The sequence below is a fragment of the Pseudomonas sp. NPDC096925 genome (assembly GCF_044762545.1).
Lineage (GTDB): Bacteria > Pseudomonadota > Gammaproteobacteria > Pseudomonadales > Pseudomonadaceae > Aquipseudomonas.
On record NZ_JBIWEM010000010.1, the window covers coordinates 113482 to 168843 of the forward strand.

Here is a 55362-nt window from a genome sequence, read left to right on the forward strand (position 1 = left end):
ACCTGATGCTCGACGGTGGCGTGTACCTGGCACCGAGTGCGTTCGAGGCGGGCTTCACCTCCATCGCCCATGGCGACAAGGAGCTGCAGATCACCCTGGATGCGGCTGAAAAGGCTTTTGCAGCCCTGAAGTAATGCTGTGTCTGTACCGGCCCTTTCGCGGGTAAACCCGCTCCCACAGGGACTGCGCAACCCTTGAAAGCGGCGCGGTCCCTGTGGGAGCGGGTTCACCCGCGAAGAGGCCGGCACAGGCAATAAATACCCATGCACAATCAGCTGACTTCCCCAACCAAGCAGAAAATCGAGTAAAACTTTGTAAGGTTGGCGCCGCTTATCCCATAATGTGCCACCAGAGACATTGGCCGCAGCTTTGCAGAGGTAAGTCGATCCCCATGAACCGCACCGGCCGCGCCCTGACCCTGGGCTGCCTGTTGCTTCTTCAGCCCCTGCTGGCCCTGGCGGAGGGCGGTAACTCGTTGCTGATTCCGGCGACGGGCCGCTGCACCTTGAATGTCCAGCCTGAAGACCTGGCAAACGCCCTCAAGGCTTGCGAGCAGACGGCAACGACGGGGGATGCCCAGGCACAATTCGAACTGGGCGAGTACTACTACACGCAAACACCGAAAAACCTGAACAAAGCCCTGAACTGGTTCGAAAAGGCCTCGCTGCAAGGCCATGCCGAGGCGCAGTACCGCCTGGGCGCCATGTTCTTCCGTGGCGAAGGGGTCAAGGCCAACAACGTGCAGGCCTACATCCTGCTGAAGATGGCCGCGGTCAACGGCGCCGAAGATGCGCTGGACATGGCCGACGAAGTGACCGAGCAAATGCCCCGCGACGAGCTGGAGCATGCCACCCAGGTGCTCGGCCAGATCTTCCGCAAGTACCTGCTGGAGCTGCAGAACGCCGAAGGGCGCACGCCGTTCTCGCCACTCCCCTGAGGCTTACTTTTCCGGCATCGGCATGGGGAACGGCATCACGTTGCCGCCGCCCTTGGCTTCGCTGATCTTGGCCGTGCCCAGGCGCTCCACCTCGTCGATGCGTACGATCGAGTGCATCGGCACGAAACTGCGGATCACCCCCTCGAACTGGCTCTTGAGCTTCTCCTCGCTCGGGTCCACCAGCAACTGCGAGCGCTCGCCGAACACGAACTCCTCGATTTCCAGGAAACCCCACAGGTCGCTCTGGTAGATCTGCTTGGCATATATCTCGAAGACCTGCCCCTGGTTGAGGAAGATCACTTTATAGATGGCAGGTTCGCGTTTGCTCATGTTCGGCAGGATAAACACATGCGTAAGAAAAGGCGGGCATCATAGCAGTGCCGGCCCCTTCGCGGGTAAACCCGCTCCCACAGGTTCTGCGCAGCCCTCAGGAACAGTGCAATCCCTGTGGCAGCGGGTTTACCCGCGAAGAGGCCGAAACAGGCAGTACATACCGTTGAACGTTTCAGTGCTTTCGCCACTGCCATTCAAGGGTTATTCTTGAGTTCACATCCATTGCCGTCGAGCGGCTAAAAACGACCTTGAACGCACCCATAGAACCCCATCGTTTCATCCTCGAACCTTTCGAGGCCCACCGTTTCGCCAACTTGTGCGGCCAGTTCGACGAGCACCTGCGCCTGATCGAACAGCGCCTGGCCATCGAGATCCGCAACCGCGGCAATCAGTTCGAGCTGATCGGCGAACCCAAGACCACCTCCGCTGCCGAACAGCTGCTGCGCCGTCTCTACCGCGAGACCAAGGCCAGCGACCTGTCGCCGGAAACCGTGCACCTGTACCTGCAGGAATCGACCGTCGAGAACATCGACAACCCGGCCGTCAACGAGGTCAGCGTGTCGCTGCGCACGCGCAAGGGCAACATCCGCCCGCGCGGGGTCAACCAGCAACGCTACGTCAAGGAAATCCTGGCCAACGACATCAACTTCGGCATCGGCCCGGCCGGTACCGGCAAGACCTACCTGGCCGTGGCCTGCGCCGTGGACGCGCTGGAGCGCGAACAGGTGCGCCGTATCCTGCTGGTGCGCCCGGCGGTCGAGGCGGGCGAAAAGCTCGGCTTCCTGCCCGGCGACCTGGCCCAGAAGATCGACCCGTACCTGCGCCCGCTGTACGACGCCCTGTACGAAATGCTCGGCTTCGAACACGTGGCCAAGCTGATCGAGCGCCAGGTGATCGAGATCGCCCCGCTGGCCTACATGCGTGGCCGCACGCTGAACAACAGCTTCATCATCCTCGACGAAAGCCAGAACACCACGCTGGAACAGATGAAGATGTTCCTCACCCGCATCGGTTTCGGCTCCACCGCAGTCATCACCGGTGACATCACCCAGGTCGACCTGCCCCGTGGCACCAAGTCGGGCCTGGCGCACGTCATCGAGGTGCTGAAGGACGTTCCGGGGATCAGTTTCACCCATTTCCAACCCAAAGATGTGGTTCGTCACCCACTGGTGCAGCGCATTGTCGAGGCCTACGACCGCTTCGATGCTCGCCAGGCCAAGCCCGAGGCGCCCGGCAAAGATGCTTGAACTCGATATTCAACGGGCCACGGATGCTGCCGCCCCGGATGACACCGCCTTCCGCCGCTGGTGCGAACTGGCCCTGCGCCAGCGCAGCGCCGACTCGGAAATGACCATTCGCCTGGTCGACGAAGCCGAAGGCCGCGAGCTGAACCACACCTACCGGCACAAGGACTACGCGACCAATGTGCTGTCGTTCCCGGCCGACGTACCCGATGACCTGCTCGATATCCCGCTGCTGGGCGACCTGGTGATCTGCGTACCGGTGGTCGAGCGCGAAGCCGCCGAACAAGGCAAGTCGCTGGAAGCGCACTGGGCGCACCTGGTCATCCACGGCTGCCTGCACCTGCTCGGCTACGACCACATCGAGGATGAGGAAGCCGAGGAAATGGAAGGCCTGGAACGGGAATTGCTGGCAGAACTGGGTCACCCCGACCCGTACGCCGACGATGAAACCGACACCCTCACACACTGATACACGAAGGATCACGAGAACCGCCATGAGCGAAGATCGATCGAGCAACGGGCAGAAGTCCTGGCTGGGTAAACTGACCCAGGCTTTTGCCCATGAGCCGAAAAACCGCCAGCAACTCCTGGAGCTGCTGCGCGAAGCCCATCAGAACAAACTGCTGGACAGCGAAGCGCTGACCATCGTCGAAGGCGCCATCCAGGTGGCTGACCTGCAGGTTCGCGACATCATGGTGCCGCGTTCGCAGATGATCAGCATCAAGGCCAGCCAGTCGCCGCGCGAGTTCCTGCCGGCGGTGATCGACGCCGCGCACTCGCGCTACCCGGTGATCGGCGAAAGCCACGACGATGTGCTCGGGATCCTGCTCGCCAAAGACCTGCTGCCGCTGATCCTCAAGGAGAACGGCGACAGCTTCAACATCAAGGACCTGCTGCGCCCGGCCACGTTCGTGCCCGAGTCCAAGCGACTGAACGTGCTGCTGCGCGAGTTCCGCGCCAACCATAACCACATGGCCATCGTCATTGACGAGTACGGCGGCGTGGCCGGCCTGGTCACCATCGAAGACGTGCTGGAGCAGATCGTCGGTGACATCGAAGACGAGCACGACGTCGAGGAAGACAGCTACATCAAGCCGCTGCCCAGCGGTGACTTCCTGGTCAAGGCACTTACCCCGATCGAGAACTTCAACGAGTTCTTCGACAGCGAATTCTCCGATGACGAGTTCGATACGGTCGGCGGCCTGGTGATGAGCGCCTTCGGTCACCTGCCCAAGCGCAACGAAACCACCGAGATCGGCCCTTACAAGTTCCGTATTCTCAATGCCGACAGCCGGCGGATACACTTGCTGCGCCTGACACCGATCACCCGTTAAGGACAAACATGCGTTGGATCACCCGCCCCGGCTGGCCCGGTAACCTGCTGGCCCTGGCGGCCGGCGCCTCCACTCTGCTGGCCCTGGCGCCGTTCGACATCTGGCCATTGGCCGTGTTGTCCATCGCCCTGCTCTACCTTGGCCTGCGCGAGCTCAGCCCGCGCCAGGCCATGTGGCGTGGCTGGTGGTTCGGCTTCGGCCTGTACGGCGCCGGCACCTGGTGGATCTACGTCAGCATGAACACCTACGGCGGCGCCTCGCCGCTGCTGGCGATCCTGCTGCTGCTGGCGTTCTTCGCCGCCCTGGCCTGGTTCTTCGCCCTGCCCACCTGGCTGTGGGCCCGCTGGTTGCGGCGCAGCGAAGCACCGCTGGCCGACGCCCTGTGCTTCGCCGCCCTGTGGCTGCTGCAAGAGGCCTTCCGCGGCTGGTTCCTGACCGGTTTCCCCTGGCTCTACGCCGGCTACAGCCAGCTGGACGGCCCGCTGGCCGGCCTGGCGCCGCTGGGCGGCGTGTGGCTGATTTCCTTCGCCCTGGCCCTGACCGCCGCCCTGTTGTGCAACCTGCACCGCCTGCGCGCCCGCCCCTCGTTCCTGGCGGTGGGCTGCCTGCTGTTGCTGGCCCCATGGGTGCTGGGCCTGGTGCTCAAGGGCCATGCCTGGACCAAGCCGGCGGGCGACCCGCTGAAAGTGGCGGCCATCCAGGGCAACGTCGCCCAGGACCTGAAATGGGACCCGGCGCACATCGACGCACAACTGGCGCTGTACCGTGACCTGAGCTTCAGCTCCAGGCCGGTAGACCTGCTGGTGTGGCCGGAAACCGCGGTGCCGGTGCTCAAGGACCAGGCCCAGGGCTATATCGACGTGATGGGCCGGTTCGCCGCCGAACGGCATTCGGCGCTGATCACCGGCGTGCCGGTGCGTGAAGTGGTGCACCACCAGCGCCGCTACTACAACGGTATCACCGTTACCGGTGAAGGCGATGGCACCTACCTCAAGCAGAAGCTGGTGCCGTTTGGCGAGTATGTGCCGCTACAGGACATGCTGCGTGGCGCTATCGAGTTCTTCAACCTGCCCATGTCGGACTTCGCTCGCGGGCCGGAAGATCAGCCGCTGCTGCAGGCCAAGGGCTACCAGATTGCGCCGTACATCTGCTACGAAGTGGTCTACCCCGAGTTCGCCGCTGGCCTGGCGGCCCGCAGCGACCTGCTGCTGACCATCAGCAACGACACCTGGTTCGGCACATCGATCGGCCCGTTGCAGCACCTGCAGATGGCACAGATGCGCGCGCTGGAAGCCGGTCGCTGGATGATCCGCGCCACCAACAATGGCGTGACTGCGCTGATCGACCCGTTTGGCCGCATTACCACGCAGGTACCGCAGTTCCAGCAGGCGGTGCTGTATGGTGAGGTGGTGCCGATGCAGAACCTGACGCCTTACCTGCAATGGCGTTCGTGGCCGCTGGCGATTGTCTGTGCGCTGTTGCTGGGTTGGGCATTGCTGGCCGGACGCATTGCCAAGACCGTCTGATGATGCCGCCTGTACCGGCCTCTTCGCGGGTAAACCCGCTCCCACAGGTCCTCCACCATTCTCGACGCCTGCGGGAATCCTGTGGGAGCGGGTTTACCCGCGAAGAGGCCGGTACAGGCAACACAAGGCTCAATAAAGCAGCCGATACCCCACCAACCCCGCCACTTCATTGAGCAATTGCCCGCTCTGCCACATCGCCCGGCTCTCCGGCAGCAACCCGCCAAACGGCCGTGCATGATCGCGCCCGAGGAACCCGACCGGCGCCGGCACCACCTCGAACCCCGCCTGCTCGAAGCTCCAGCGTGAGCGCTGCATGTGCCAGGCCTGGGTCACCACGACCACCCGGCGAATCCCCAACGGCTGCAGCACCTTGGCCGTAAGCCGGGCATTCTCCCAGGTCGTGCGGCTGCCCTCTTCCTGCCACTTCACCTCGACGCCGAAATCTTCACGCAGGCGATCGGCCATCAACCGCGCCTCGCTCGGCGGCGTGCCATAGTGCAAGCCGCCGCTGGTCAGCACCGGCAAGCCGGAAGCCTTGGCCAGCCGCGCGGCAAAGCGCATGCGCTCCAGTGCCGTGGCAGTGGGCTGGTCACCGCCACCCCAGGCCGGGTCACCCCGCTCACGCCCGGCGCCCAGTACCACGATGGCATCCGCCCGGCTTGCCAGGCCGGCCCAATCGCTTACCGCCAGCGGCGCTTCCGTCTCCAGCACACGGGCGGTTTCCTGCACCACCAGCGGCAGGCTCATCAACCACAGGCCACCAAGGCCCACGGCAAAGCACAGCGCTGCCAGCCTGGGCCGGCGGCGGCGCAGCCACCACGCCACAAACAGCAGCAGGAACAGGACACCTGGCGGCATCAACCATTGTTTGACGAAGAATCGGATCGGCATTGGCCACACCTCCTTGGCAGGCGTGCAGCCTAGAAGGATCGACGCCGGTCAACAAGGGTGCGGCCGGCGCCGATCGTGAGCTGTGCAAATTTTGAAGAACCGGCGCGCGATAGCCTGCGCCTGGCGTCCTGAACGGCTAGCGGTGTGGCAGCGTCCTGGATCTCGCCGTGCTGGCGGGGCGTTTCTTGTCCTTAAGCCAGATGATCCTGGCCGATGTCGGCTCCGCTTGTGGGTAACTGCCGACACAGGCATGGTGGCGCTCCGGAAGGGAATCCAGGTAGGCCTTGATCAGTTCGAACTCTGCGTGGCTCAGGCCACGCAACTCCAGCTCGGCTGGCATTTCGTCGCGCAATCGCACCGAGGTCCTGGCCACTTCCAGCGCCAGGCCAAGCCGGTCGATCAGGCGTTCGTATAGCTCCGGTTTGATTACGGGTAGCTGCGTCTCTCCCATCCGTTCACCTCATTGAAGATAAGAACATCTCCCCCCACACCTGAGCTTAGCGTCGTTGCAAAAAGCAGCCGTGTGCCGCGACCAGCGGGCATTCGCAACGAAGGTTTCCCACGATGCGCAGCGCTGCTGTATGCTACGGCGTTCACTCTAAACGACACCGGAGTGCCGGTCGCAGCGAGGTTCCGCTGCCTGGAACAAGGTCTCTTCTCTCTCAGCAAAAAGTAGCCATGCACGAACAATACACGCCCCGTGATATCGAAGCCGCCGCCCAGAACTTCTGGGACGAGCAACAATCGTTCGCTGTTACCGAGCAGCCAGGCAAGGACACCTACTACTGCCTGTCGATGTTCCCGTACCCGAGCGGCAAGCTACACATGGGCCACGTGCGCAACTACACCATCGGTGACGTGATTGCCCGCTACCAGCGCATGCTGGGCAAGAACGTCCTGCAGCCGATGGGCTGGGACGCTTTCGGCATGCCCGCGGAAAACGCGGCGATGAAGAACAACGTCGCCCCGGCCAAGTGGACGTACGAAAACATCGACTACATGAAGACCCAGCTCAAGAGCCTGGGCCTGGCCATCGACTGGGCACGTGAAGTCACCACCTGCAAGCCCGACTACTACCGTTGGGAGCAGTGGCTGTTCACCCGCCTGTTCGAGAAAGGCATCATCTACCGCAAGAACGGTACCGTGAACTGGGACCCGGCGGACCAGACCGTACTGGCCAACGAGCAGGTCATCGACGGCCGTGGCTGGCGTTCGGGCGCGCTGATCGAGAAGCGCGAAATCCCGATGTACTACTTCCGCATTACCGACTACGCCGACGAGCTGCTGGAAAGCCTCGACGAGCTGCCGGGCTGGCCTGAGCAGGTCAAGACCATGCAGCGCAACTGGATCGGCAAGTCGCGCGGCATGGAAGTGCAGTTCCCGTACGACCTGGCCAGCATCGGCCACGAAGGCACCCTCAAGGTCTTCACCACCCGTCCCGACACGCTGATGGGCGCCACCTACGTCGCCGTCGCCGCCGAGCACCCGCTGGCCACTCAGGCCGCCCAGGGCAACCCGGCGCTGCAGGCGTTCATCGACGAGTGCAAGAGCGGCAGCGTTGCCGAAGCCGACATGGCCACCCAGGAGAAGAAGGGCATGGCCACTTCCCTGCTGGTCGAGCACCCGCTGACCGGCGAGAAGCTGCCGGTGTGGGTCGCCAACTACGTGCTGATGCACTACGGCGATGGCGCCGTAATGGCCGTGCCCGCCCACGACGAGCGCGACTTCGAGTTCGCCCACAAGTACAACCTGCCGGTCAAGGCCGTGGTGCGCACCAGCGCTGGCGATGAAGTCGGCAGCGAGTGGCTGGCCGCCTATGGCGAGCACGGCCAACTGATCAACTCCGGCGAGTTCGACGGCCTGGACTTCGCCGGTGCCTTCGACGCCATCGAAGCCGCCCTGATCCGCAAGGAGCTGGGCAAATCGCGTACCCAGTTCCGCCTGCGCGACTGGGGTATCAGCCGCCAGCGCTACTGGGGCTGCCCGATCCCGATCATCCACTGCCCGTCCTGCGGCGACGTACCGGTGCCGGAAGACCAGTTGCCGGTCACCCTGCCTGAGAACGTGGTGCCGGACGGTGCCGGTTCGCCGCTGGCGCGCATGCCTGAATTCTACGAGTGCAGCTGCCCGAAATGCGGCACCGCGGCCAAGCGCGAAACCGACACCATGGACACTTTCGTCGAGTCGTCCTGGTACTTCGCCCGCTACGCCTCGCCGAACTACGAAGGTGGCATGGTCGACCCGAAAGCGGCCAACCACTGGCTGCCGGTCGACCAGTACATCGGCGGTATCGAACACGCCATCCTGCACCTGTTGTACGCGCGCTTCTTCCACAAGCTGATGCGTGACGAAGGCCTGGTTACCTCGAACGAACCGTTCAAGAACCTGCTGACCCAGGGCATGGTGGTCGCCGAGACCTACTACCGTGTGGCCAGCAACGGCGGCAAGGACTGGTTCAACCCGGCCGATGTCGAGGTCGAGCGCGATGCCAAGGCCAAGATCATTGGCGCCCGCCTGAAGACCGACGGCCTGCCGGTGGAAATCGGTGGCACCGAAAAGATGTCGAAGTCGAAGAACAACGGCGTCGACCCGCAATCGATGATCGACCAGTACGGCGCCGACACCTGCCGCCTGTTCATGATGTTCGCCTCGCCGCCCGACATGAGCCTGGAATGGTCCGACTCCGGCGTCGAAGGTGCCAGCCGCTTCCTGCGCCGCGTCTGGCGCCTGGCCCAGGCCCATGTGGCCCAGGGCCTGCCGGGCAAGCTGGATGTCGCCGCCCTGGACGACGCGCAGAAGGTCATCCGCCGCGCCATCCACGCTGCCATCAAGCAGGCCAGCACCGACGTCGGCCAGTTCCACAAGTTCAACACCGCCATCGCCCAGGTGATGACCGTGATGAACGTGCTGGAAAAGGCCCCGCAGGCCACTGAACAGGACCGCGCCCTGCTGCAGGAAGGCCTCGAGGCCGTCACCCTGCTGCTGGCACCGATCACCCCGCACATCTCCCACGAGCTGTGGCAACAGCTGGGCCACCAGCAGGCCGTCATCGACGCCAGCTGGCCAGCCGTCGACGAGGCAGCCCTGGTACAGGACACCGTCACCCTGGTGGTGCAGGTCAACGGCAAGCTGCGTGGCCAGGTCGAGATGCCGGCCGCCGCCAGCCGCGAAGAAATCGAAGCCGCCGCGCGCAGCAACGAGAACGTCCTGCGCTTCATCGATGGCCTGACCATCCGCAAGGTCATCGTGGTACCGGGCAAGCTGGTCAACATCGTCGCCAACTGATGGCAACGCCCGCCCGCAGCCACTGCGGGCGGGCGGAACAGGCCCACAAGGGAGCAACAACATGATCAAACGCAATTTGCTGGTAATCGGCCTGGCGGTCATGCTCAGCGCCTGCGGTTTCCAGCTGCGCGGCACCGGTTCTACCGAGCTTAGCGTGAAGGAAATGGACGTCAGCGCCCGCAACGCCTACGGCCCGACCGTGCTTCAGCTGCGTGAAGTACTGCAGCGTAGCGGCGTCAACGTGCACGCTGGCGCACCGTACCGTCTGGTGCTGACCAACGAGCAGGAGCGCGAGCGCTCGGCGACCTACAACAGTGGCAACCGTACCGCCGAGTACGAGCTGACCACCGTGCTGAACTACAGCATCCAGGGCCTGAACAACCTGGAGCTGATGAGCGACAAGCTGGAAGTACGCAAGATCTACGTGCGTGACGGCTCGAACATCACCGGCTCCGAGCAGGAGGCCAACCGCGCCCGTGAAGAAATGCGTCGCGACCTGGTCAACGCCATGGTCGTTCGCCTGCAGATGCTGACCCCGTCCCAGCTGGACGAGCTGCAACGTCAAGCCGACGAGCGTGCCAAGGCCGAAGCCGCTGCGCTGGAGGCCGCACGCCGCCAGCAGGCCGAAACGCCTCAGCAGTCGCCATTGGAAGTACCGGGCAACTAAGCCCGAGCGGGGTACCTTCGGGTACCCCGCCTGTCCCCCATGAAGCTCGCCCCCGCCCAACTCAACAAGCACCTGCAAGGCGCCCTGGCACCAGTCTACGTGGTCAGCGGCGACGACCCGCTGCTGTGCCAGGAAGCCGCCGACGCCATCCGCAACGCCGCACGCCAGCAGGGCTTTGACGAACGCCAGGTATTCAGTGCCGACGCCAACTTCGACTGGGGCACCCTGCTCCAGGCCGGCGCCAGCCTGTCCCTGTTCGCCCAGCGCCGCCTGCTGGAATTGCGCCTGCCCTCGGGCAAGCCCGGTGACAAAGGCGCTGCGGCGCTGATGGAATACTGCGCCAACCCCGCCGAAGACACCCTGCTGCTGATCAGCCTGCCCAAGCTCGACGGCAGCGCGCAGAAGACCAAGTGGGGCAAGGCCCTGATCGAAGGTGCCCACTGCCAGTTCATCCAGATCTGGCCGGTGGATGTGCACCAGCTGCCGCAGTGGATCAATCAGCGCCTGCAGCAGGCCGGCCTGTCGGCACAGCGAGACGCCGTCGACCTGATCGCCGCCCGTGTGGAAGGCAACCTGCTGGCTGCCGCGCAGGAAATCGAAAAGCTCAAGCTGCTCGCCGAGGGCAACCAGATCACCGTGGAGACCGTGCAGGCCGCTGTCGCCGATAGCGCCCGCTTCGATGTCTTCGGCCTGGTAGATGCCATTCTCAATGGCGAGGCCGCGCATGCCCTGCGCATGCTCGATGGCTTGCGCGGTGAAGGCGTGGAGCCACCGGTGATCCTCTGGGCCCTGGCCCGTGAGTTGCGTCAGCTGGCCGGGCTGGCCCAGCAGTTCAGCCAGGGCGTACCGCTGGACAAGGCCTTCAGCCAGGCCCGCCCGCCGGTCTGGGACAAACGCAGGCCACTGGTCAGCAAGGCCCTGCAGCGCCTCTCGGCGCAGCGCTGGGCGCAGTTGCTGCAAGATGCCCAGCGTATCGATGCACAGATCAAGGGCCAGGCCGAGGGCTCGCCCTGGACTGGCCTGGCGCGCTTGTCGCTGCTGATGGCCGGCCAGCGCCTGGCGCTACCCCCCGAGTAATTGGGGCCGCTGTGGGAGCGGGCATGCCCGCGAGTCAGGCGACGCGGTGGATGGCACCGGCTTCGCCGGTGTTCGCGGGCACGCCCGCTCCCACAGGGCTGCAATGCCCCCAACATCTGGACCATAAACACAATCAATTGGCCCCACCCTGCCCCAAGCCCTACAGTGCGCCCGAACCCACCCAACCCGGGAACCCCGCCATGAGCAAGAAGCCGAAAAAGCACGGCCCCAACAAGGCCAAGTCGATCATCGCCCAACCGCTGTTCCGCTGCCGCCAGGAACGACCGAACAAGGGCAAAGGCAGCTACCGCCGCGAAGCCTTCCAATCGAGAGATTGGGAGGCTTCCTACTTTTTGGCAGCATGAAAGCATCGAAAGCGCAGGCATGGTATGGTCGTCACCTGACCTGCAATTCTGGATCTGTGCATGCTTCTCAGTCTTCTCCCCCGCTGGAAAACCCGTCAGCTGATCGCGGCCTCCAGTTTCATCCTGCTCGTGGCTTGCGCAGAAAAGCCCACCGCTGCCGATGCCCTGCCGCTGGCCCCCGCCCAGCCCGCCCCGGTGGTGACCCTGCCCGGCACGACGCCCGACAGCAGCACTGAAATCCAGCCTCTGCAAACCTTCGCGCAATGGCAGGCGGGCTTCCGCCAGCAAGCCCTGCAAGCCGGCATTTCGCAGGACACCTTCGACCGCGCCTTCCTCGGCATCACCCCTGACATGGACGTGATCAAGGCCGATCGCAGCCAGCCGGAGTTCACCCGCCCGGTATGGGAATACCTCGAAGGCGCCCTGTCGCCCCTGCGTGTACGCAACGGCAAGAAACTGCTGGAGCAGAACGCCGAACTGCTGACCCGCATCGAGCAACGCTATGGCGTCGATCGCCAGGTGCTGGTCGCGATATGGGGCATGGAAAGCAACTTCGGCCAGTTCCAGGGCAACAAGTCGGTGATCCGCTCGCTGGCTACCCTGGCCTACGAAGGCCGCCGCCCGCAGTTCGCCCAGGACCAGTTGATCGCCGCGCTGCAGATCATCCAGCATGGCGACATCCAGCCTGAAGCCATGCGCGGCTCGTGGGCCGGCGCCATGGGCCAGACCCAGTTCATCCCGACCACCTACAACACCCATGCCGTGGACTTCGACGGCGATGGCCGCCGCGACATCTGGAACAGCACGGCAGACGCCCTGGCCTCGACCGCGCACTACCTGCAGAGCTCGGGCTGGAAACGTGGTCAGCCGTGGGGCTTCGAGGTACAGGTGCCCCCTGGCTTCGATTACTGGCAGGCCGATGGTGCGCTGCGCAAGCCGGTGAGCGAGTGGCTGGCAATGGGCGTGAAACTGCCTGCCGGTACCCAGTTGCCCGTGGGTAGCAACCAGCTGTCTGCCGCCCTGCTGCTGCCAGCGGGCGCGCGTGGCCCGGCGTTCCTGGTGCTGGACAACTTCCGCGCCATCCTCAAGTACAACAACTCGTCGTCCTACGCGCTGGCGGTAAGCCTGCTGGGTGATCGCTTCACGGGCTGGGGCTTCATTGCCGGCAGCTGGCCGAAAGACGACCTGCCGCTCAGCCGCAGCGAGCGCATGGAGCTGCAGAACCTGCTGAACAGCAACGGGCACGAAGCCGGCAATGCCGATGGCATCATTGGTGCCAATACCCGCAAGGCGATCCGCAATGCCCAGCAGGGGCTGGGCTGGCCGGCGGATGGGTATCCGACCCACAAGCTGCTCGAGAGCCTGCGCAAATAGTGGGATTCTGGGGGCGCGTTGCGCCCCTTTCGCGACACAAGGCCGCTCCCACAAGCGATAACACTTCTCCTGTGGAAGCGGCCTCGTGTCGCGATGGGCTGCAAGGCAGCCCCGACAATCTCAAGCCTGGAAAAGATCCTGCTCCAGCATCAGTGTCTGCCGAACACTGTCCAGCCTGACCCGAGCCCCCAAGGGCAAGCACACATTCGGGTCACAATGCCCACTGCGCCACCCGGCCAGTACCGGCACACCCAGCGGCGCGAAGATATCCTCCAGCAAGGGCGTCAGCGCCGCAGTGGTAATACCGGCAAAGTCCCCCACCAGCACACCCTTCACCCCCTCCAGCTTGCCCGCCAGGCGCAACTGGGTGAGCAAGCGGTCCACCCGGTACAGCGGCTCGTTGACGTCCTCGATGAACAGGATGCAGCCCTGCGTATCCAGCTCGGCAATCGTCCCCAGGGTCGCCCCCAGCATCGACAGGTTGCCGCCCAGCAGCGGCCCGCTGGCAGCCCCATGCAGCAGGCTGCTCAAGGCGAAGTCAGCAGGGTGCACGATCTGCTCACCTGCCCGCACATGCCCACCCAGTTGCGCCAGCAACGAAGTTTCGGTCGGCGGCAACTTGGCCCCCAGCAGGTCGGCATTGAGCATCCCTCCATGGAAGGTGACCAGCCCGGTATGCCGGTAGATCGCCGTGTGCAGCGCGGTGACGTCGCTGTAACCGATCAGCGGCTTGGGGTTGCGCCGGATCAGCTCGAAATCGAGCTGGTCGAGCAGGCGCATGCTGCCGTACCCCCCACGCATGCACAAAATGGCGTCGATGGCCGGGTCGGCAAAGGCATCATGCAGGTCCTGCAAACGCTGCTGGTCCGGCCCCGCCAGGTAGCCCTGGGCCTGAAGGGCACCCGGGTAGATGCGGCAACTGTAACCTCGATCAACGAACCACTGGTTGACCTTGTGCGTATCCAGCCGCGCCGCGCCCGCCGGGGCGACAATGGCAAAACAGGCATTACGCGGCAGCGCGGCTGGCAGGCTGGGTTTGAAGGTTTCGGCGCAATTCATCGCGGCTCCTTGCAGCGCGTGTGGCACAAACAAAAATGCCGATGCCGCCCTTCGGCGCGCATCGGCATGCATGGCTCCAGTCTTGGCTCAGAGCTTGATCTTGGCTTCGTGAGCCTGCTGGTCAGCGTGGTACGAGGAACGCACCAGCGGACCGGAAGCGACGTTCTTGAAGCCCATCTTGTAACCTTCCTCGGCGAACCAGGCGAAGGTGTCCGGGTGGACGAAACGCTGCACCGGCAGGTGGCTGCGCGACGGCTGCAGGTACTGGCCGAGGGTGAGCATGTCGATATCATGCTCGCGCATGCGGTGCATCACCTCGATCACTTCCTCGTCGGTCTCGCCCAGGCCCAGCATCAGGCCCGATTTGGTCGGTACGTGCGGCACCAGCTGCTTGAACTTCTGCAGCAGGTCCAGCGACCAGTCGTAATCCGAACCCGGGCGCGCGGCCTTGTACAGGCGCGGTACGGTCTCGAGGTTGTGGTTGAACACATCCGGCGGCTCTTGCGCGGTGATCTCCAGGGCAATATCCATGCGCCCACGGTAGTCCGGCACCAGGGTTTCCAGCTGCACGCCCGGCGACAGCGCGCGAATTTCGCGGATGCAATCGGCGAAGTGCTGGGCACCACCGTCACGCAGGTCGTCGCGGTCCACCGAGGTGATTACCACGTACTTCAGGCGCAGGTCGGCGATGGCGATGGCCAGGTTCTTCGGCTCGTCCAGGTCCAGCGGTTTCGGCCGGCCATGACCAACGTCGCAGAACGGGCAACGACGGGTGCAGATGTCACCCATGATCATGAAGGTGGCTGTGCCGCCGGAGAAGCACTCGCCCAGGTTCGGGCAGGAAGCCTCTTCGCACACACTGTGCAGCTTGTGCTTGCGCAGCAGCTGCTTGATGCGGTCTACCTCGGGCGACACCGGGATACGCACGCGAATCCAGTCGGGCTTTTTCGGCAGCTCGTCGGTAGGGATGATTTTCACCGGGATGCGCGCCACCTTTTCGGCACCACGCAACTTGACCCCGGTTTCCACCTTCTTCGGCGCTGGGCGCGAGGTGGCTTCCTGGGTAGGTATCAGGTTCGGCACGGCTTCTTGCACAGTTGTCATATTCAGTCGATTCCGCCCGTGAGGGTCGTCTGCTCAGCGTAGTCGAGGTGCTTGACCAGCTGTCCGCGCAGCCTTGTCCTGACCTCGTCGAGTTCGATCGGACCTGCCAGGTCGCGCAGCTGGGTCATCGCCAGCCCCGCATAGCCGCAGGGGTTGATTCGGCGGAATGGCGCAAGGTCCATGTCCACGTTCAGGGCAAGGCCGTGGAACGAACGGCCGTTGCGGATTCGCAGGCCGAGGGAAGCGATTTTCGCTCCATCGACATAGACGCCCGGGGCATCGGGCTTGGCCGCTGCCTGGACATCGTAGCTGGCGAGCAGGTCGATGAGGGTCTGCTCGATACGGCTGACCAGCTCACGCACACCAAAGCCCAGCCGGCGCACATCCAGCAGCAGGTAGGCCACCAGCTGCCCGGGGCCATGGTAGGTTACCTGGCCACCGCGGTCGGTCTGCACCACCGGGATATCACCCGGCACCAGCAGGTGCTCGGCCTTGCCGGCCTGGCCCTGGGTGAAGACCGCGGGGTGCTCGACCAGCCAGACTTCATCCTGGCTGTCCGGGCTGCGCTGCTCGGTGAAGCGACGCATGGCCTCCAGCACCGGTTCGTAGGGCTGCAGGCCAAGCTCGCGAAAACCGAGGCAGGCGGACATCAGAGCACCATTTTCACGATGCCGGTAGCGCGCAGGGCGCTGTTGATATCGTGCAACTGGTTCTCGCTTTCGGCAACGATGTGCAATTGCACGGTGGTGTACTTGCCTTCCTTGCTCTGGCGCTCGGCCAGCGTGGAAAGGTCGACCTTGGCGTGCTTGCTGAGGATCTCGATCACCGTGTCCTTGAAGCCGACAACGGTGTCACCGATGACCTTGATCGGGTAATCGTCGCAGGGGAATTCGATCTTGTGCGACTTGACGTCTGGTTCGCTCATGGCGGAAACGGCCTCGTAAGCCGTGGCAACAACAACGCCCCCGCGGCATACGCGGGGGCATGCAGGTCACGTATCAGTTGAACAACCCGTAGAAGAATAGGCGGATGCTATCCCACATACGGCGGAAGAAACCACCTTCCTCGACGCCATCGAGGGCGATCAGGTCGGCGCTGTGAACCACTTTCTCGTCCAGTTTGACTTCCACTTTGCCGATCACGTCACCTTTGGCGATTGGCGCGGTGAGCTGCGGGTTCATGGTCATCGAAGCTTGCAGGCGCTTCAATTGGCCTTTAGGCATAGTCAGGGTCAGGTCGTTGGCCAGGCCCGCCTTCACTTCGCCGGTGACGCCCTTCCAGACCGGCGACTTGGTCAGCTCGGTGCCCTTCTGGTAGAAGGTCTGGGTTTCGAAGAAGCGGAAGCCATAGGTCAGCAGCTTCTGGGTCTCGGCAGCACGCGACTGCTCGCTGTTGGTGCCGAACACCACGGCGATCAGGCGCTGGCCATCGCGAACGGCCGAAGCCACCATGCAGTAGCCGGCTTCGTCGGTGTGGCCGGTCTTCAGGCCGTCGACGGTCTTGTCACGCCACAGCAGCAGGTTGCGGTTTGGCTGCTTGATGTTGTTCCAGAAGAACTCTTTCTGCGAGTAGATGGCGTAGTGGGCCGGGTCGACGTTGATGATCGCACGGGCCAGGGTAGCCATGTCGTGGGCCGACGAGTAATGATCCGGGTGCGGCAGGCCGGTCGGGTTCATGAAGTGGCTGTTGGCCATGCCCAGGTCGGCAGCGGTCTTGTTCATCATGTCGGCGAAGGCGTCTTCGCTGCCGGCGATGTGCTCGGCCAGGGCGACCGAGGCGTCGTTGCCGGACTGGATGATGATGCCGTGCAGCAGGTCGCTGACGGTCACCTGGCTGCCCACCTTGATGAACATCCGCGAACCGCCGGTACGCCAGGCGTTTTCGCTGACGGTAACCGGGTCGTTTTCACCGATCTGGCCGCGGCGGATGTCCAGGGTGGCGATATAGGCGGTCATCAGCTTGGTCAGGCTGGCCGGCGGCAGGCGCTCGTCACCGTTGTTCTCGACCAGCACGTTGCCGCTGGACGCGTCCATGAGTACGTAGGACTTGGCTGCCAGTTGCGGTGGTGCCGGCGTCATCTGCTCAGCCGCGAAGGCGGCAGGCGTGATCATCAGCAGTACGGGCAGGCAAAGTCGTTTGGCAAGGTTGGTGATGTTCATCCGTCTCTCGAAAATCGCTAATGGTCTGATGTTCCCTGGGCAAGATCATGTGCCCAGCGCCAGTCAGTCTAGTTTTTGTGGCCGTAGGCCAGGCTCGCAACGTGCGGCTTTATGTCGCTGCGGGCAAAAGCCGATATTGTACATGGCCGCGCCCGGCAATTCATGACAAAACCGACAGTTTGGCGTTGCCTTCTTCGCGGGTACGCCCGCTGCCACAGGGTTTCGCATACCCCTATGGCAGCGGGCGCGCCCGCGAAGAAGGCAACACGGTCAGTCAGCTGTGACCAGCTTGGCCTGCCCCAGGTTCGCCAGGCGAATGCTGTCCTGCGCCTGCTGGATCTCGCCCTGGCTGCTGATCGGCCCCAGGCGCACGCGGTGCAGGGTCTGCTGGTTACGCACGATCGAGCTGATGAACACCGGCGCGCTGACCATGCTGCTGAGCTTGGACCGCAGCAGTTCGGCGGCGTCCGGGTTGGCAAAGGCGCCCACCTGCAGGAAGCTGCCGCCACTGCCGGCCGGCACGTTGTTGCCAGCCACCTGTACCGGCACCACTGGCGCCGCATGCTGCTGGGGCGGCGGGGTCCATTGCTCGACGCGCCCGGTACTGGCCGGGATCACCTGGGTCTGGGCCACCTGCGGCTCTTTCAGCACCATTGGTGGTGTCTGGCCGCGCTGGGCCCACCACTGCTGCGGGTCGATACCCTCGACGCGAACGTGCGCGGTGCCGATCTCGGCATAACCGAGTTTTTTCGCCGCGGCATAGGACAGGTCGATGATACGGTCGGAATAGAACGGCCCACGGTCGTTCACCCGCAGGATCACGCTGCGGCCATTGGCCAGGTTGGTCACCCGCACGTAGGCCGGCAGCGGCAGAGTCTTGTGCGCCGCGCTCATGCCGTAGAGGTCGTACAGCTCGCCATTGGCGGTGTTCTGGCCGTGGAACTTGGTGCCATACCACGACGCGGTGCCCTCGGCGCGGTAGTTGCGCGAGTCCTGCATCGGGTAGTAGGTCTTGCCCAGCACCGTGTACGGGTTGGCCTTGTAGTTGCCGGTGTGCACGGTTGGCGTGGCGTCAGGGATCTTGTTCACATCCACGTCCCACCACGGCGCGCCGTCCTTGTGCGCCCGGTTGATGTCCAGGCCCGGCTGGGCGCGCACCACATTGCCACCGCTTTGCTGGGGCGGGCGGCTGGACGAACAGCTGGCCAGCACCACGCCGACAGCGAGACAGGTGAGCAGCTTGAAAGTGTTGCCAGAGATGATTGCGCGCATTACTTGACGCCCCGTGCTTGAACCAGCTGTTCCGAAAGCTGATGCACCGCCATGGCATACATCACGCTGCGGTTGTAGCGAGTGATCGCGTAGAAGTTCTTCAGCCCCATCCAGTACTCGGGGCCATTGTCGCCCTCGAGACGGAAGGCGGTAACCGGCAGATCATCGCGCAGCGAATCATGGACCGACCAGCCGAGCGCACGCAACTCCCCTACCGTTTTTACCGGCTCGATGCCGGTAGTCAGGCCTTCGTCAACGCGCCCACCGTCCACCCAGGCGCGGCTGACCACGCCTTCGCCGGCCACCCAGCCGTGGCGCTTGAAGTAGCTGGCCACGCTGCCGATGGCATCGTCCGGGTTGTTCCAGATATTGATGTGGCCGTCGCCGTCGAAGTCCACCGCAAAGTTGCGGAAGCTGCTAGGCATGAACTGCGGCAGGCCCATGGCACCGGCGTAGGAGCCTTTGAGCGTCAACGGGTCGAGCTGCTCCTCGCGGGCCAGCAGCAGGAACTCGCGCAGCTCCTTGCGGAAAAATTCGGCCCGGGGCGGGTAGTCGAAGCCCAGAGTCGACAACGCATCGATTACCCGGTAGTTGCCGGTGTTGCGGCCAAAGAAGGTTTCCACGCCGATGATCGCAACGATGTATTGCGCCGGCACGCCATATTCCTGCTCGGCACGGGCCAGCACCGCCTCGTGCTGGCGCCAGAAGTCCACACCGCGGGCGATGCGCGCGTCGGTAATGAACATCGGCCGGTAGTCCTTCCACGGTTTCACCCGTTCGGCCGGGCGCGATATGGCGTCGAGGATCGACTGCTTGCGCTGCACCTCACCGAACACACCCATCAGTTGCTCAGGGGCAAAGCCATAGTCGCGGCTCATTTCGCCAACGAACTGGGCCACCTGTGGCGAACCCTGGTAATCGCCGGCATGGGCCAGCTGTACAGCGCCGAACAGGCCCACCGCGCCGATCCACGGCGCACAACGGGCAGCCCAGTTACGCACTGCTTGCATGAAATTCTTCACCTTATTCAAACCTGCGCGATCCATTTGCGGTGCGTATGGATCGACATCAGAACGCCAAACGCTGACAGCAGCGTCACCAACGAAGTTCCGCCATAGCTGATGAAGGGCAGCGGCACGCCCACCACGGGCAGAAGGCCACTGACCATACCGATATTGACGAACACGTATACAAAGAATGTCATGGTCAGGCTGCCCGCCAGCAGCTTGCCGAACAGGGTCTGCGCCTGGGCGGTGATCATCAGGCCACGGCCGATCAGCAGCAGGTAGACGATCAGCAGCAGGCAGATGCCGACCAGGCCGAATTCCTCGCCGAGCACGGCGATGATGAAGTCGGTGTGGCTTTCCGGCAGGAAGTCCAGGTGCGACTGGGTGCCGAGCAGCCAGCCCTTGCCGAACACGCCGCCCGAGCCGATCGCCGCCTTCGACTGGATGATGTTCCAGCCAGTGCCCAACGGGTCGCTTTCCGGGTCGAGGAAGGTCAGTACCCGCTGCTTCTGGTAGTCGTGCATGACAAAGAACCACATCGCCACCGCCACGGGCACCGCAGCCGCCAGCACGCTGAGGATCCAGCGCCAGCGCAGGCCGCCCATGAACAGCACGAAGGCCCCGGAGGCCAGGATCAGCAGCGCCGTGCCCAGGTCGGGCTGGCGCACGATCAGGATGAACGGCACGCCGATCAGCACCAGGCTGATCGCCACGTGCTTCAGATGCGGCGGCAAGGTGCGCTTGGACAGGTACCAGGCGATGGTCGCCGGCATGATGATCTTCATGAATTCCGAGGGCTGGAAGCGGATCACCCCGGGGATGTTGATCCATCGTGTGGCGCCCATGGCGTTGTGGCCCATCACGTCCACCACCACCAGCAACAGCACACCGGCCAGGTAGGCCAGCGGCACCCAGCGGGCCATGAAACGTGGCTCCAGCTGGGCGATGATGAACATCGACACCAGGCCGATGCCGAACGAGGTGGCCTGCTTGAGCAGCAGGTCCCAGTTCTTGCCACTGGCCGAATAAAGAACGAACAGGCTGCCGGCCGCGAGGGTCAGCAGAATGATCAGCAAAGGGCCGTCGACATGGATGCGCTGCAGAAAGCTGGCGCGCCGACGCATCACATCCTCGCTGGAGAGCATGCGATCGAAATTGTTCATCACAGGGCTGATTCCTGGGTAACGGTGGCAGGCGCGAACTCGGGCTTGAGCCGGCCGTTTTCGTCGAGCAGCCAGGCGTCCATCACCTGACGCACCACCGGGGCGGCGACGCCCGAGCCGGACTCGCCGTTCTCGACCATCACCGAAACCACGATCCTCGGGGCTTCGGCCGGGGCGAAGGCGACGAACAGGGCGTGGTCGCGATGACGCTCCTGGAGCTTGTTGCGGTCGTACTTCTCGCCCTGCTTGATCGCCACCACCTGGGCGGTACCGCTCTTGCCGGCAATGCGGTACTGCGAGCCAATGGCCGCCTTGCGTGCGGTACCGCGGGCGTTGTGCATCACCTGCTCCATGCCATGAGTGACCTTGGCCCAGTCGGACTTGTCACGCAGCACGATGTTTTCCATGGGGTTGTCGTCCACCGGCGGCTGGCCTTCGATGGTCTTGGCCAGGTGCGGGCGGTTCCACACGCCCTTGTTGGCGATCAAGGCAGTGGCCTGGGCCAGTTGCAGCGGCGTGGCCTGCATGTAGCCCTGGCCGATACCGAGGATCAGGGTTTCGCCGGGGAACCAGGCCTGGCGGCGGGTGGCACGCTTCCATTCGCGCGACGGCATCAGCCCGGCGGACTCCTCGAACATGTCGAGGGCAACCCGCTGGCCGATACCGAACTTGTTCATGTAGCTGGACAGCCGATCGATGCCCATCTTGTGCGCAAGGTCGTAGAAGTAGGTGTCGTTGGAGCGCATGATCGCGGTGTCCAGGTCGACCCAGCCATCGCCCGAGCGGTTCCAGTTACGGTATTTGTGGTCGTAGTTGGGCAACTGATAGTAGCCCGGGTCGAACACCCGGCTGCCAGCATTTACCACGCCGCTGTCCAGGCCGGCGATGGCCACCGCCGGCTTGATGGTCGAGCCTGGCGGGTACAGGCCACGCAACACGCGGTTGAACAGCGGCCGGTCGATCGAATCGCGCAGTTCGGCATAGGCCTTGAAGCCAATGCCGGTGACGAACAGGTTGGGGTCGAAGCTGGGCTGGCTGACCATCGCCAGCACCTCGCCGGTACGCGGGTCGAGCGCCACCACCGCACCACGCCGGCCACCCAGGGCGGCCTCGGCGGCCTCCTGCAGCTTGATGTCCAGGCTCAGTACGATGTCCTTGCCCGGTTTCGGGTCGGTGCGCTTGAGCACCCGCAGCACACGGCCGCGGGCATTGGTCTCGACTTCCTCGTAACCCACCTGGCCATGCAGGTCGGCTTCGTAGAAGCGTTCGATGCCGGTCTTGCCGATGTGGTGGGTGCCGCTGTAGTTCACCGGGTCGAGGGTTTTCAGCTCTTTCTCGTTGATCCGCCCTACATACCCCACCGAATGGGCGAAGTGCGCGCCCTGCGGGTAATGGCGCACCAGCTGGGCCACCACTTCCACGCCCGGCAGGCGGAACTGGTTCACCGCCACGCGGGCGATCTGCTCTTCGTTGAGTTCGAACAGGATCGGCACCGGCTCGAACGGCCGGCGGCCCTGGCGCATGCGCTTCTCGAACAGGGCGCGGTCGTCGGGTGTCAGCTCCAGCACTTCGACGATGGTATCCAGCACTTCCTGCCAGTTACCCGCACGTTCGCGGGTCATCGACAGGCTGAAGCTGGGCCGGTTGTCGGCAACGATCACCCCGTTGCGGTCGAAGATCAGCCCGCGGGTCGGCGGGATCGGCTGCACATGCACCCGGTTGTTCTCCGACAGCGTGGAGTGATATTCGTGCTGGATGACCTGCAGGTAGTACAGCCGCGCAATCAGCACGCAAATAAGCAGCATGATCGCCACTGCGCCGACCACGACGCGGTTGCGCACCAGACGGGCGTCTTTCTCGTGGTCCTTGAGACGGATCGGCTGCGACATCGGACTGCTTACAGGCTCATTTATGGTAAGGATGCCCGGACAACACGGTCCAGGCGCGGTAGATCTGCTCGCCGATGAGTATCCTTACCAATGGGTGCGGCAGGGTCAGCGGCGACAGCGACCAGCGTTGCTCGGCACGCGCACAGACCTCAGGCGCCAGGCCTTCCGGGCCGCCCACCATCAAATTCACCGTGCGCGCATCCAGGCGCCAGCGGTCCAGCTCGGTCGCCAGCTGCTCGGTACTCCAGGGCTTGCCATGGACCTCGAGGGTGACGATGCGTTCCCCTGGCTGAACCTTGCTCAGCATGGCCTCGCCCTCCTGACGAATCAGGCGGGCGACGTCGGCATTCTTGCCACGGGTATTCAGCGGGATTTCCACCAGCTCTAGCGACAGTTCGGCGGGCAGGCGCTTGGCATATTCATGCCAGCCTTCCTCGACCCACTTCGGCATGCGCGAGCCGACCGCGATCAGGCGCAGACGCACAGCGCTTTCCTTATTCCCGGTCCTTGAGCTTGTCGGAGTACTCGTGGGCATGGTCCGGGCTGTGGTGCTTGCCATCGGCGGCACGGCTTTGCTCGGCACCCTGCCACAGGCGCTCCAGGTCGTAGAACTGGCGGGCAGCGGCGGTCATCATGTGCACGATGACGTCGTTCAGGTCCAGCAGCACCCAGTCGCTGTCGCCCTTGCCTTCTTCACCCAGTGGCTGGGCACCCTTGGCCTTGACCGCTTCGCGGACCTTCTCCAGCATCGCGTTGATCTGGCGGTTGGAGGTACCGGTGGCAATGATCATGTAGTCGGTCAGGCTGTGCTTTTCGCGCACGTCGATGACCTGGATGTCCTGGGCCTTGACGTCTTCCAGCGCTGCCTTGGTCAGGGCGACCAGTTCTTCGCCGTGGATTTTCTGCTTGGTCATATAAAACTCGTTCAACTCGTTGGATGAGGCGCCAGAGGCACCGTCAGTTAGGCGCACGATACAGTTCGTGCGCCTCGATGTAGGCCAGTACGGCGTCCGGCACCAGGAACCTCACCGATTTGCCGCTGGCCAGCAGCTGTCGGATCTGTGTAGCCGACACCGCAAGCGGCGTCTGCCAGACGAACGAAATGTTTCCCGCCGGGCCGGACATGGCGGTGGGATCGCTCTCCGAGCGCGCAGCCAGCAGGTTGCGCAGCTCGTCAGGGGGTTCTACGTCGGCATCCGGGCGTTGCAGCACCAGGATGTGACAGTGTTGCAGCAATTCGTCCCAGCGGTGCCAGCTGGGCAGACCACAGAAGGCATCCCAGCCCAGCACCAGGAACAGCTGGTCGTTGGCGGCCAGTTCGGCGCGGATCGATTCCAGCGTATCGATGGTGTACGACGGCTTGTCGCGCGCCAGCTCACGGGCATCCACGCTCAGGCACGGCACACCCTGCACGGCATTTTGCACCATGGCCAGGCGGTCCTGCGCGGCCACCTGCGGGGTGTCGCGGTGCGGCGGCCGGGCATTGGGCAGCAGGCGCAGCTCGTCCAGCCCCATGCACTCGGCCACTTCCAGCGCGCTGCGCAGGTGGCCGATGTGCACGGGGTCGAAGGTGCCGCCTAGAATGCCGATGCGCCGGACTGCCTGTGCCTTGCTCAACTCAGCAGGACTCCTGGCCACGCAGCTGGCCGTCGCCGATCACGACGTACTTCTCGCAGGTCAGGCCTTCCAGGCCGACCGGGCCACGGGCATGCAGCTTGTCGGTGGAAATGCCGATTTCCGCACCCAGGCCGTACTCGAAGCCGTCGGCGAAGCAGGTGGGGGTATTGAGCATGACCGACGCCGAGTCGACCTCGGCCATGAACTGGCGGGCTTCACCCTGGTGTTCGCTGATGATCGAGTCGGTATGGTGCGAGCCATAGTGGTTGATGTGCTCGATGGCCTGGTCCAGCCCGTCGACCACGCGGATCGACAGGATCGCGTCCAGGTACTCGGTGTGCCAGTCGGCCTCGGTGGCGGGCTTGGCGTCGATGATGGCCCGGGTGCGCTCGCAGCCACGCAGCTCGACGCCCTTCTCCTGGAAGCGGCGGGCCATTTCCGGCAGGAAGCGCTCGGCCACCTGCTGGTCGACCAGCAGCGTTTCCATGGCGCCACAGATGCCATAGCGGTAGGTCTTGGCGTTGAATGCCACGCGCCAGGCCTTGTCCAGGTCGGCGTGCTGGCTGACGTAGACGTGGCAGATACCGTCCAGGTGCTTGATCACCGGCACGCGGGCATCGCGGCTGATGCGTTCGATCAGGCCACGGCCACCGCGCGGCACGATGACGTCGACGAATTCCGGCATGCTGATCAGCGCGCCCACGGCTTCGCGGTCGGTGGTCTCGACCACCTGCACCACAGCTGCCGGCAGGCCGGCGGCGGCCAGGCCACGCTGGATGCAGGTGGCGATGGCGCGGTTGGAGTGGATGGCTTCGGAGCCACCACGCAGGATGGTCGCGTTACCCGACTTCAGGCACAGGCTGGCGGCATCGATGGTCACGTTCGGGCGCGACTCGTAGATGATCCCGATCACCCCCAGCGGCGTGCGCATCTTGCCGACCTGGATACCCGATGGGCGGTAGCTCATGTCGCGGATGGCACCGACCGGGTCCGGCAGACTGGCCACCTGGCGCAGCCCGGTGATCATGCCGTCGATACGCGCCGGGGTCAGCGCCAGGCGGTCGAGCAGCGCCGGCTCCAGGCCGTTGGCACGGCCGGCGGCCAGGTCCAGCTCGTTGGCGGCGGTCAGCTCGGCACGAGCGGCGTCCAGTGCGTCGGCAGCGGCTTGCAGGGCGCGGTTCTTCTGCGCGGTGCTGGCACGGCCGATCACCCGGGAAGCTTCACGGGCAGCGCGACCCAGGCGGGTCATATAGTCAAGAACGGACTCAGTCATGGGTTCGGTGTCTTGGCGAAGGGGAAATCGGCTGATTATAACTGCCGCGCAGGTGTACGCCCAGCGGCGGGTGGCGGATGGTAGAAAATGGCTGGGGGCATTGCGCAGGAAAGATGTAACCGGGGTTATCGAAATTTCTATCTCCTGTTATGGCCCTTTCGCGGGTAAACCCGCTCCCACAGGGATTGCACAAGGCCTGAGACCTCCAGAATTCCCGTGGGAGCGGGTTTACCCGCGAAGAGGCCGGCACTGCAACACTCACACTCGATTCAGCCTCGATTAAGCCATTCATTGCTATCATCCCCGCCTTCCCAGCCACGAACCGCCCCGCATGCCAGCCCTGCCCGACAGCTTTTTCGACCGCGACGCCCAGACCCTGGCCAAGGCCCTGCTGGGCAAGGTCATTCGCCATCGCCACGGCGACCTGTGGCTGGCCGCGCGCATCATCGAGACCGAGGCCTACTACCTCACCGACAAAGGCAGCCACGCCTCGCTCGGCTACACCGAAAAACGCAAGGCGCTGTTCCTCGATGGCGGGCACATCTATATGTACTACGCACGCGGCGGCGACTCGCTGAACTTCAGCGCCCACGGGCCGGGCAACGCGGTGCTGATCAAGTCCGCCTATCCTTGGCAGGACGCCCGCTCGGGGCCGGACAGCCTGGCGCAGATGCAGCTGAACAACCCCGATGCCAGCGGCAACCTCCGCCCGGCCGAGCGCCTGTGCGCCGGCCAGACCTTGCTGTGCCGGGCCCTGGGCCTGAAGGTGCCGCACTGGGATGCCCAGCGTTTCGATGCCGAGCGCCTGTACGTGGAGGATTGCGGCAACGCCGTGCCACGGGTGATTCAGGCCGCCCGCCTGGGCATCCCGCATGGCCGCGACGAGCACCTGCCCTACCGTTTCGTCGATGCCGAATACGCCCGCTTCTGCACGCGGAACCCGTTACGCCGCGGCCAAGTCGAAGGCCGCGACTTCTTCATTCTCGAACAAGGAAGCTGAACCATGGGCCAATGGCTCGACAGCCTGACCGGCTGGCTCAGCGCCAACCCGCAGTGGCTTGGCCTGGCGATTTTCCTGGTGGCCTGCATCGAATGCCTGGCCATTGCCGGCATTATCGTGCCAGGCACCGTGCTGCTGTTCGCCGTCGCGGTACTGGCCGGCAGCGGCGCCTTCAGCCTGGGCGAAACACTGCTGCTGGGCTTTCTCGGTGGCCTGGTGGGCGATGCCTTGTCGTACACGGTGGGCAAGCACTTCCACCAGAACATCCGCCGCCTGCCGCTGCTACGTCATCATCCGGAATGGATCGGCAGCGCTGAGGCCTATTTCCAGCGCTATGGCATCGCCAGCCTGCTGGTAGGGCGCTTCATCGGGCCGCTGCGGCCGATGCTGCCGATGGTCGCCGGCATGTTCGACATGCCGCTGCCACGCTTCATCGCCGTCAGCCTGGTGGCCGGTGCCGGCTGGGCGGTGGCCTACCTGCTGCCCGGCTGGGCTACCGGCGCGGCCATGCGCCTGCCCTTGCCGGAAGGCTTCTGGCTGGATGCCGGGATCATCGCCGGCACCCTGGCGGTCATCATCGGGCTGAGCCTGAACACCAGCCTCCGCGATCAACGCCACGGCACCCGACTGATTGCCGGCATGGCTGGCGTCGCCCTGGCCGGAGTCTTCCTCGGCTGGCCCTACCTGCACGAATTCGACCAGGGCGTGATGACTCTGGTGCAGGAGCACCGCAGCCAGGCCATCGATGGTGCTGTGGTGCTGGTGACCCGGCTGGGCGATTTCCGCACCCAGCTGTTCCTCGGCGGCCTGCTGACGGGCCTGCTGCTGCTTGCCCGGCAATGGCGACATGCCATGTTCGCTGCGGGCGCACTGATGGGGACGGCGCTTGCCAACGGTACGCTGAAATGGCTGTTTGCCCGGGCCCGGCCGGAAGTGCTGAGCGACCCGTTGACCAGTTACAGCATGCCGAGCGGGCACAGTTCGGCGTCATTTGCGTTCTTCCTGGTAATGGCGGTGCTGGCCGGACGCGGGCAGCCGCCGCGGATGCGCCTGACCTGGGTGATGCTGGGTTGCATTCCGGCACTGGCGATTGCCCTGTCACGGGTGTACCTGGGGGCGCACTGGCCGACCGACATCCTCGCCGGGGCTTTGCTGGCGTGCTGTGTGTGCGCGCTCAGCCTGACACTGGTGCAGCGTCATCAGACTCTGCCGGCCTTGCCGCTGCGGGTGTGGTGGCTGGTGTTGCCTGCGTGTGTCGCGTTGCTGACGTTCTTTGCCCTGCATGCGTTGCCGCAGGCTTTGCTGCGGTATCAATATTGATGTCGCCTGTACCGGCCTCTTCGCGGGTAAACCCGTCCCACAGAGATAGCGTCGCTCTCAAGCCCGATGCAGTACCTGTGGGAGCGGGTTCACCCGCGAAGAGGCCGGTATAGGCAACGCAGCACTTCAGGCAAACAGCTCGCCCTGAATCCGCTCCAGCAGCTTCTGTATTTCCCCCAACCGCTCCTGCGGCGAGTCGAGGCTCAGCAAATCCAGCTTGTCCTCTTCCATGAACGGCAGCAGGTACGCCAACTGATTGGACAACGCCTGGCGCCCATCCACCGGGCGCGGCATGTCCAGCGCTTCGACCATGGGGTGCTCGCCCAGGGCCACCAGCAACGCCAGCAGGTCTTCGTCCGCCTCGAGCAGCGGGCTGTCCGCCTGCTCCGGCAACCACTGCACCTGCCCTACCAGCAGCTGGTCCTTTTGCACCTCGGTGCTTTCCAGGTTGAAGCGCCGCACACCTTCCACGCGGATACCCAGCAAGCCGTTATCCTGCTGCACGAAATCGCGGATCACCGCCTCGCAGCCGATCGAGGCGACCACCGGCGGTGCCTTGCCAACCTGCTCGCCTTCCAGGATGCACACCACACCAAAACCTTCGCCCCGCTTCATGCAGCGCCCGATCATGTCCAGGTAGCGCGCCTCGAAAATCTGCAAATCGAGGAAACAACCAGGAAACAGCACGGTATTGAGGGGAAACAGCGGTAGCGTCATCACAAGTCCTCAAGCCACCAGGCTGACCGCCAGCGGCAGGAACACCGCCGTGGCCACCCCCATCAGGCTCATCGCCAGCGCGGCAAAGGCGCCGCATTCGTCACTTTCCTGCAGGGCCACTGAAGTGCCCACCGCGTGCGCCGTCACGCCCAGCGACATGCCGCGCGCCTCGGGGCTATGCACGCCAAAGCGGCTCAGCAGCGCCGGGCCGAAGATTGCCCCGATCACCCCGGTAATCAGCACGAACACCGCCGCCAGGGCCGCCACGCCACCAATCTGCTCGGCCACCAGCATGGCGATCGGCGAGGTCACCGACTTCGGCGCCATGGTCATCAGGATCATGTGCTCGGCACCGAACCACCAGCCCAGCAACAGGCAGAACAGCGTGGCGAACAGGCCTCCGACTACCAGCGTAGTAAATGTGGGCCAGAACAGCTGCCGGATACGCCGCAGGTTGAGGTAGAGCGGCACGGCCAGGGCCACGGTGGCAGGCCCTAGCAGGATGTTCATGATTCCGGTGCTCTTGCGGTACTCGCTGTAGTCAATGCCACACACCAGCAACACGCCGATCACCAGCAACATCGATACCAGTACCGGCTGCAGGAAGATCCAGCGGGTCTTCTCGTAGGCCGCCAGCACCAACTGGTAGGCCCCAAGCGTGATGCCGATACCGAACAAGGGATGATGAACGACCGCATCCAGCGCGCCTTGCCAGTCGAGCATCATGGCTGCTCCTCGCGCCGGCCTTGGCGGTGGATGAGCTTTTGCATCAACACGCCGACGAACACCAGGGTCACTAGGCAGGAGATCAGCAAGGCACCGGCAATGGCCCAGAAGTCGGCAGCAATGTCCTTGGCATACACCATCACCCCCACCGCCGGCGGCACCAGCAATAACGGCAGGTAACGCAGCAGGCTGCTGGCGGCCTCGTTCAGCGGCTTGCCGACCTCACCACGGGCCATGAGGAAGGACAACAGCAGCAACAGGCCAATGATCGGCCCCGGCAGAAACGGCACCAACAGGTGATTGATTGCCGTCCCCAGCAGCTGGAACAGCACCAGCCAAGTCAAACCACGCAGCAGCATAAGCATCTCCCTTGGGCATGGCCGCCATTATAAGCACGTGCCGCGATATACCGATATTCGTCGAAAAGCTGGCAACTTGACTGAAACGGCTCTCCATGCTGATCTTGCACTTTCGTACCAACTGAAAACCTGGAGAGTCCGCGATGCCCTATGTACCGGTTACAGAGCTTTCGCAGTACGTTGGTAAGGAACTGGGCCGCTCGGCCTGGCTGAAGATCGACCAGCAGCGCATCAACCTGTTCGCCGAAGCCACGGGCGATTTCCAGTTCATCCACGTCGACCCGGAGAAGGCGGCGAAAACCCCGTTTGGCAGCACGATCGCCCACGGTTTCCTGACGTTGTCACTGATCCCCAAGCTGATCGAGGACATCCTGATCCTGCCGGAGGGGCTGAAGATGGTGGTGAACTACGGGCTGGACAGCGTGCGATTCATCCAGCCGGTCAAGGTCGACAGCCAGGTGCGGCTGAAGGTGGACCTGGCCGAGGTGACGGAGAAAAGGCCGGGGCAATGGCTGCTCAAGGCGATTGCCACGCTGGAGATCGACGGTGAAGAGAAGCCTGCGTACATAGCCGAGTCGCTTTCCCTCTGCTTTGTCTGATTGAGCCATTCGCGGGCACGCCCGCTCCCACAGAGTACGCGTAAATACCTGTGGGAGCGGGCGTGCCCGCGAAGAAGCCGGTACGGTGTTCCGGCGTCCTCTACAAACCCACCGCACTCGCGTAAACTGCCAGCCTTCGCGCAGCCTAGGGCTGCCCCTGTCGATTTACCAAAGGTGCCCGCCATGCCCTGGCTGCAAGTACGCCTGGCCATCAGCCCGGAACAAGCCGAAACCTACGAAGATGCCCTGCTGGAAGTGGGTGCCGTCTCGGTCACGTTCATGGACGCCGAGGATCAACCGATCTTCGAACCAGACCTCAACACCACTCCGCTGTGGTCGCACACCCACCTGCTGGCCCTGTTCGAGGCCGATGCCGTGCCCGAGCAGGTGTTCTCCCACCTGCGCCTGCTGACCGGCGCCGAGCTGCCCGAACACCAGGCCGAGGTGATCGAGGACCAGGACTGGGAACGCAGCTGGATGGACAACTTCCAGCCGATGCGCTTCGGCCGCCGCCTGTGGATCGTGCCCAGCTGGCACGAGGCCCCGGAACAGGACGCGGTAAACCTGCTGCTCGACCCGGGCCTGGCGTTCGGCACTGGCACCCACCCCACCACCGCCCTGTGCCTGGAATGGCTCGACGGCCAGCAGCTCGAAGGCACCCAGGTGCTGGACTTCGGCTGCGGCTCGGGCATTCTGGCCATTGCCGCGCTGCTGCTGGGCGCCCGTGAGGCGGTCGGTACCGACATCGATGTGCAGGCCATCGAGGCTTCGCGCGACAACGCCCAGCGCAACGGCATCGCCGACGAGAAGCTGGCGCTGTACCTGCCCGAGCACATGCCGGCCATGCAGGCCGATGTGCTGGTCGCCAACATCCTCGCCGGCCCGCTGGTGTCGCTGGCACCGCAACTGTCCGGCCTGGTCCGCCCAGGGGGCTTGCTGGCACTGTCGGGCATCCTCGCCGAGCAGGGTGAGGAAGTGGCCGCGGCCTATGCCGCCGACTTCGAGCTGGACCCGATCGTCGTGCGCGACGGCTGGGTACGCATCAGTGGTCGCCGCCGTTAAGCGGGCCTAGAATATGTCTCTGCACAGCTCCCGGATCGCCGCATGACCGACAGTTTCGTCACCCAGTGCCCGCATTGCCAGACCAGCTTTCGCGTCACCCACCACCAATTGAGCGTGGCCCGTGGTGTGGTGCGCTGCGGCCACTGCCTGCAGGTGTTCAACGCCGCCAGGCAGTTGCTGGAACAGAGCCGTCCCGGGGCGGCCGGCACACCTGTGGTGCCAGCACCGGTACCTGCGGAACCTGACGAACCGGTGGTCGAGCCAGCAGCCGCCCCTGAGCCTGCCAGCAGCGAGCGCAGCTTCAACCCTGACGAGGACTGGGCGCTCACGACCCAGGCGCTGGACGCCCTTGACCTCGACAAGGAGCTGGAGCGCCTGGAGCGTCGCAGCCAAACGGCCCCGGCACGCCCGGCCAACCAGGATGACGGGCTGCAGGCACGGCGCGACGAGTTGCAGCCGGACGAGCATGTCGATGACTTGTTCGGCACGGCCACCGACGAGCCTTTCGAGGCACAGAAGGCAGCCGAGCCCGAGCCCGTGCTGCTGCAGGAGCTGGAGCTGGACCTGGAGCCCACCCCCGGCGAGCGCACCGAGCCGACCTTGGGCGGCAACCTGGACCTGGACATCGATGACGAGCCACCGGTACGCCGTGCCGCCGAAATCGATGACCACCCTGAATTCAACGAGCCGCTGCGCGCCAGTGATGACAACGTTCCGGAGCAGGGCCTGAGCGCCCGCGATGACGAGCCGCTGGAACTGCACCTGTCGGCGCGCGATGACGACCCTGTCGAGCCGCTGCCCGGCGAACGCCTGGAGCCGGGCCTTGCCGGCAAAGCCGAGCGCCCGGCGCGCAAGGAGCCGCTGGTCGATGTGGTCGACGACCCGCTGCAACTGGACTGGGAAAAGCCCGCGCCCAACTGGGGCAAGCGCCTGCTGTGGGGCTTCCTGACCCTGCTCGCTGCTGGGCTGCTGGCATTCCAGTACGTATGGTTCCACTTCGACGAAATGGCCCGCCAGGACCAGTACCGGCCGCTCTTCCAGCAAATCTGCCCGTTGGTCGGTTGCGAGGTGCCGACCCGCGTCGATATCGCCCGAATCAAGAGCAGCAACCTGGTGGTACGCAGCCATCCGGACTTCAAGGGCGCGCTGATCGTCGATGCGATCATCTACAACCGCGCACCGTTCGCCCAGCCGTTCCCGCTGCTGGAGCTGCGCTTTGCCGACCTCAATGGCCAACTGATCGCCAGCCGTCGCTTCAAGCCCAGCGAGTACCTGTCGGGTGAACTGGCCGGGCGTGGCGAGATGCCCAGCCAGACCCCGATCCATATCGCCCTGGACATCCTCGACCCGGGGCCGAAGGCCGTGAATTACAGCCTGAGCTTCCGTTCGCCGGAATAACCACCAACCCTGTGGGAGCGGGCCGCGCAAGGCCCTGCATCCTCGCCCACACCAAATGTCATAAGCCGACAGCTGTTCAGATTTTATCCAAATCCATCTTTATCCGGTCATCGAGAGCGGGTATCATGCCAACCCTTTTTCGAACTCCAAGATTCGGCCCCACAACAGGGATCACCTATGTCGGCGGTACGCATCGGCCCATACACACTACGCAACAACCTGATCCTCGCGCCCATGGCCGGGGTCACGGACCAACCTTTCCGTACGCTTTGCCAGCGCCTGGGCGCCGGCATGGTGGTGTCGGAAATGGTCTCCAGCGACATGAGCCTGTGGAACAGCCGCAAGTCGAGCCTGCGCCGCATCCATGAAGGTGATCCCGAGCCACGCTCGGTGCAGATCGCCGGTGGTGATGCACAGATGATGGCAGCGGCGGCACAGGCCAACGTCGAAGCAGGCGCCCAGATCATTGATATCAACATGGGCTGCCCGGCAAAAAAAGTCTGCAACAAAGCCGCAGGCTCTGCTTTATTGAGAGATGAAGCCTTGGTCAGCGAGATCCTCCACGCCGTGGTCGGCGCCGTGGACGTCCCGGTGACCCTGAAGATCCGCACCGGTTGGGACCGGGCGAACAAGAACGGCCTGAACGTGGCGAGGATCGCCGAGCAGGCCGGCATCCAGGCGCTGGCGGTGCATGGCCGCACACGCGCCGACCTGTACACCGGCGAAGCCGAATACGACACCATCGCTGCCATCAAGCAGGCGGTGTCGATCCCGGTTTTTGCCAACGGCGATATCACCTCGCCAGAAAAAGCCCGGGCGGTGCTGGACGCCACCGGGGTCGATGGCCTGTTGATCGGCCGGGCCGCCCAGGGGCGGCCATGGATCTTTCGCGAGATCGAGCATTACCTGCGCACTGGTGAACACCTGCCAGCGCCGCAGCTGGACGAAGTGGAACGCATCCTGCTGGAACATCTGGCCGCGCTGCATGCCTTCTATGGCGATGTGATGGGCGTACGTATCGCCCGCAAGCACGTTGGCTGGTATCTGGCAACACGACCCGGCGGCAAGGAGTTTCGCTCCCGGTTCAACGCTTTGGAAGACACACAAGCGCAGTGCGCCAACGTTCGCGCGTTTTTCAGCGAACGTCGACAGAGCCTTGAGACAGAGGACGGACAAGGGGTGGCCGCATGACGATGATGACCGAGACATTTGTGAGTGGAACAACGCCCGTGAGCGACAACGCCAACCTGAAACAGCACCTCAATACGCCGAGCGAAGAGGGCCAGACCCTTCGCGACAGCGTCGAGAAGGCGCTGCACAACTACTTCGCCCACCTGGAAGGCGCGACCGTGACGGACGTGTACAACCTGGTGCTCTCCGAAGTCGAGGCGCCCCTGCTCGAAAGCGTGATGAACTACGTGAAGGGCAACCAGACCAAGGCCAGCGAGATGCTCGGGCTGAACCGAGGCACCCTGCGCAAGAAGCTCAAGCAGTACGATTTGTTGTAAGCCAGAATCCCAACCAGAAAAGGCGGCTCCCTGAACAGAGGCGCCTTTTTTGCTGACTCCACCGCGTTATTGGAACCCGAAATGACCGACCAGACTACCCGCCTGCCAGTCCGCCGCGCCCTGATCAGCGTCTCCGACAAGACCGGTATCCTCGAATTCGCCCGTGAGCTGCAGCAGCTCGGTGTCGAGATCCTGTCCACCGGCGGCACCTACAAGCTGCTCAAGGACAACGGCGTCAACGCGGTGGAAGTGGCCGACTACACCGGCTTCGCCGAAATGATGGATGGCCGGGTCAAGACCCTGCACCCGAAAATCCACGGTGGCATCCTCGGCCGCCGCGGCACCGACGACGCCATCATGAACGAGCACGGCATCAAGCCGATCGACCTGGTAGCGGTCAACCTGTACCCGTTCGAAGCGACCATTTCCAAACCTGGCTGTGACCTGCCGACCGCCATCGAGAACATCGACATCGGCGGCCCGACCATGGTCCGTTCGGCTGCCAAGAACCACAAGGACGTGGCCATCGTGGTCAACGCCAGCGACTACGCCGGCATCGTCGAAGGCCTCAAGGCCGGCGGCCTGACCTACGCCCAGCGCTTCGACCTGATGCTCAAGGCGTTCGAGCACACCGCTGCCTACGACGGCATGATCGCCAACTACATGGGCACCATCGACCAGGCCAAAGAGACCCTGAGCACTGAAGGCCGCAGCGAATTCCCGCGCACCTTCAACAGCCAGTTCGTCAAGGCCCAGGAAATGCGCTACGGCGAGAACCCGCACCAGAGCGCGGCGTTCTACGTAGAAGCGAAAAAAGGCGAAGCCAGCGTTTCCACCGCCATCCAGCTGCAGGGCAAGGAACTGTCGTTCAACAACGTGGCCGACACCGACGCCGCACTGGAGTGCGTGAAGAGCTTCGTCAAGCCGGCCTGCGTCATCGTCAAGCACGCCAACCCGTGCGGCGTGGCCGTGGTGCCTGAAGACGAAGGCGGCATCCGCAAGGCCTACGACCTGGCCTACGCCACCGACACCGAGTCGGCGTTCGGCGGCATCATCGCCTTCAACCGCGAGCTGGACGGCGAAACCGCCAAGGCCATCGTCGACCGCCAGTTCGTCGAAGTGATCATCGCGCCGAAAATCTCCCAGGCTGCCCGCGACGTGGTTGCCGCCAAGCAGAACGTACGCCTGCTGGAATGCGGCGAGTGGCCAGCCGAGCGCGCTGCCGGTTGGGACTTCAAGCGCGTCAACGGTGGCCTGCTGGTGCAGAGCCGCGATATCGGCATGATCACTGCCGATGACCTGAAGATCGTCACCAAGCGTGCACCGACCGAGCAAGAGATCCACGACCTGGTATTTGCCTGGAAAGTGGCCAAGTTCGTCAAGTCCAATGCCATTGTCTACGCCAAGCAGCGCCAGACCATCGGCGTCGGCGCCGGCCAGATGAGCCGCGTCAACTCCGCACGCATTGCTGCAATCAAGGCCGAGCATGCCGGCCTGCAGGTGCAGGGCGCAGTCATGGCATCGGATGCGTTCTTCCCGTTCCGTGATGGCATCGACAATGCGGCTAAAGTGGGTATCAGCGCCGTGATCCAGCCAGGTGGTTCGATGCGTGATGCCGAGGTCATCGCCGCTGCCGACGAGGCAGGTATCGCGATGGTCTTCACCGGTATGCGCCACTTCCGCCACTAATCAAGATGGCCGGCCGATCCTCGGCCCCTGTGGGAGCGGGTTCACCCGCGAATGCGATGTTGGATTCACCGCCGCATTCGCGGGTGAGCCCGCTCCCACAAGGTACGAGGACTGCCGCCAAACAGAGGTTTTGACATGAAAGTTTTGATCATCGGCAGCGGCGGCCGTGAGCACGCCCTGGCCTGGAAAGTCGCCCAGGATCCACGCGTCGAGAAAGTCTTCGTTGCCCCGGGCAACGCCGGCACCGCCATTGAAGCCAAGTGCGAGAACGTCGCCATCGACGTGTGCGCCCTGGAGCAACTGGCTGACTTCGCCGAGAAGAACGTCGACCTGACCATCGTCGGCCCGGAAGCGCCGCTGGTCATCGGCGTGGTCGACCTGTTCCGCAGCCGCGGCCTGGACTGCTTCGGCCCGACCAAGGGCGCGGCGCAGCTGGAAGGCTCCAAGGCCTTCACCAAGGACTTCCTGGCGCGTCACAAGATCCCGACCGCCGACTACCAGAACTTCACCGAAATCGAGCCGGCGCTGGCCTACCTGCAGGAAAAAGGCGCGCCGATCGTGATCAAGGCCGACGGCCTGGCCGCGGGCAAGGGCGTGATCGTCGCCATGACCCTGGAAGAAGCCGAAGCCGCCGTACGTGACATGCTGGCCGGCAACGCTTTCGGCGATGCAGGTTCCCGCGTGGTCATCGAGGAGTTCCTCGACGGCGAGGAAGCCAGCTTCATCGTCATGGTCGACGGCCAGAACGTGCTGCCCATGGCCACCAGCCAGGACCACAAGCGCGTCGGCGACCAGGACACCGGCCCGAACACCGGCGGCATGGGTGCCTACTCCCCTGCCCCGGTGGTCACCGCCGAAGTGCACCAGCGCGTGATGGACCAGGTGATCTGGCCGACCGTGCGCGGCATGGCCGAGGAAGGCAACGTCTACACCGGCTTCCTTTACGCCGGCCTGATGATCGACAAGGCGGGCAACCCCAAGGTCATCGAGTTCAACTGCCGCTTCGGCGACCCAGAGACCCAGCCGGTCATGCTGCGCCTGGAGTCGAGCCTGGTACTGCTGGTCGAGGCCGCATTCGCCAAGGCGCTGGACAAGGTCGAAGCGCAGTGGGACCCGCGCCCGAGCCTGGGCGTGGTGCTGGCTGCCGGCGGTTACCCGGGCGACTACGCCAAGGGCGACGTAATCAACGGTCTGGACGCTGCCGCGAAGATCGAAGGCAAGGTGTTCCATGCCGGTACTTCGCTCAAGGATGGCCAAGTGGTCACCAACGGCGGCCGCGTTCTGTGTGCCACCGCCATGGGCAGCACCGTTGCCGACGCGCAGCAGCAGGCTTATCGCCTGGCCAAGGAAGTAAGCTGGAACGGCAGCTTCTACCGCACCGACATCGGCTACCGGGCCATCGCCCGCGAGCGCGGTGAGCACCAGCAGTAAGTTCTACCGGATTGCCGCAGCGCGCCACAGTACCTTGCGCCTGCGGCATCCGGCTCGTCGACAGGGCCCAAAGGGGCCTTGCCTTCGACTTGGCGCGCCGCGCATAGTTAATACCCGGCACTTTGGCTAAGAAGGGATTTCGTAGTGCGTCGGCTTCGGATCGCCTCAGCTCTGATCGTCAGCTTGCTGACCTTGCTCTGCATGTTTCCGGCTGCGGCCGAACATGACGGAGGCTGGGCCGTTCTGCTTGACGAACAGGCCAATCTGCAACTGAGCGACGTGCGCTCCGAGCGTTACCGCAACCAGTTCAGCCCGATGGCTCTCGCCGACCTGGATGCCGCCCCTGCGGAACAGGCCCTGTGGCTGCACTACCGCCTGGAACCCGGCGAGCAGGAACAACTGCTGCGGGTATTCGCCCCAGACCTGTCAGGCCTGGACCTCTACGCCCTCGAGGGCGACCGACTTCTGCGTCAGCTGCACCACGGGCGCCAGGCAGGCAATGCCAGCCCGACCCTGCGTGGCAGCGACCATGTACTGCCCCTGCCCAACAGCAAACAACCCCTGGATATCTACCTGCGCCTGGTTTCCGAGCACCAGCTGCGCCCGGCCATCAGCCTGGAACCCGCGGCCGTGGCCGCCTCCGACCAGCGCCAGCCACTGCTGTTCGGCATGCTGTTCGGCGGCCTGGTGATGCTGATCATGCACAACCTGATCCGCTTCCTCTACAGCCGTTCCAGCACCACCCTGATCCTGGCGCTGTACCACGGCCTGATGCTGCTCAGCGGCCTGATCCTGCTGAACCTCAGCGGCCCCTGGTGGCACGTGTGGCACAGCGCGCAAACGCCCGCCGCGTACCTGACGCTGGTCCTGGCCGGTCTGGCCGGGCTGTATTTCACCCAGCATTTCTTCTCGCCCTGCAATTCGCCTCGGCTTAACCGCCTGCTGCAGGGCGAAATGCTGGTGGTCGGGGTCAGCGGGCTGGTGCTGCTGTTCGTCGACACCCTGCCCCTCAACCTGATGACCTACGCCCTGATGGCCCTGGGCAGCGTGAGCATGCTGCTCGTCAGCAGCTACCACTGGTACAAGGGCTATGCCCCCGCACGCCTGTTCAGCCTGGCCATGGTGGTGTTCAACCTGGGGGGCCTGGTGCTGCTGCCGGCGCTGCTGGGCCTGACCCGCACTCCAACGCCCTGGCTGCTGTGCATCCTGCTGGGCCTGACCGTGACCAGCGGCCTGCTGCTCAACCTGGCGGTCAGCGAACGCCTGCGGCGCATGAGCGAAGAGCGCTTCAGCGCCAGCCGCGCCCTGGCCGCCAGCGATGCCGAAATCAATGCCAAGGCCGAGTTCCTGGCCAAGATCAGCCACGAAATCCGCACCCCCATGAACGGTGTGCTGGGCATGACCGAGCTGCTGCTGGGCACGCCGCTGTCGGTCAAGCAGCGCGACTACGTGCAGACCATTCACAGCGCCGGCAACGAACTGCTCACGCTGATCAACGAAATTCTCGACATTTCCAAGCTGGAATCCCGGCAGATCGAGCTGGATGACGTGCAGTTCGACCTCAACGCGCTGATCGAGGATTGCCTGAACATCTTCCGTGCCAAGGCCGAGCAGCAGAACATCGAGCTGATCAGCTTCACCCAACCGCAAGTACCCCGGGTGATCAGCGGCGACCCTACGCGCCTGCGCCAGGCCTTGTCGAGCCTGCTGGAAAATGCCCTGAAAAACACCGACCAGGGCGAGATCCTGCTGGTGGTGGCGCTGGACCAGCGCGGCGATTTACCGCGCCTGCGCATCGCCGTGCAGGACAGCGGCGAACCGTTGCCCGCCGCCGAGCGCGAAGCCTTGCTGCAGGCCGAGCTGCACAGCCACCACTTCCTGTCCAGCAACAAGCTGGGCGGCCACCTGGGCCTGGTCATCGCCAAGCAGCTGATCGGCCTGATGCAGGGCGAGTTCGGCATCAAGAGCAGTACCGGCATGGGCAACACCCTGTGGCTGACCCTGCCGCTGGACCCTTCACGCCTGGAACAGCCACCGGCCGACCTCGACGGCCCGCTGCGTGATGCCCGCGTCCTGGTGGTGGACGACAACGACACCTGCCGCAAGGTACTGGTGCAGCAGTGCAGCGCCTGGGGCATGAACGTCAGTGCGGTGCCATCGGGCAAGGAAGCGCTGGCCCTGCTGCGCACCAAGGCCCACCTGCGCGACTACTTCGATGCCGTGCTGCTGGACCAGAACATGCCCGGCATGACCGGCATGCAGCTGGCCGCCAAGATCAAGGAAGACCCGAGCCTGAACCACGACATCCTGGTGGTGATGCTCACCGGCATCAGCAATGCGCCGAGCAAGATTATTGCGCGCAACGCCGGGGTCAAGCGGATCCTTGCCAAGCCGGTGGCTGGCTACACGTTGAAAACCACCTTGGCTGAAGAAATGGCCCAGCGTGGCCGCGAGCAAGCCGTACCAGCCAGTTTGCCCGGCATCCCCCAGGCACTGGACCTGCCCGGCGATTTCCGTGTGCTGGTCGCCGAGGACAACAGCATCTCGACCAAGGTGATCCGCGGCATGCTCGGCAAGCTCAACCTCGAGCCCGACACCGCCAGCAATGGCGAAGAGGCCTTGCAGGCGATGAAGGCGCAGCACTATGACCTGGTGCTGATGGACTGCGAGATGCCGGTCCTGGACGGTTTCTCGGCCACTCGGCAGCTGCGTGCCTGGGAAACTGCCAACCAGCGCCAGCGCACCCCGGTGGTGGCGCTGACCGCGCACATACTTGCCGAACACAAGGAACGCGCCCGCCTTGCGGGCATGGACGGGCACATGGCCAAGCCGGTGGAACTGTCGCAGTTGCGAGAGCTGATCCAGTACTGGGCCAACCAGCGGGAAGCCAAGGTGGATCCGGTGCATAGTTCCTGATCTGAGGCGCCTGTGCCGGCCTCTTCGCGGGTGAACCCGCTCCAACAGGTACTGCATAAGGCCTGAAGGCAATGCTATCCCTGTGGGAGCGGGTTCACCCGCGAAAAGGCCGGCACAGGCTATCAACAGAATCTGCTGATAAACTCTGCCCAGCCATAACTGCCTGGACTAGCCCCCATGCTCCATGAGTTGTTCAGCGTCTACCTGAAAATGCTCGTGCTCTACAGCCCGTTCTTCGTGCTGTCGTGCTTCATCAGCCTGACCCGCGGTCATTCCAGCAAGGAGCGCAAGCAGCTGGCCTGGAAGGTGGCCATCGCCGCGCTCATCGCCAGTGTCCTGCTGTACCTGTTCGGGCGGGCGATATTCGGCATTTTCGGCATCACCGCCGACGCGTTCCGCATCGGCGCCGGCAGCGTGCTGTTCATCTCGGCACTGGGCATGGCCCAAGGCAAGTCCGCGGTTCAGGCCGACAACGTGCAACAGGATGTCACCATCGTGCCGCTGACCATCCCGCTGACCGTCGGCCCGGGCACCATCGGTGCACTGCTGGTAATGGGCGTCGGCCACCCGCACTGGGACGACAAGGTGCTGGCCATCATCAGCATCGCCCTGGCCAGCTTCACCGTGGGCCTGGTGCTGTACCTCTCGCACCGCATCGAGCGCATCCTTGGCGACCAGGGCCTGCAGATCGTCAGCCGGCTGATGGGGCTGTTCGTCTGCGCCCTGGCTGCGCAGATCATCTTCACCGGTATCAAAGGCTACCTCGCGCCCTAGATGTCGAAATCCAGTATGCGCTGCAGGGAGACCTGAACGACGCGATCCCGAACCTTGGGCAAGAAACTCTGCTCGAAAGCCAGGATGTTGAAGCGTATCAACTCCGCTCGCACATTCTTGAGGCTGCGTTTGTGGCTGATGAAGCCCGCCCGGAACGCCGAACGATTGTCCGTTTCGTGATACAGCACCATGTCGACACGATTCGCCCCAGCAGACGCGCAGGGCAGCAATTGAAAATGCTGCCGCTCGTAGGCACAGCGCTCAAGCGATTGCAGAACCGGCGGCTTGGTCAACAGCTTGCGCATGGACTGGCTGCTTGCCGAGGCAAAATGATCGCCGGCGGTTGCGGCAATGGTTTCAAGCACCTTGTCGGTTTGCCTGGCACGGCCCTCCTCAGGCCAGTGCACCTGCTCGGCAGAAACTGCGTCCCAGCCCATGAATTTCAGCTGGTTGCGGTAGTAGGCCAACCAGTCCTGGATCAGCCCTTCCTTGTAGGCCGTCTCGGTGGCCCGCTCAGCCATCGCCAGGGCAAGCCGCACTTTGTTTTTCTGCGCAGTGGGAATACCCGGCAGAAACGAAACAATCCCTGCGCCGATCACAGCAGATATGGCTTCACTCATGTTGTGCTCCCATTACTGGTGCATGAGGGTCGAACCGATACTCCCCCTGTGCATCCTTGGTTTTCATCAATGTCTGCAGTTCATCTCGCTGACGTTGGAAACGCACGTTATCCAGCAGCAAGGAAACGCCATTGAACCTGGCTTCGCCCTGCAGAGCCTTTTCGACCAGCAACATGTCCCGCGAGGTGCCGGCGATCGGCTCGTCGAATTGCAGGGTGATACTGCAAAGGTCGAGCGTCGGCCCCGGCTTGAGCAAGCCAAGCTCGATCACCAGCTGCGAACCCTGCGTGCTGAACTTCAGCTGGTGGCGAAAACCTTCGATTGATCGGCTCAGGCCACTCTTCACTGCAGCCAGCACAGCCTCATGGCGGATCGAACGCATCCTCAGCCACGCCTCAAGTGGCTGTATCTGCGAGCCGCGCACGGGTTGCCCCAACTGTTTCAGGTCATGCGTACCGGCCAGCTTGATCCAGCCCAGTTGTCGGTATGCCTCGCGATAGGCGTCATACCAGGCTTCATAGTTCTCAAAGCGTGACCCCGCACGCCTGTTGGCCACCAACTGGGCGTAAAGGATCGAGTCGAAGGCGGCCTGACACTGAATCTGGCCAGTGTCTGCGCGATACAGTAGTGCCGTTCCGCCAATCAACATCAGTTGTTCAGCTGTTCTGTCCATGGTGTTGCCTCGTCACAAATAGCCGAACAAGGCGGCGTTGCAACGCCGCCCTGCAATCAGATGTCGTACTGGAGAATGTTCTCGACACTGCGCACGCCGAGTTTGTTTTCCACGGTTTCGCGGATTTTTTCGTAGACGAAGGTGTTGAGGGTTAGCACAGCCGTGCCGGCGTAGTAGTGGGTCTTGTCCAGCTTCCACTGGATACCCAGGATGTCATCATCCAGCTGCGGGGCAGACGCCTGGATGCAGCTCACCACCATGACCACATCGTTGTTATCGGTTTCGATGCAGGCCGCCATCCCGACCATGCCCCTGGCCTGGTTCTTGCGTTTGTGGTCGAGCACCTTGGCGTCGTTTTCGACGGTGGTCAGTTTGTCGAAGGCCATCTTGGCCAGCTCACCCAACTTGGTACCACCCAACATTGCATTCCCCACCACACCGATCGCCCGTATAGCGACAGCGCCCACGGTGACAGACAGTTCCGCCGAGGTTTCCAGTTCGAAACTACGCTTGGGGATGGTAAAGCCAAGATCACGCATGACATCGATGAACCGCTCGTACCACTCCCTGCTCTGCTTTTCGGCATCGAAGGATTTGTCAGCCACCAAAGTGGCGAAGTGGAAGGCGTTCTTTACGTCATGCCGGCTTTGCGAAGACATGCCTGCGCCGCAGGCCAGCAGGTTGCCTTCGACCAGGATGGCCGCGTCGGTGGTAGTGACTTGTGTTTCTTCGGACATGTGGAAACTCCTAGATGGTTGCCCCCCGAGTCAGGGGCAACCACCTTAGCCAGCGCGCCCACGATGCAGCGCGCTGAAGGGTTTCCGGTGCAACTAGTTGGCCGACGGGTACCAACGCGGGGTGTAGGCCCACAGCCCGCCCGACAGGCGAGGAAACACGCAGGTTGTAGAGGAGCCCACCAAGACCATGGTGCGCATGTCGACCATTTCCGGCAGCAGCTCGGCCAAAGTGACGACCTTCAGCGTCTGCCCCGGCCTACCGATATCGCGGCCAAGGACTACAGGCGTGTTCCCGTCACGGTGCCGACGCACCACTTCCAGCGCCACGCCGAGCTGATGCGGCCTGGATTTGGAAATCGGGTTGTAGAACGCCAGCACCAGGTCGGCCTGGGCCGCCAGGTCCAGGCGCTTTTCAATGATCGACCAGGGTTTGAGGTTGTCCGACAGCGACATCACGCAGAAGTCATGCCCCAGCGGCGCGCCCGCCTGGGCGGCGGTTGCGAGCGAGGCCGACACCCCCGGCAGGATCTCGAGATCCACCCGGTGCCAGGCCGCGTCATTGGACTCGTGCAGCGCTTCAAGTACCGCAGCCGCCATGGCGAACACACCCGGGTCGCCCGACGACACCACCACCACCGAACGGCCCTGGGCCGCCAGTTCGAAGGCATGCCGGGCACGCTGCATCTCTTCACGGTTGTCGGTGCAGTGCAGCACCTGGTCGTCACGGAACGGGCCGGCCATGCGCACGTAGGTTTCGTAACCGAGCACATCTTCGGCCCGCGCCAGTTCAGCCTTGACCGCCGGCACCATCAGTTCGGCAGCACCCGGCCCCAGGCCGATGACCGCCAGGCGACCGCGACGACGGCCAACCTGCGCCACCTCGACCGGGGCAGGCGCCACCGCGATGACCACGTCTGCCACCTCGATCAGTTGCGCAGCGGGCAATGCCGCAGCAACCATACCGGCCACATCATGCGCCTTGGCGGCAAAGCGCAAGGCAACACCCAGGGCCTGTGCCGCTTCGTGCAGGGCGCTATCGGCCATGGCTTGCTCGTCGGCCAGCAGGCAGGCCACTGCCGGCTCGGCGATGCCGGCCTGCTGCAATGCCGCACGAATACTGGCCAGACTACCACCCGCAACACCCACTACCACCGAACGTGGGTGGATCAGCAGCTCGTCACGGCTGGCCGGACGCGCCTGGTGCCCCACATGGATGGTACGCCGGGCCGCCTCACTGGCAGGCAATTGCGCCTGCTGCAGCCACGGCGCGTCACCTTCGATGCGTACCGTCTCGCCAGCCAGCAGGTCGGAGACGAAGCGCTTGCCTTGCTCGATATCCGCCAGGGCATAGCCCTGCGGCGGGTTCAGCAGGCAGGTGCCGAAACGCAATTCGCCACTGGTGGTGATGGCCGCAGCAACGCCCAATGCCTCGGCGATTTCGCGCGCCATCACGTTCACACCGCCAAGGCCACCGAGCAGCGGCACTACGGCACTGCCGTCTTCGGCCACGGCCAGTACCGGTGGCTCGACACCTTTCTCGCTGAGCAGGCTGGCCAGGCTGCGGATGACGATACCCGCGGCGCACAGGGCGATGATAGGCGTGTCCTGCTGGTACAGCCCACGCAGGGTATCGCCGAACGCGGTGTAATAAAGGTCGGCACCCTCGACCCGGCCTTCCAGGCCATGGATCGATGCCTGTGGATAACACTGCTGGATACGCTGCGCCGTGGTCAGGCTGCCCTGGCCAAGGATGACGATCGCCGGCGCCCGGTGCATGTTCAGCCCTGCCATTTTTCACCCGGCACGATGATCAGCGAGAAGTACGGCGACGACTGCGGGTCGACCTGGTCCAGCGGCACGATTTTCTGGTTGGCCATGGTCGCCCGCTCCACATACAGCGCGCGCCCGTCCAGGCCCAGTTCGGCCAGCACTTCGCGCACCTTGGGGAAGTTGCGGCCAAGCTTCATGATCACTGCCGCATCGGCGTCGGCCAGGCGACGCTTGAGCTCTGCGGCCGGCAACACGCCAGACAGCACCGACAGGCTCTGGTTGCGGTACACCAGCGGCGCGCCCAGTACCGAGGCGCCACCGAGCATCGAGCAGACGCCGGGGATTACTTCGGCCTCGTAGCGCTGCGCCAGGCGATCGTGCAGGTACATGTAGGAGCCGTAGAAGAACGGGTCGCCTTCGCAGATCACCGCCACGTCGCGGCCGGCATCCAGATGCTCGGCCACCTGCATGCTGGCCTCGTCGTAGAAGTCGCTGATCACCTGTTCATAGGACAGCGGCGCTGGCAGCGCTTCGGTGGTTACCGGGTAGACCAGCGGCAGCAAGGTCTGCTCGGGCTGCAGGTGCGCCTCGATGATGCCGAAGGCATTGCCACGCTTGCCCTTGGCCACGAAGTAGCCGACCACCGGCGCTTCACGTAGCAGACGCAGGGCCTTGAGGGTAATCAGTTCAGGGTCGCCAGGGCCCACGCCCAGGCCCAGCAGACGTCCACGCGGCGCCATCATTCCACCTCCGTGGCCAGGGCGTTGACCGCGGCGGCGGCCATCGCACTGCCGCCAAGGCGGCCCTGCATGATCACGAACGGCACGCCACGGCTGTCGGCGGCGAGCATCGCCTTGGACTCGGCGGCACCGACGAAACCGACCGGGAAGCCGAGGATCAGTGCCGGTTTCGGGGCGCCGGCGTCGAGCATTTCCAGCAGGTAGAACAGCGCGGTAGGGGCGTTGCCGATCACCACCACACTGCCTTCCAGATACGGCCGCCACAGCTCCAGGGCCACGGCGGAACGGGTATTGCCTGCGTCTTTGGCCAGGCCCGGTACGCTCGGGTCGCGCAGGGTGCAGATGACCTTGTTGTCGGCGGGCAGGCGGGCACGGGTGATGCCTTCGGCGACCATGTGCGCATCGCACAGGATCGGCGCGCCGTTCAGCAGCGCCTGGCGCCCGGCCCGGCCGGCACCTTCGGAGAACTGCAGGCCATCGATGGCGTCGACCATGCCACAGGCGTGAATCACGCGCACGGCGAGCTTTTCGAGGTCTGCGGGGATCCGCTCGAGTCGGGCTTCCTCGCGGATGATCCGGAAGGAGTTGCGATAGATCTCCTGACCATCGCGGATGTAGTCAATCATCAAGGTGCTCCGTCGGCAGGTCGAGCATGGCGCCTGCTTCATTCAAGGTAAGGTCGGTGGCGCGCAGGGCACCGAAGCCCGGCTGGCGCGCATCACGCAGGTACAGGTCGTAACGGCCCGGCGCGCGGGCCAGCAGGGTGGCCGGGGCCACATGGGCCACGGCACAGGATCGGGGGCAACCGGACAAGTGCACGCTGCCGGGCACGCCTGGGCCGAGCAGCGCCGCGAGGGTGACGGCATCGGCCTTGGTCTCGCCCAGGGCCTTGGCACAACCGCTGGCGCCGGTGCAGGCGCTGATGCGCGCCAGTGGCTCATGGTCGTGGCAGAGCAGGCCCAGCGTGGACAACTCGGCCTGGGCGTGGTCGACGTGCTGCGCTTGCAGGTTGGTCAGCACCAGGCTTTGCCAGGGGCTCAGGCGCAGGCTGCCATCGCCCCGTTCACGGGCAATATGCGCGGCGCCGCGCAGCATGGCCGGGGTCAGGCGACCCTGCGGCGGGGCAACGCCCAAGGCCAGCCCTTGCGCCTGGGGCAGCACGCCCAGCCACGAGACGCTGCGCGGTTCACGTCGCCATGCGAGCACGGCGGGATCGCGGCGGATAGCCAGGCCGAGCCCGTCGATGAAATCGGTTGTCGAGCACACCTCGAGCAACTGGCGCATGCGCGACTGTGCCGGGGTGGCCAGGTCGAGGAAGCGCTCAAGCACCGCACGCACCAGTGCCAGGCCTTGTTCCGCCGGCACCGCACCGAGTACCTGGCCGTCTGCCGGGCAACCCGCCAGGCCAAACGCCAGCCAGGTCCGCTGCTCCAGGCGCAGGGCCGACAGCCACAGATCATGGGGGTGTTCGAGCATGGCCAGGTTTTCGCCGGCATCCAGCTGCACGGCGAACTTGGCCGACAACTGGTGAAAACGCGGGGTGCCTTCCAGCAGATCGAGGATCTGCCCGGCCAGCGGACGGGCGTCCAGCAGCATCGCCGGGTCATGCCCGGCCAGCGGGCTGAGCATCAGGTTGCGCACATCGTCACCGGCGGCATCACGCGGGCCCAGGCCGGCAGCGAGCAGCGTCTCGACCAGGCCGCGATGCTCGCTACCGATGCCGCGAATCTGCAGGTTGCCGCGGTTGGTGGCCTCGATCACGCCACCGGCGAAACGCTCGGCCGCCGCCGCCACCGCATCGGCCTGGTCGGCCAGCAGCAGGCCACCCGGCAGCTTGATGCGGCAGATACCGCCATCACGGGCACCGACGATGCGCCACAACCCCGGGCAGGCCGAGGGACGGGGCGATACATGGGGGGCATGGGCCTGGGTCAAAGGGGCGTCCGGCAATCTGTGAAAATGCGCTTGAGTGTAGAAGGCGCGGTATTATGCCTGCTTTGTCCGGCGGCATGAAAAGCCGGTGGTCGAGCATCATTCGGGTTTGAGCAGAAATTTTGGGGGCGCTGCGCACCCCATCGCGACACAAGGCTGCTCCCACAGGGATCACCACACCCTGTGGGAGCGGCCTTGTGTCGCGATGGGCTGCACAGCAGCCCCAGGGTCTGAAGAGGTATCCATGGCACCCTGGCTGACAGTAGTAGGTATCGGCGAAGACGGCTTCAGCGGCCTGGGCAAACAGGCCCGGCGCGCGCTGCTGGGCGCTGCGCGGATCTTCGGCAGCCCGCGCCAGCTGGCCTTGCTGCCACGCTGCGTGGCCGGCGAGCGGCTGGGCTGGCCAAGCCCGTTCTCGCTGGCCCCGGTGCTGGCCCTGCGCGGCGAGCCGGTGTGCGTGCTGGCCAGCGGCGACCCGATGTTCTACGGCGTCGGCGCCAGCCTGGCGCGGCAGTTGCCCGCCGCTGAAATGCGCGTGTTGTCGATGCCCTCCTCCTGCGCCCTGGCCGCTGCCCGCCTGGGCTGGCCGCTGCACGACGTGCAGGTGGTATCGCTGGTCGCTCGGCCCCTTGCAGCGCTCAATGCCCATCTGCACAGCGGCGTGCGCCTGCTGGTGCTGAGCAACGACGGCGATAGCCCGGCAGCAATTGCCACGCTGCTGCGCGAGCGGGGCTTCGGGCCAAGTCGCCTGCGGGTCTTCGAACACTTGGGTGGCGTCGACGAACGTGATTTGGCCGGCACTGCCCAGGACTGGCCGCACAACGACGTCGCCGCGCTCAACCTGGTAGCCATCGAGTGCCTGGCCGGTGCCGACGCCCCGCGCCTGCACCGGCTGGCCGGGTTGCCGGACAGCGCTTTCCGGCATGACGGCCAGCTGACCAAACGCGATGTCCGCGCCATCACCCTGGCGCGCCTGGCACCACAGCCCGGCGAGCTACTGTGGGACGTGGGCGCCGGCTGCGGTTCGATCGGCATCGAATGGATGCGCGCCCACCCGGCCTGCCGCGCCCTGGCCATCGAGGCCGACGAAGGCCGCCAGGGTTTCATCGAACACAACCGCGATGCGCTGGGTGTACCCGGCCTGCAGCTGGTCCGCGGCAAGGCACCGGCGGCGCTGGAAGGCCTGGAGCAACCGGATGCGATCTTCATCGGTGGCGGCGTCACCCGCGAAGGCGTGCTCGACCTGTGCTGGGCAAACCTGCGCCCCGGCGGCCGGCTGGTAGCCAACGCCGTGACCCTGCAAAGCGAACTGGCCCTGGCGCATTTCCGTGAACACCACGGCGGTGAGCTGACCCGCATCCACATCGCCCATGCCCAGCCATTGGGCGCCTTCGACACTTGGCGCCAGGCGCTGCCAATCACCTTGCTGGACGTGGTGAAACCCGCCGATGCGTGAAGAAACCCGCGAACAACCCGCCCCCCTGCGCAGCGGCCTGACCACCGGCAGCTGCGCCACCGCCACCAGCCTGGCGGCAGCACGCTTGCTGCTGGGCGGCGAGAGCAGCGACGCCGTCAGCATCACCCTGCCCAAGGGCAAGGTGGTGCAAATGCGCCTGGAGTTCTGCCGCCTCACCAGCGAAGGCGCCGAAGCGGGCACGCTCAAGGATGCCGGCGACGACCCGGACGTGACCCACGGCGCCCTGCTCTATAGCCAGGTGCGCCTGCTGGCCGAACCGGGCATCCACTTTGTCGCCGGCGCCGGCGTCGGCACCGTGACCCGCCCGGGGCTGGTGCTGGCGGTGGGTGAGCCGGCCATCAACCCGGTGCCACGGCGCATGATCCGCGAACACCTGCAACGCCTGGCGGACGAATGCAGCTACCTCGGCGGCTTCGAGGTCACGGTCAATGTACAGGGCGGCGAGCAACTGGCCTTGAAGACCATGAACCCGCGCCTGGGCATCCTGGGCGGGCTGTCGATCCTCGGTACCAGTGGCATCGTGCGGCCGTTCTCCTGCGCGGCCTACATCGCCTCGATCCACCAGGGCATCGACGTCGCCCACACCAACGGCTACACGCATATCGCCGCGTGCACCGGCAACGCCAGCGAAGACACCATGCGCCGGGTCTACGGCCTGCCGGAAATCGCCCTGATCGAAATGGGCGACTTCGTCGGTGCGGTGCTCAAGCACCTGCGCAAGGTGCCGGTGCCACGCCTGACCCTGTGCGGCGGCTTCGGCAAGATCAGCAAGCTGGCCGCCGGGCACATGGACCTGCACAGCCGTCACTCCAGCATCGACTTGCCGCAACTGGCCGGCTGGGCTGCGGACATCGGCGCCGACGAGGCGCTGCAGGCCGCGATCATTACTGCCAACACCAGCCAGCAGGCCCTGGCCCTGGCCCATGCAGCCAGCATCCCCCTGGGTGACGCGGTGTGCGCCCACGCCCTGGCCTTCGCCCGCAGCGTGGTGCCGGCGCAGGTGCAGGTGGAGGTGTTCGCCATCGACCGCCAGGGTGGCATCGTCGGCCGGGCGGGTGTGCAATGAACGGGCGCATCCTGCTGCTGGGCGGCGTCACTGAAGCCCTGGCCATCGCTCGCCGCCTGGGCCCACAGCACATCTACAGCCTGGCGGGCATTGGCCGGGTACCGCAGGACCTGCAATGCCAGGTTCGGGTCGGTGGCTTTGGCGGCGCCGAGGGCCTGGCCCACTACCTGCACGAGGCGGGTATCACGTTGCTGATCGATGCCACCCATCCCTATGCCGCACAGATCAGCCGCAATGCCGCCAGCGCCGCACGCATGGCCGGCATTCCATGCTGGGCCTTGCGCCGCCCGGCATGGCAGGCACAAGCGGGGGACGACTGGCGCGAGGTCGAGGACTGGGCAGGGTTGATCGAGGCGCTCAAGCCGTTTCGCAGGCCATTGTTCACGCTGGGGCGTGAGCCACTGCAACATCTGGAGGAGATACCGCCGGAGCAGTTCTGGACCTTGCGTGCGCTGGAGGCGTGCCCTGGCAATGACCGCTGTGAAGTGATTGGCGCGCGCGGGCCGTTCCATATTGAAGATGAACGCGCGTTGTTCCAGCGCCGCAGGATCGATGTGCTGATCAGCAAGAACAGCGGCAGCGTGGCGACCGAACCGAAGCTGGAGGTGGCGCGGGAGCTGGGGATACCCGTGCTGATCCTGAAGCGACCGGCTTTGCCGGATGTGGACCGGGCGTTCGACTCGCTAACCGACCTGGCAGCGACACTCGGCCTGCGCGGATAACAAATTCCGTAAGCGCACCGCAGATCCCTGTGGGAGCGGGTTTACCCGCGAAGAAATCAACGCGGTGCATGGCACCGGCTTCGCCGGTGTTCGCGGGTGAACCCGCTCCCACAGGGGACGCGGCAATTTTCATACATTTGCCTACGGCAGTTGCTCTTACAGCCATTTCGGACTTTTCTTTCAGACCATGAAGTGGCCAGGTGCCGCACGGCTGCCTTAAACTCGGCACTCCCCCCGGAAGGCGCTACCCATATGGAAATGCAATGGTGGATCTGGCTGGTGTTCGGTATCGCGCTGACCCTGCTCGAACTGGTCCTGCCGACGTTCTTCATTCTCTGGTTCGGCATCGGTGCCGTGCTGGTGTCGCTCATTTCGCTGGCCGCCCCCGGCCTGCAACTGGATATGCAGGTACTGCTGTGGGTACTGCTGTCGTCAGTCACCACGGCGCTGTGGTTCAAGCTGTTCCGGCGCAAGCAACCCGACGTGCGCTGGACCGCCGAGAGCGTGATCGGCGAAGTGGGGCTGCTGACCGCTGGCGTCTCGGAGTTTCAGAAAGGCCGCGTGCGCTTCCAGAAGCCGATCCTCGGCAACGAAGAATGGACCTGCATCGCCGACAGCGAGATCGCGGCCGGCGAGCGGGTGCGCCTGACCGCCATCGAAGGGAACACCGTCCGGGTCATCCGGGCCTGAATCCGCACTAAAAGGAATTTCGCACCATGACCAGTCTCATCGTCGTCGTCGCCATCGCCCTGTTCGTCCTGATCACCGTGTTCAAGGGGGTGCGCATCGTGCCCCAGGGCGAGGAATGGGTCGTCGAACGCCTGGGCCGCTACCAGAGCACGCTCAAGCCCGGCCTGAACATCGTCATCCCGTACATGGACGTGGTTGCCTACCGCCTGCCGACCAAGGACATCATCCTCGATGTGCAGCAGCAGGAAATCATCACCCGGGACAACGCGGTGATCGTCGCCAACGCCCTGTGCTTCGCCAAGGTGGTCGACCCGCAGAAGGCCTCCTATGGCGTACAGGACTTCTCCTTCGCCGTCACCAGCCTGACCATGACCTCGCTGCGCGCCATCGTCGGTGCCATGGACCTGGACGAAGCGCTGTCCAGCCGCGAGCAGATCAAGGCGCGCCTGCGCGAGGCGATGTCCGAGCAGACCGAAGACTGGGGCGTGACCGTACGCTCGGTGGAAATCCAGGACATCAAGCCCTCGGAGAACATGCAACTGGCCATGGAACGCCAGGCGGCTGCCGAGCGCGAGCGCAAGGCCGACGTGACCCGTGCCGAAGGGGCGAAGCAGGCGGCGATTCTCGAGGCAGAAGCACGCTTGCAGGCAGCCAGGCTGGATGCCGAGGCACAGATCAGCCTGGCCGAAGCCTCGGCGCGGGCGATTTCGCTGGTCAAGGACGCGGTCGGCAACGAGACCGTGCCGGCGATGTACCTGCTGGGCGAGCGTTATGTGGGGGCGATGGAGAACCTGGCGGGCAGCAGCAATGCCAAGGTGGTGGTGTTGCCGGCGGACCTGCAGGAGACCGTGCGCGGGCTGATGGGCCGCAACAAGGCTTGAGATTGATTCAGCCCTCTTCGCGGGCACGCCCGCGAAGCAGGCGACACCGCTTCAACTGCTGGCCTGCGTCACTTCACCGCACCCCGCCATTTTTACCTATACTCGGCCTTACAATACCCACCACGATTCCTGACCGGATCTCTCCATGCCCCCACGTCGGCACATTGCCTGGATAGCCTGCCTTGCAGTGCTGTTCAACCTGCTGGCCATGCCGCTGTCCTCTGCCGCGCCCAAGGGCCCGGCCGAGCAGCTGCTGTGGGGGGCCTTCTGTTCCAGCATGGCCAACAAGGCCAAGGCCGACGTCCAGGCCCTGGCCAAGATCGACCTCGGCACGCAAAGCGACGACAGCGCCAGCATGATGAATTGCTGGTGCTGCTCCGGTGCCGCGCCGCTGCTGGCCCTGCCCGGCTACCCGCCGCAGCTGCACAACCCGCCGTTACTGCTCGCCGGGCTGCTGCCGCCACCTGCCGACTACCACGCCACGCCGCGCCAACTCTGGCCGGCGCTCAACCCCCGTGCCTCTCCGCTGGCCTGAGTTCATCACGCTGTCTGCCTGAACCTGAACAGAAACGGAGATTCACCATGCTCAAGCACGCCCTCGTCCTGGCCGCCCTGCTGCTGCCCGGCGCCTTTGCCAATGCCCACGAATACAGCGTGGGTGACCTGCACATCGCCCACCCCTGGTCACTGCAGTTGCCCCCCAACGCGCCCAACGTCGCGGCGTATTTCGTGGTGCACAACAACGGCCAGGCCGACGATCGCCTGCTCAGCGTCGACAGCCCCATCAGCGATGACGCACAACTGCACGAGCATGCCATGAGCACCAGCGGCGCCATGAAGATGCAGCAGGTGCCCAGCGTGGTGGTGCCCGCCGGCAAGAACCTGATCTTCGCACCCAGCGCCTACCATGTGATGCTGTTGCAGCCCAAGGACCGCAGCCTGCTCAGCGACGGCAAGCGCTTCCCATTGACCCTGCACTTCGAAAAGGCCGGCAATATCACCGTCGATGTGGCCGTGCAGAAGCAGGCGCCGACGGACCAGCCGCAAGCCCACGAACACGCGCACTGATCACCTGCTGAAAGGCACTCGTCGTGAGCCTGCCGCGCAACAGCATCAGCCATACCACCCGCCCTGACCGCAGGCGCGCCGGTGGCGGATGGCTGAGCCTGTTCGCCATGTGGATGATCTTCATCGGCCCGCTGATTTCCCAGTCGATGCCGATGGACCACCACGCCGGCATGAGCATGCCGATGGACATGCCGATGGCGACTGCCCATCAGCATGGCGGCGACATCCATCACGGCCAGGCTGGCGATGGCCAGCTGCATGTGATGTGGGAAAAGTGCGGTTACTGCAGCCTGTTGTTCAACTGCCCGGCCCTGCCCCAGGCCCTCAGCCCGCTCAGCGCCGGCAGCGTCGTCCCCACCACCCACCTGTTTGCGCCCACGCGCCAGGGCCATGCCCGGCAGGCTGTATTCCCTGGCGCGCGCAGCCGCGCCCCACCTTCCTCGATCAACGTCTGAACCCACATTTTGCGCACGGAGCCAGGAGGCTTCGCGCTGACTCATGACTGATCGACTGGAATCATTATGTCCGGCTGCACCCCTGTTTTTGCCTTGTCCCTGCGTGGGACCATTGCCGCCGTGTGCGGCTCGCTGCTCGCGCCCGTGGCCCTGGCCGCCGACCCTGGCCATGAAGGCCATGCACACGACGCCCCCGAGCTGAGCCCGACGGTGATCACCGCCGTGGCCCCGAGCTCGCCGCTGACCGTGGTCACCAACCCGAAAGACCCGCGCCAGCCGGTGCCGGCCAGCGACGGCGCCGACTACCTGAAGACCATCCCCGGCTTCTCGGCCATCCGCGCCGGCGGCACCAACGGCGACCCGGTACTGCGCGGCATGTTCGGCTCACGCCTGAACATCCTCACCAATGGCGGCCTGATGCTGGGCGCCTGCCCCAACCGCATGGATGCCCCCACGTCGTATATTTCGCCGGAAACCTACGACCGCCTGACCGTGATCAAAGGCCCGCAAAGCGTGATCTGGGGCCCGGGCGGTTCGGCAGGCACCATCCTCTTCGAGCGCGAGCCGGAGAAGTTCGGCACCCTCGGCAGCCGGGTCAACGCCAGCCTGCTGGCCGGTTCCAACGGCCGCTTCGACAAGGTGCTGGACGCCGCCGCCGGCAACAACCTGGGCTACGCCCGTTTCGTCGGCAACCAGTCGCGCTCGGACGACTACCATGACGGCAGCGACAACACCGTGCCGTCACGCTGGGACAAATGGAACGGCGATGTCGCCCTCGGCTGGACGCCCGACCAGGACACCTTGCTGGAACTCACCGCCGGCAAGGGCGATGGCGAGGCCCGCTATGCCGGGCGCGGCATGGACGGCTCGCAGTTCAAGCGCGAAAGCCTGGGCCTGCGGTTTGAAAAGTCCAACCTCGGCGAGGTGCTCGACAAGGTCGAGGCGCAGGTCTACTACAACTACGCCGACCACGTGATGGACAACTACAGCCTGCGCACGCCTTCGGGCAGCGGCATGATGGGCATGCCGATGGTCAGCAACGTCGACCGCCGCACCATGGGCGCACGCATCAAGGCCACCTGGCGCTGGGCCGACGTGCAACTGATCGGCGGCATTGACGCGCAGACCAACGAACATCGCAAGCGCAGTGGCATGGGCGTGGACGCGCACAAGGGCAAGGCCTGGACCAAGGACGCCGACTTCCACAACTACGGTGCCTTCGGCGAACTGACCTGGTACGTCAGCGGTGAGGACCGGTTGATCAGCGGTGCCCGCCTGGACCGCGCCTCGGCCCGCGACTTCCGCGTGACCAGCGCCACCAACGGCAACACCCGCGCCGATACCCTGCCCAGCGGCTTCGTGCGCTACGAACACGACCTGGCGGCGCTACCGGCCACCACCTACATCGGCCTCGGTCATGTGCAACGCTTCCCTGACTACTGGGAGCTGTTCTCCG

At 64.6% G+C, this 55362-nt stretch carries 57 protein-coding genes (2 of these 57 cut by a window edge); 31 read left to right on the forward strand and 26 right to left on the reverse strand.

What is annotated here, in order from left to right:
- Both hemL and ACIQYU_RS23655 read left to right on the forward strand, forming a co-directional pair.
- On the forward strand, positions 1 to 134 hold the 3' portion of the coding sequence (gene hemL / locus ACIQYU_RS23650) for a glutamate-1-semialdehyde 2,1-aminomutase (RefSeq protein WP_402802434.1). 1150 nt of this gene lie to the left of the window's left edge; the window shows 134 of its 1284 coding nt (coding positions 1151-1284); the start codon falls outside the window, past its left edge; the stop codon is at positions 132 to 134.
- Positions 135 to 391: 257 nt separating this feature from the next.
- Positions 392 to 937, forward strand: coding sequence for a tetratricopeptide repeat protein (locus tag ACIQYU_RS23655; protein WP_063911841.1), 546 nt, complete (start codon positions 392 to 394; stop codon positions 935 to 937).
- A gap of 3 nt (positions 938 to 940) precedes the next feature.
- Here ACIQYU_RS23655 and ACIQYU_RS23660 read toward each other — a convergent pair whose 3' ends face one another.
- A complete protein-coding gene (locus ACIQYU_RS23660) occupies positions 941 to 1267 on the reverse strand; it encodes a DUF1820 family protein (protein WP_207834274.1) in 327 nt (108 codons plus the stop codon).
- A 251-nt stretch (positions 1268 to 1518) separates the two neighbouring features.
- Here ACIQYU_RS23660 and ACIQYU_RS23665 point away from each other — a divergent pair, with 251 nt between their 5' ends.
- The 4 genes from ACIQYU_RS23665 to lnt are packed head-to-tail and all read left to right on the forward strand — an operon-like array spanning position 1519 to position 5374.
- A complete protein-coding gene (locus ACIQYU_RS23665) occupies positions 1519 to 2517 on the forward strand; it encodes a PhoH family protein (RefSeq protein WP_112253612.1) in 999 nt (332 codons plus the stop codon).
- On the forward strand, positions 2510 to 2983 hold the full coding sequence (gene ybeY, locus ACIQYU_RS23670; RefSeq protein WP_133975639.1) for an rRNA maturation RNase YbeY: 474 nt from the start codon (positions 2510 to 2512) through the stop codon (positions 2981 to 2983). The genes ACIQYU_RS23665 and ybeY overlap by 8 nt, the downstream gene beginning before the upstream one ends.
- 25 nt (positions 2984 to 3008) lie before the next feature.
- Positions 3009 to 3848 carry an HlyC/CorC family transporter gene (locus ACIQYU_RS23675; protein ID WP_003257584.1) on the forward strand — a complete coding sequence of 280 codons (840 nt, stop codon included), beginning with the start codon at positions 3009 to 3011 and terminating at the stop codon, positions 3846 to 3848.
- 8 nt (positions 3849 to 3856) lie between these two features.
- The gene (gene lnt / locus ACIQYU_RS23680) at positions 3857 to 5374 is read left to right on the forward strand and encodes an apolipoprotein N-acyltransferase (RefSeq protein WP_207834273.1); all 1518 of its coding nucleotides are present in this window, start codon (positions 3857 to 3859) and stop codon (positions 5372 to 5374) included.
- A 129-nt stretch (positions 5375 to 5503) separates the two neighbouring features.
- Here the strand turns inward: lnt and ACIQYU_RS23685 are convergent, their stop codons facing one another.
- The gene (locus ACIQYU_RS23685) at positions 5504 to 6265 is read right to left on the reverse strand and encodes a YdcF family protein (RefSeq protein ID WP_402802438.1); all 762 of its coding nucleotides are present in this window, start codon (positions 6263 to 6265) and stop codon (positions 5504 to 5506) included.
- 136 nt (positions 6266 to 6401) lie between these two features.
- Positions 6402 to 6716 carry a hypothetical protein gene (locus tag ACIQYU_RS23690; RefSeq protein ID WP_207834270.1) on the reverse strand — a complete coding sequence of 105 codons (315 nt, stop codon included), beginning with the start codon at positions 6714 to 6716 and terminating at the stop codon, positions 6402 to 6404.
- Between the two features lie 227 nt (positions 6717 to 6943).
- Here ACIQYU_RS23690 and leuS point away from each other — a divergent pair, with 227 nt between their 5' ends.
- The 5 genes from leuS (at position 6944) to ACIQYU_RS23715 (ending at position 13033) form a co-directional block, all read left to right on the forward strand.
- Positions 6944 to 9550, forward strand: coding sequence for a leucine--tRNA ligase (gene leuS, locus ACIQYU_RS23695; protein ID WP_063911847.1), 2607 nt, complete (start codon positions 6944 to 6946; stop codon positions 9548 to 9550).
- 61 nt (positions 9551 to 9611) lie between these two features.
- Entirely contained in the window at positions 9612 to 10217 is a 606-nt protein-coding gene (lptE, locus tag ACIQYU_RS23700; RefSeq protein WP_207834268.1) for an LPS assembly lipoprotein LptE, read from the forward strand.
- A gap of 39 nt (positions 10218 to 10256) precedes the next feature.
- Complete coding sequence (gene holA, locus ACIQYU_RS23705) at positions 10257 to 11294, forward strand: DNA polymerase III subunit delta (RefSeq protein WP_207834266.1); 1038 nt, start codon at positions 10257 to 10259, stop codon at positions 11292 to 11294.
- Between the two features lie 200 nt (positions 11295 to 11494).
- On the forward strand, positions 11495 to 11659 hold the full coding sequence (arfA, locus tag ACIQYU_RS23710) for an alternative ribosome rescue factor ArfA (RefSeq protein WP_025340762.1): 165 nt from the start codon (positions 11495 to 11497) through the stop codon (positions 11657 to 11659).
- 60 nt (positions 11660 to 11719) lie between these two features.
- The gene (locus ACIQYU_RS23715; RefSeq protein WP_233687360.1) at positions 11720 to 13033 is read left to right on the forward strand and encodes a lytic murein transglycosylase; all 1314 of its coding nucleotides are present in this window, start codon (positions 11720 to 11722) and stop codon (positions 13031 to 13033) included.
- 120 nt (positions 13034 to 13153) lie between these two features.
- On the opposite strand, the gene ACIQYU_RS23720 is transcribed toward ACIQYU_RS23715, so the two are convergent.
- The 13 genes from ACIQYU_RS23720 to ACIQYU_RS23780 form a co-directional block, all read right to left on the reverse strand.
- A complete protein-coding gene (locus ACIQYU_RS23720) occupies positions 13154 to 14092 on the reverse strand; it encodes an LD-carboxypeptidase (protein WP_402802442.1) in 939 nt (312 codons plus the stop codon).
- Positions 14093 to 14179: 87 nt separating this feature from the next.
- Positions 14180 to 15196: a lipoyl synthase gene (gene lipA / locus ACIQYU_RS23725; RefSeq protein ID WP_233687358.1), complete on the reverse strand. Its 1017-nt coding sequence runs from the start codon at positions 15194 to 15196 to the stop codon at positions 14180 to 14182.
- A gap of 2 nt (positions 15197 to 15198) precedes the next feature.
- Complete coding sequence (gene lipB / locus ACIQYU_RS23730) at positions 15199 to 15846, reverse strand: lipoyl(octanoyl) transferase LipB (protein WP_013974352.1); 648 nt, start codon at positions 15844 to 15846, stop codon at positions 15199 to 15201.
- Positions 15846 to 16121 (reverse strand): DUF493 domain-containing protein, encoded by a 276-nt coding sequence (locus tag ACIQYU_RS23735; RefSeq protein ID WP_003249736.1) that lies wholly within the window; start codon positions 16119 to 16121, stop codon positions 15846 to 15848. Before ACIQYU_RS23735 ends, lipB begins: the two co-directional genes overlap by 1 nt.
- Before the next feature lie 73 nt (positions 16122 to 16194).
- Entirely contained in the window at positions 16195 to 17355 is a 1161-nt protein-coding gene (locus ACIQYU_RS23740) for a D-alanyl-D-alanine carboxypeptidase family protein (RefSeq protein WP_085625759.1), read from the reverse strand.
- 270 nt (positions 17356 to 17625) lie between these two features.
- Positions 17626 to 18627, reverse strand: coding sequence for a septal ring lytic transglycosylase RlpA family protein (locus ACIQYU_RS23745; RefSeq protein ID WP_343585300.1), 1002 nt, complete (start codon positions 18625 to 18627; stop codon positions 17626 to 17628).
- Positions 18627 to 19637 (reverse strand): lytic murein transglycosylase B, encoded by a 1011-nt coding sequence (mltB, locus tag ACIQYU_RS23750; RefSeq protein WP_233687357.1) that lies wholly within the window; start codon positions 19635 to 19637, stop codon positions 18627 to 18629. Before mltB ends, ACIQYU_RS23745 begins: the two co-directional genes overlap by 1 nt.
- Positions 19638 to 19654: 17 nt before the next feature.
- Positions 19655 to 20758: a rod shape-determining protein RodA gene (gene rodA, locus ACIQYU_RS23755; protein WP_015271941.1), complete on the reverse strand. Its 1104-nt coding sequence runs from the start codon at positions 20756 to 20758 to the stop codon at positions 19655 to 19657.
- Between the two features lie 38 nt (positions 20759 to 20796).
- Positions 20797 to 22686, reverse strand: coding sequence for a penicillin-binding protein 2 (mrdA, locus tag ACIQYU_RS23760; protein ID WP_207828953.1), 1890 nt, complete (start codon positions 22684 to 22686; stop codon positions 20797 to 20799).
- A gap of 16 nt (positions 22687 to 22702) precedes the next feature.
- Positions 22703 to 23170, reverse strand: coding sequence for a 23S rRNA (pseudouridine(1915)-N(3))-methyltransferase RlmH (rlmH, locus tag ACIQYU_RS23765; protein ID WP_003249722.1), 468 nt, complete (start codon positions 23168 to 23170; stop codon positions 22703 to 22705).
- 10 nt (positions 23171 to 23180) lie between these two features.
- The gene (gene rsfS / locus ACIQYU_RS23770) at positions 23181 to 23600 is read right to left on the reverse strand and encodes a ribosome silencing factor (RefSeq protein ID WP_013974359.1); all 420 of its coding nucleotides are present in this window, start codon (positions 23598 to 23600) and stop codon (positions 23181 to 23183) included.
- A gap of 43 nt (positions 23601 to 23643) precedes the next feature.
- Positions 23644 to 24303, reverse strand: coding sequence for a nicotinate-nucleotide adenylyltransferase (nadD, locus tag ACIQYU_RS23775; protein ID WP_207828943.1), 660 nt, complete (start codon positions 24301 to 24303; stop codon positions 23644 to 23646).
- Between the two features lies 1 nt (position 24304).
- A complete protein-coding gene (locus tag ACIQYU_RS23780) occupies positions 24305 to 25576 on the reverse strand; it encodes a glutamate-5-semialdehyde dehydrogenase (RefSeq protein WP_025340770.1) in 1272 nt (423 codons plus the stop codon).
- Between the two features lie 331 nt (positions 25577 to 25907).
- On the opposite strand from ACIQYU_RS23780, the gene ACIQYU_RS23785 reads away from it, so the two are divergent.
- Complete coding sequence (locus tag ACIQYU_RS23785) at positions 25908 to 26576, forward strand: DNA-3-methyladenine glycosylase (protein ID WP_087499517.1); 669 nt, start codon at positions 25908 to 25910, stop codon at positions 26574 to 26576.
- A 3-nt stretch (positions 26577 to 26579) separates the two neighbouring features.
- Entirely contained in the window at positions 26580 to 27896 is a 1317-nt protein-coding gene (locus tag ACIQYU_RS23790; RefSeq protein WP_402802449.1) for a bifunctional DedA family/phosphatase PAP2 family protein, read from the forward strand.
- A gap of 126 nt (positions 27897 to 28022) precedes the next feature.
- Here ACIQYU_RS23790 and ACIQYU_RS23795 read toward each other — a convergent pair whose 3' ends face one another.
- The 3 genes from ACIQYU_RS23795 to ACIQYU_RS23805 are packed head-to-tail and all read right to left on the reverse strand — an operon-like array spanning position 28023 to position 29698.
- On the reverse strand, positions 28023 to 28613 hold the full coding sequence (locus ACIQYU_RS23795) for an LON peptidase substrate-binding domain-containing protein (protein ID WP_207828938.1): 591 nt from the start codon (positions 28611 to 28613) through the stop codon (positions 28023 to 28025).
- A gap of 9 nt (positions 28614 to 28622) precedes the next feature.
- On the reverse strand, positions 28623 to 29339 hold the full coding sequence (locus ACIQYU_RS23800; protein WP_207828925.1) for an LrgB family protein: 717 nt from the start codon (positions 29337 to 29339) through the stop codon (positions 28623 to 28625).
- Positions 29336 to 29698: a CidA/LrgA family protein gene (locus ACIQYU_RS23805; RefSeq protein ID WP_233687355.1), complete on the reverse strand. Its 363-nt coding sequence runs from the start codon at positions 29696 to 29698 to the stop codon at positions 29336 to 29338. The genes ACIQYU_RS23800 and ACIQYU_RS23805 overlap by 4 nt, the downstream gene beginning before the upstream one ends.
- Positions 29699 to 29841: 143 nt before the next feature.
- On the opposite strand from ACIQYU_RS23805, the gene ACIQYU_RS23810 reads away from it, so the two are divergent.
- The 9 genes from ACIQYU_RS23810 to ACIQYU_RS23850 all read left to right on the forward strand — a co-directional run bounded on the left by ACIQYU_RS23810 (position 29842) and on the right by ACIQYU_RS23850 (position 41075).
- The gene (locus tag ACIQYU_RS23810) at positions 29842 to 30297 is read left to right on the forward strand and encodes a MaoC family dehydratase (RefSeq protein WP_233687354.1); all 456 of its coding nucleotides are present in this window, start codon (positions 29842 to 29844) and stop codon (positions 30295 to 30297) included.
- A 183-nt stretch (positions 30298 to 30480) separates the two neighbouring features.
- Positions 30481 to 31359: a 50S ribosomal protein L11 methyltransferase gene (gene prmA / locus ACIQYU_RS23815; RefSeq protein WP_207828910.1), complete on the forward strand. Its 879-nt coding sequence runs from the start codon at positions 30481 to 30483 to the stop codon at positions 31357 to 31359.
- Positions 31360 to 31401: 42 nt separating this feature from the next.
- On the forward strand, positions 31402 to 32757 hold the full coding sequence (locus ACIQYU_RS23820) for a DUF3426 domain-containing protein (protein WP_207828908.1): 1356 nt from the start codon (positions 31402 to 31404) through the stop codon (positions 32755 to 32757).
- Between the two features lie 177 nt (positions 32758 to 32934).
- Positions 32935 to 33948, forward strand: a complete 1014-nt coding sequence (gene dusB / locus ACIQYU_RS23825) for a tRNA dihydrouridine synthase DusB (RefSeq protein ID WP_075046490.1) — start codon at positions 32935 to 32937, stop codon at positions 33946 to 33948.
- Entirely contained in the window at positions 33945 to 34265 is a 321-nt protein-coding gene (fis, locus tag ACIQYU_RS23830) for a DNA-binding transcriptional regulator Fis (protein ID WP_012274390.1), read from the forward strand. Before dusB ends, fis begins: the two co-directional genes overlap by 4 nt.
- Before the next feature lie 81 nt (positions 34266 to 34346).
- Positions 34347 to 35954, forward strand: a complete 1608-nt coding sequence (gene purH / locus ACIQYU_RS23835; RefSeq protein WP_063911866.1) for a bifunctional phosphoribosylaminoimidazolecarboxamide formyltransferase/IMP cyclohydrolase — start codon at positions 34347 to 34349, stop codon at positions 35952 to 35954.
- Between the two features lie 135 nt (positions 35955 to 36089).
- Positions 36090 to 37385 (forward strand): phosphoribosylamine--glycine ligase, encoded by a 1296-nt coding sequence (purD, locus tag ACIQYU_RS23840; RefSeq protein ID WP_207828899.1) that lies wholly within the window; start codon positions 36090 to 36092, stop codon positions 37383 to 37385.
- Positions 37386 to 37529: 144 nt separating this feature from the next.
- Positions 37530 to 40301 (forward strand): hybrid sensor histidine kinase/response regulator, encoded by a 2772-nt coding sequence (locus ACIQYU_RS23845; RefSeq protein ID WP_207828890.1) that lies wholly within the window; start codon positions 37530 to 37532, stop codon positions 40299 to 40301.
- Between the two features lie 177 nt (positions 40302 to 40478).
- On the forward strand, positions 40479 to 41075 hold the full coding sequence (locus ACIQYU_RS23850; protein ID WP_207828887.1) for a MarC family protein: 597 nt from the start codon (positions 40479 to 40481) through the stop codon (positions 41073 to 41075).
- Here ACIQYU_RS23850 and ACIQYU_RS23855 read toward each other — a convergent pair.
- From ACIQYU_RS23855 to cobG, 7 genes are all read right to left on the reverse strand, one after another.
- A complete protein-coding gene (locus tag ACIQYU_RS23855; RefSeq protein WP_207828885.1) occupies positions 41072 to 41695 on the reverse strand; it encodes a hypothetical protein in 624 nt (207 codons plus the stop codon). The genes ACIQYU_RS23850 and ACIQYU_RS23855 overlap by 4 nt on opposite strands.
- A complete protein-coding gene (locus ACIQYU_RS23860) occupies positions 41688 to 42344 on the reverse strand; it encodes a hypothetical protein (RefSeq protein WP_207828970.1) in 657 nt (218 codons plus the stop codon). The genes ACIQYU_RS23855 and ACIQYU_RS23860 overlap by 8 nt, the downstream gene beginning before the upstream one ends.
- 80 nt (positions 42345 to 42424) lie before the next feature.
- Positions 42425 to 43105, reverse strand: coding sequence for a hypothetical protein (locus ACIQYU_RS23865; RefSeq protein WP_207828883.1), 681 nt, complete (start codon positions 43103 to 43105; stop codon positions 42425 to 42427).
- Between the two features lie 93 nt (positions 43106 to 43198).
- Positions 43199 to 44881: a precorrin-3B C(17)-methyltransferase gene (gene cobJ / locus ACIQYU_RS23870; RefSeq protein WP_207828967.1), complete on the reverse strand. Its 1683-nt coding sequence runs from the start codon at positions 44879 to 44881 to the stop codon at positions 43199 to 43201.
- 2 nt (positions 44882 to 44883) lie between these two features.
- Entirely contained in the window at positions 44884 to 45618 is a 735-nt protein-coding gene (locus tag ACIQYU_RS23875) for a precorrin-2 C(20)-methyltransferase (RefSeq protein WP_207828881.1), read from the reverse strand.
- Positions 45615 to 46241, reverse strand: a complete 627-nt coding sequence (locus ACIQYU_RS23880; RefSeq protein WP_207828879.1) for a precorrin-8X methylmutase — start codon at positions 46239 to 46241, stop codon at positions 45615 to 45617. Before ACIQYU_RS23880 ends, ACIQYU_RS23875 begins: the two co-directional genes overlap by 4 nt.
- The gene (gene cobG, locus ACIQYU_RS23885; RefSeq protein WP_207828873.1) at positions 46234 to 47565 is read right to left on the reverse strand and encodes a precorrin-3B synthase; all 1332 of its coding nucleotides are present in this window, start codon (positions 47563 to 47565) and stop codon (positions 46234 to 46236) included. Before cobG ends, ACIQYU_RS23880 begins: the two co-directional genes overlap by 8 nt.
- A 226-nt stretch (positions 47566 to 47791) precedes the next feature.
- Here cobG and cbiE point away from each other — a divergent pair, with 226 nt between their 5' ends.
- The 9 genes from cbiE to ACIQYU_RS23930 all read left to right on the forward strand — a co-directional run.
- Complete coding sequence (cbiE, locus tag ACIQYU_RS23890; RefSeq protein ID WP_207828870.1) at positions 47792 to 49003, forward strand: precorrin-6y C5,15-methyltransferase (decarboxylating) subunit CbiE; 1212 nt, start codon at positions 47792 to 47794, stop codon at positions 49001 to 49003.
- Positions 48996 to 50090, forward strand: a complete 1095-nt coding sequence (locus ACIQYU_RS23895; protein WP_343584271.1) for a cobalt-precorrin-5B (C(1))-methyltransferase — start codon at positions 48996 to 48998, stop codon at positions 50088 to 50090. The genes cbiE and ACIQYU_RS23895 overlap by 8 nt, the downstream gene beginning before the upstream one ends.
- Positions 50087 to 50812: a cobalt-precorrin-6A reductase gene (locus ACIQYU_RS23900; RefSeq protein WP_233687349.1), complete on the forward strand. Its 726-nt coding sequence runs from the start codon at positions 50087 to 50089 to the stop codon at positions 50810 to 50812. The genes ACIQYU_RS23895 and ACIQYU_RS23900 overlap by 4 nt, the downstream gene beginning before the upstream one ends.
- A 252-nt stretch (positions 50813 to 51064) precedes the next feature.
- On the forward strand, positions 51065 to 51502 hold the full coding sequence (locus ACIQYU_RS23905) for an NfeD family protein (protein WP_207828850.1): 438 nt from the start codon (positions 51065 to 51067) through the stop codon (positions 51500 to 51502).
- Between the two features lie 26 nt (positions 51503 to 51528).
- Positions 51529 to 52383 carry an SPFH domain-containing protein gene (locus ACIQYU_RS23910; RefSeq protein WP_013974384.1) on the forward strand — a complete coding sequence of 285 codons (855 nt, stop codon included), beginning with the start codon at positions 51529 to 51531 and terminating at the stop codon, positions 52381 to 52383.
- Positions 52384 to 52528: 145 nt separating this feature from the next.
- Positions 52529 to 52918 (forward strand): DUF2946 domain-containing protein, encoded by a 390-nt coding sequence (locus tag ACIQYU_RS23915; protein WP_207828847.1) that lies wholly within the window; start codon positions 52529 to 52531, stop codon positions 52916 to 52918.
- 47 nt (positions 52919 to 52965) lie between these two features.
- Positions 52966 to 53451 (forward strand): copper chaperone PCu(A)C, encoded by a 486-nt coding sequence (locus ACIQYU_RS23920; RefSeq protein ID WP_207828845.1) that lies wholly within the window; start codon positions 52966 to 52968, stop codon positions 53449 to 53451.
- 23 nt (positions 53452 to 53474) lie between these two features.
- Positions 53475 to 53906, forward strand: coding sequence for a DUF2946 domain-containing protein (locus tag ACIQYU_RS23925; protein WP_207828835.1), 432 nt, complete (start codon positions 53475 to 53477; stop codon positions 53904 to 53906).
- Positions 53907 to 53972: 66 nt separating this feature from the next.
- Positions 53973 to 55362 carry the 5' portion of a TonB-dependent copper receptor gene (locus ACIQYU_RS23930; protein WP_207828832.1) on the forward strand. Its footprint extends 659 nt past the window's final position, so the window shows 1390 of its 2049 coding nt (coding positions 1-1390); its start codon is at positions 53973 to 53975; its stop codon lies beyond the right edge, outside the window.

Coding starts and splice junctions, on each gene's coding strand:
- ACIQYU_RS23745 (WP_343585300.1), bottom strand. CDS start 18,627: ATGCGCGCAATCATCTCTGGCAACACTTTCAAGCTGCTCACCTGTCTC.
- ACIQYU_RS23780 (WP_025340770.1), bottom strand. CDS start 25,576: ATGACTGAGTCCGTTCTTGACTATATGACCCGCCTGGGTCGCGCTGCC.
- ACIQYU_RS23715 (WP_233687360.1), top strand. CDS start 11,720: ATGCTTCTCAGTCTTCTCCCCCGCTGGAAAACCCGTCAGCTGATCGCG.
- mrdA (WP_207828953.1), bottom strand. CDS start 22,686: ATGTCGCAGCCGATCCGTCTCAAGGACCACGAGAAAGACGCCCGTCTG.
- ACIQYU_RS23655 (WP_063911841.1), top strand. CDS start 392: ATGAACCGCACCGGCCGCGCCCTGACCCTGGGCTGCCTGTTGCTTCTT.
- ACIQYU_RS23785 (WP_087499517.1), top strand. CDS start 25,908: ATGCCAGCCCTGCCCGACAGCTTTTTCGACCGCGACGCCCAGACCCTG.
- purD (WP_207828899.1), top strand. CDS start 36,090: ATGAAAGTTTTGATCATCGGCAGCGGCGGCCGTGAGCACGCCCTGGCC.
- cbiE (WP_207828870.1), top strand. CDS start 47,792: ATGGCACCCTGGCTGACAGTAGTAGGTATCGGCGAAGACGGCTTCAGC.
- prmA (WP_207828910.1), top strand. CDS start 30,481: ATGCCCTGGCTGCAAGTACGCCTGGCCATCAGCCCGGAACAAGCCGAA.
- ACIQYU_RS23915 (WP_207828847.1), top strand. CDS start 52,529: ATGCCCCCACGTCGGCACATTGCCTGGATAGCCTGCCTTGCAGTGCTG.
- ACIQYU_RS23860 (WP_207828970.1), bottom strand. CDS start 42,344: ATGTTGATTGGCGGAACGGCACTACTGTATCGCGCAGACACTGGCCAG.
- purH (WP_063911866.1), top strand. CDS start 34,347: ATGACCGACCAGACTACCCGCCTGCCAGTCCGCCGCGCCCTGATCAGC.
- ACIQYU_RS23820 (WP_207828908.1), top strand. CDS start 31,402: ATGACCGACAGTTTCGTCACCCAGTGCCCGCATTGCCAGACCAGCTTT.
- ACIQYU_RS23685 (WP_402802438.1), bottom strand. CDS start 6,265: ATGCCGATCCGATTCTTCGTCAAACAATGGTTGATGCCGCCAGGTGTC.
- ACIQYU_RS23790 (WP_402802449.1), top strand. CDS start 26,580: ATGGGCCAATGGCTCGACAGCCTGACCGGCTGGCTCAGCGCCAACCCG.
- ACIQYU_RS23865 (WP_207828883.1), bottom strand. CDS start 43,105: ATGTCCGAAGAAACACAAGTCACTACCACCGACGCGGCCATCCTGGTC.
- ACIQYU_RS23910 (WP_013974384.1), top strand. CDS start 51,529: ATGACCAGTCTCATCGTCGTCGTCGCCATCGCCCTGTTCGTCCTGATC.
- ACIQYU_RS23875 (WP_207828881.1), bottom strand. CDS start 45,618: ATGATGGCGCCGCGTGGACGTCTGCTGGGCCTGGGCGTGGGCCCTGGC.
- ACIQYU_RS23805 (WP_233687355.1), bottom strand. CDS start 29,698: ATGCTGCTGCGTGGTTTGACTTGGCTGGTGCTGTTCCAGCTGCTGGGG.
- ACIQYU_RS23735 (WP_003249736.1), bottom strand. CDS start 16,121: ATGAGCGAACCAGACGTCAAGTCGCACAAGATCGAATTCCCCTGCGAC.
- fis (WP_012274390.1), top strand. CDS start 33,945: ATGACGATGATGACCGAGACATTTGTGAGTGGAACAACGCCCGTGAGC.
- rsfS (WP_013974359.1), bottom strand. CDS start 23,600: ATGACCAAGCAGAAAATCCACGGCGAAGAACTGGTCGCCCTGACCAAG.
- ACIQYU_RS23660 (WP_207834274.1), bottom strand. CDS start 1,267: ATGAGCAAACGCGAACCTGCCATCTATAAAGTGATCTTCCTCAACCAG.
- rodA (WP_015271941.1), bottom strand. CDS start 20,758: ATGCGTCGGCGCGCCAGCTTTCTGCAGCGCATCCATGTCGACGGCCCT.
- ACIQYU_RS23795 (WP_207828938.1), bottom strand. CDS start 28,613: ATGACGCTACCGCTGTTTCCCCTCAATACCGTGCTGTTTCCTGGTTGT.
- ACIQYU_RS23895 (WP_343584271.1), top strand. CDS start 48,996: ATGCGTGAAGAAACCCGCGAACAACCCGCCCCCCTGCGCAGCGGCCTG.
- ACIQYU_RS23675 (WP_003257584.1), top strand. CDS start 3,009: ATGAGCGAAGATCGATCGAGCAACGGGCAGAAGTCCTGGCTGGGTAAA.
- lnt (WP_207834273.1), top strand. CDS start 3,857: ATGCGTTGGATCACCCGCCCCGGCTGGCCCGGTAACCTGCTGGCCCTG.
- cobJ (WP_207828967.1), bottom strand. CDS start 44,881: ATGCACCGGGCGCCGGCGATCGTCATCCTTGGCCAGGGCAGCCTGACC.
- leuS (WP_063911847.1), top strand. CDS start 6,944: ATGCACGAACAATACACGCCCCGTGATATCGAAGCCGCCGCCCAGAAC.
- ACIQYU_RS23810 (WP_233687354.1), top strand. CDS start 29,842: ATGCCCTATGTACCGGTTACAGAGCTTTCGCAGTACGTTGGTAAGGAA.
- ACIQYU_RS23900 (WP_233687349.1), top strand. CDS start 50,087: ATGAACGGGCGCATCCTGCTGCTGGGCGGCGTCACTGAAGCCCTGGCC.
- ACIQYU_RS23740 (WP_085625759.1), bottom strand. CDS start 17,355: ATGAACATCACCAACCTTGCCAAACGACTTTGCCTGCCCGTACTGCTG.
- ACIQYU_RS23850 (WP_207828887.1), top strand. CDS start 40,479: ATGCTCCATGAGTTGTTCAGCGTCTACCTGAAAATGCTCGTGCTCTAC.
- dusB (WP_075046490.1), top strand. CDS start 32,935: ATGTCGGCGGTACGCATCGGCCCATACACACTACGCAACAACCTGATC.
- ybeY (WP_133975639.1), top strand. CDS start 2,510: ATGCTTGAACTCGATATTCAACGGGCCACGGATGCTGCCGCCCCGGAT.
- ACIQYU_RS23905 (WP_207828850.1), top strand. CDS start 51,065: ATGGAAATGCAATGGTGGATCTGGCTGGTGTTCGGTATCGCGCTGACC.
- lipB (WP_013974352.1), bottom strand. CDS start 15,846: ATGTCCGCCTGCCTCGGTTTTCGCGAGCTTGGCCTGCAGCCCTACGAA.
- ACIQYU_RS23720 (WP_402802442.1), bottom strand. CDS start 14,092: ATGAATTGCGCCGAAACCTTCAAACCCAGCCTGCCAGCCGCGCTGCCG.
- ACIQYU_RS23880 (WP_207828879.1), bottom strand. CDS start 46,241: ATGATTGACTACATCCGCGATGGTCAGGAGATCTATCGCAACTCCTTC.
- ACIQYU_RS23920 (WP_207828845.1), top strand. CDS start 52,966: ATGCTCAAGCACGCCCTCGTCCTGGCCGCCCTGCTGCTGCCCGGCGCC.
- ACIQYU_RS23690 (WP_207834270.1), bottom strand. CDS start 6,716: ATGGGAGAGACGCAGCTACCCGTAATCAAACCGGAGCTATACGAACGC.
- lptE (WP_207834268.1), top strand. CDS start 9,612: ATGATCAAACGCAATTTGCTGGTAATCGGCCTGGCGGTCATGCTCAGC.
- mltB (WP_233687357.1), bottom strand. CDS start 19,637: ATGCAAGCAGTGCGTAACTGGGCTGCCCGTTGTGCGCCGTGGATCGGC.
- ACIQYU_RS23800 (WP_207828925.1), bottom strand. CDS start 29,339: ATGATGCTCGACTGGCAAGGCGCGCTGGATGCGGTCGTTCATCATCCC.
- lipA (WP_233687358.1), bottom strand. CDS start 15,196: ATGACAACTGTGCAAGAAGCCGTGCCGAACCTGATACCTACCCAGGAA.
- arfA (WP_025340762.1), top strand. CDS start 11,495: ATGAGCAAGAAGCCGAAAAAGCACGGCCCCAACAAGGCCAAGTCGATC.
- ACIQYU_RS23855 (WP_207828885.1), bottom strand. CDS start 41,695: ATGAGTGAAGCCATATCTGCTGTGATCGGCGCAGGGATTGTTTCGTTT.
- holA (WP_207834266.1), top strand. CDS start 10,257: ATGAAGCTCGCCCCCGCCCAACTCAACAAGCACCTGCAAGGCGCCCTG.